We start from the raw sequence: 57361 nt of genomic DNA, 5'->3' as shown, positions 1-57361 counted from the left end.
ATCGAATTCCAGCTCGGCGGGATCGTCAGCTTTCAGGAAACGTATCCACGCCTGGGTAACGACGTCAGCACCGAGGTGGTCGAGTTCACTCAAATCCCCCTTGAGGGCACGCTGCTGGAACACATCCAGGCCGAAGCCGGCAGCCAGATCACGCGGATCAAGCGAGTGCGGCGGATCGACGGCAAACGCGTGATTTTGGACATCAACCATTTCGTCAGCGACGTGATCCCCGGCCTGTCCCGGGACATTGCCGAGCACTCGATCTACGCCTTCATTGAGCAGACCTTGCAACTGCAAATCGCCTACGCCCAGCGCACCATCGAAGCGGTGCCCCGCAGCAAGGACGATCAGCAACACCTGGACCTCGACGGCCAGAGCCATGTGATCGTGGTCAGCAATCAGACGTTTTTGCAGGATGGTCGGCAGTTCGAATACACAGAGTCGCGGCATACGCTGGACAAGTTTTACTTTTCTGACATTGCGCGCCGCTGAGCCTGACTCTGGTACTCATCATTTCCTACGTCTTGCGTCAGCAACTGACCACCGCCAGCGACCCAGTGCCTTACAGCTGGAATCGATGCCCCTTGAGATAGTGAGCGCCCCGACCACCTCTCAAGGAAGACATCATGGACGATACCCAAGAAATTACCCTGCCCGACGCTGCCGATGTGTTGGCCCTCCAGCCCCTGATCACTGATCTCGTTGCCGATTGCCCCGACCTGCACGCGTTGGCATATCAGGTCGCCAAGGACATTCTCGTCAAGCACGACATCACGGATATCGAACCCGACAAAGTCTACTGGCACCGGTTCCATGGCGCCCAAAGCAGCTCCACGGCTTTTACCGGCTGGCAGCACATCCTTGAAAAACCCAAGGAATCCATGACCTTCCCGCAACTGGTCATGCAACGTTTCAGCGTCCACGATCAGGACAATGCCGACCTGCTGGACCTCTACGGCGGCTTTTATCGTGTGGGGGCGGACGCCGAATCCTACGATGAAACCAATGAAGTGCGCCTGCACGGCAACGACGTGCTGAAAGCCTTCTGGGACATCAATTTCGCTGATCGCTACAAAACGGCCATTGCGACATTCTGGGAAAAACACAGCGCCAACTTCCGTGCGCTGGCCAAGTGCACGTTCATCGCCAAAGCGATTGAAGACTATGAGAAGGGTTACTTGACCCAAGAACACTTCAGCACGGTGCTCAGCGCCTGCGCCGGTAATGTCAGCAGGCCGCTCACCCGGCAAATGCTGATGGACGAGGCGACCACACCCAGCGGTTTATCGATTCGCAAGTTTTGCATTGACCACTTCGTGTCGACGGACATCCTCAGCATCACTGACGACAGTGACCTGAACATTCTCTACATTCCGGGCGAGCTCAGAGGTTTTCACTGTTTCAACAAGGTCGAAGAGCTGCACGAATGGCTGGTCAATGAGGTCAAGGACGCCGAAGGCCGTGAACGCATGCTCATGCACTTCAAGCAGGAAGAGCGCGACATCGTTCAGGAAAAGCCCACTTCCCTAGGGCACAAACTGGCCAACTTCACCGGCATTGGTCTGATCGTTCATTTCCTGGAAAACACGGAACATGAAAATGTCGGCCTCACCCACGCCTATGACGTTCTACCCAGTGACAATGAAGCCGGGAACGTTCATTTGCTCCACTATCGTGGCGAGAAAATTGCCGGTGATGCGTTCACCTATCTGAATCAGTCCACCCATGAGCGCATGCTCAGCGACGCCAATTTCCTGCTGCACTCCAACAGCGAGATCAGGAAAAAGCTGTGGATCGGCTACCTCAATGCCTTCAACCACACGTTCGGACCGATGGCCGCCCTTGCATGGCCGGCAGCGCTGGTCGTCATCGGTGCCGGCATCGCCAATGTCGGCCTGCACATCGACCAGGCCATCAACGGCACCACTGCGATGGAACGTAAGGCCGCGGTCAAAGCTGCGATTTTTGGCAGTGTGGATGTACTGTTTAATTTGCCATTTCTGCGCGGCGCAGTTGAACTGGCAGATGCCGCCGAGATCGCAGAGGCCGCCGAGACAGAAGAGGCGCTTGCCTCCGGGGAAGCGCCGAAGACAGACATAGAATCGCCGGCGATACCTTCCCTTTCCGTCGACGCCGAGGCTATTGGCCCCTCAGACATGGACATACTGGCGCCCTTTGAAACCAATGAGGTTCTCGACGGCGAATTCCCGGTGAGTGTTGAAGGTAAATTTCAAGGCATCTATCAACCCGCAACCGGGGGTCACTACATTACTATCGACGACCGTTTTTTTCAGGTGCGTTACAGCAATGAACTGCGGTCCTGGGCAATCGTCGACCCCACCAATCCCTACTCCTTTTTCCGCAACATTCCGGTACGTCTGAATGAAGCAGATGAATGGGAAATGTTCTCGCGACAGGGTTTGAAGGGCGGTGGCAAAAACCTCTCTAAACCGGCGACACCGAAGCCCGGCCAGAGCACCAGCAACTCCGCGCCACCAGCCCCTGTCCCCCTTGAACCAGTAGCTTCTACCTCCCCCCACCCCACAATGCAGCCTCTTCGTACTCTGAGAACGCCATACGATGTTCAGCCGCGACTCCAGGCATCACTAAAAAAATGGGCATTGAACCTATTCGAAACCCATGTCCGCCTTACAATGCGTCACTTGCCCGTGTTCACGGTGGAAGACCGCTACGCAAGTCACTTCACCGACAAGCTAAACCTGCTGAGGTCCACGGCCGGACGCTTCTTCAACGAGTTGCAGTGGCGCAACCTGCCGTCTCGGCCAATGATTCCTGCCGTCAGTGAGTCCATGACCAGTGCCGAATTGATTGAGAGAGTGTTCGAAACAGCACCGGGGCTGGTCGTGGGTGAAACCCTGGATCGCATCAGCAGCATGCGCTTCATGATTGAAAACATGCCTGAATTCGCTCGTCGGGGTGTCAATACGATTTACATGCGCGGCTTGCTCAGTGATTTTGCCCAGCAAGATCTGAATGCCTTTTTCAACACGGGAAGCATGCCCAAGGATCTGCACGAATACCTGACCGAGCTCGGCCAGGATCCCGCCGGGCGTTTCAACGAACTGGAACTGGTCAAGAGCGCAAGACAAAACAACATCCGGATCCAGGCCACCGACTGCGCAACAAGCTTTAAAAAACCGCTTTTTTTCAGGCCGGTTGAAGAGCAAATGATCACTAACAGCCTGACGAACGAAATCATGCTTGCCGATAAGGCCTTGAATCAGCCGACCAAATGGGTGGTGTTAACCGGACAGGAAAACATCAATACCTTCCGCGGGATGGCCGGCATCAGTGAACTACAAGGCGGTATCGGCCTGCGGATCGAAGAGGTCAATCCAGGCGAAAGCCTGGGCATCACCTTGGATCCCGGCATCGAAATCGATCGCGGACCGATCATGCAGAACGAGACCATGCGCGGAACTTTCGACCCATTCTATGCAGACCTTCGCATACAAATGGAAGCGATGCCGGCGATCCGAACCGAGCAGCAAATGGAGAAGCTACTCGATGTACCCAGCAAATACCTGTTCGAGAAAACCGGTGACAGCTACACCCTGATTCACCGCGGCAGAAACGAACTGATCAATCGCACGCCGGTCGAGCGACTCGCCAACGGCAGTTTTGTTATCGACCGACCATCCTGGCCACAAAACAGGCTTCCTTTCCCCAGCATCGAAGCGCTGTCGAGCTCGCTGAACAACTCAGGTATGAGGCTGCAGATGCGCATTCCCACTTGATCAGTTGTATGTAACAGCAGTTTTGCTTGCGAATTCACTGCATACCAAGGAAAGCATCATGGACGATACCCAAGACCTCATCCTGACCAACTCCGCCGATGCCCAGGCCCTCCAGGCCCTGGTCCCCGACCTGGTCGACGACTGCCCCGACCTGTACGCCATGGCGTACGAAATCGCCCAGGATATCCTCACCAGACATCACATCACCGACATAACCCCGGACAACGTCTGGTGGCACCGTTTCCATGGCGCCCAAAGCAGTTCCAAGGCCTTTACCGGCTGGCAGCACATCCTTGAAAAGCCCAAGGAATCCATGACCTTTCCGCAACTGGTCATGCACCGTTTCAGCGTCCACGACCAGGACAATGCCGACCTGCTGGATCTCTACGGGGGCTTTTACCGGGTCGGTGATGACGCCGAGAGTTACGACGAAACCAACGAAGTGCGCCTGCATGCCAGTGACGTGCTGAACGCCTTCTGGGACATCAATTTCGCTGACCGTTACAAAACGGCCATTGCGACATTCTGGGAAAAACACAGCGCCAACTTCCGTGCGCTGGCCAAGTGCACCTTCATCGCCAAAGCGATTGAAGACTATGAGAGTGGGCACTTGTCCCGTGAACATTTCACCCTGGTGCTCAGGGCCTGCGCCGGTAATGTCAGCAGGCCGCTCACCCGGCAAATGCTGATGGACGAGGCGGCCACAGCCAGCGGTTTATCGATTCGCAAGTTCTGCATTGATGAGTTCGTTTCGACGGATATTTTCAGTATCACTGACGACGGTGACCTGAACATTCTCTACATTCCGGGCGAGCTCAGAGGATTTCACTGTTTCAACAAGGTCGAAGAGCTGCACGAATGGCTGGTCAATGAGGTCAAGGACGCCGAAGGCCGTGAACGCATGCTCATGCACTTCAAGCAGCAAGAGCGCGACATCGTTCAGGAAAAGCCTACTTCCCTGGGGCACAAGCTCGCCAATTTCACCGGCATTGGCCTGCTCACTCATTTCCTGGAGAACACGCAATATGAAAATGTCGGCCTCACCCATGCGTACGAGGTATTACCTGATGAAAACACCGCCGCCGACCATCACTTGCTTCACTACCGTGGCGAGATAGTCAGTGGCGATGCGTTCACCCATTTGAGCCAGTCCACCCATGAGCGCATGCTCAGCGACGCCAATTACCTGCTGCATTCCAATGGCGAGCTACGCAAAAAGCTGTGGATCGGCTACCTCAATGCCTTCAACCGCGTCTTTGGGCCAATGGCTGCAGCGGCCTGGCCAGCAGCGTTGGTTGTCATAGGCGCGGGCATTGCCAATGTCGGCTTGCACATCGATCAGGCCATCAACGCCACGACCCCAGCGGAACGCAAGGCCGCGATCAAAGGGGCCATCCTTGGCAGCGTGGACATCCTGTTCAACTTGCCGTTCCTGAGAGGGGCAAGCGAGTTCGCCGAAGCAGCGGAAGCAGCGGAAGCAGAGGAGACAATCACCCCTGGGGAAGATTTGAAGTCGCCGAGCCCTCCGCTGCAACTGCCCTTCGAATCCATCAAACCCGACCCGGGAGATGCCAGCCTGTTGGCGCCTTTTGAAACAAATGAAATTCTCGATGGCTATTCCCCCATCAACGAGGAAGGCAAGTTTCAAGGCATCTATCAGCCCGAGACAGGCGGTAATTACATCGCCATGGGGGACAGTTTCTACCAGGTGCGCTACAGCAACGAACTGAAGACCTGGACGATCATTGATCCGGTCGATCCCCACTCCTTTTACCGCAACATACCGGTGCGCCTGGATGAAATGGGTGAGTGGGTGCCCCTCACGCGCCCCGGTCTGGCGGGAGGCGGCAAGTTTTCCGATCTGTTCGCCAGGGCCGAGCCGCCACTCCCCGACTTCGACGCCCCGGCGACTGCATACGATGTTCCGCAGGAGATCAAGCCAGCCCTCAAAAAGGCAGCCAATGGTTTGGAGACAAAGGGCGATTTGAAGGACGGCTTTATCAATCCCAACAATCCAGCCGATGAGCTGGAAGCCTTCAAAAGACTACGCCGAAGACTACACGACGACGCCGTGTCCTTTTATTCGCAGCCGCAACCACAGCTGCCACCCAGGCCTGTCATTCCATCGTTCATCGCGAATGCGAAGCTCAAGGACATCATCAAGACCCTGTTCAAGCGCTCACAAAGCCTGGTCGTCGGTGAAAGTCACTCCAGCGTGGGCAGCAAACAATTTTTGATCGAGAACATGAGCGTGCTGCGCAAACAGAAGGTCAAAACCCTGTACATGGAGCATCTGCTGACCGATTTCCATCAAGCGGACCTGGATGTGTTCAACCGCACCGGGGTGATGTCCGAGGATCTGGAAAGCTACCTCCAGGATCTTGATGCAACTTTTTCGACCGACCCCAGCAAACAATTCACGTTTGAACAGGTCGTCAGGACAGCGCAAAAAAATAACATCCGCGTGCAAGCCATCGACTGCCTGGCCAGTTACCGCAGCGCCGGTATTCAAAGGCCCGATCTCAATTTCCGGCAAAAAATGATGAATTTCTTCGCCCAACAAGTCATTGGCGCCGACCAGACAGCCAGAGGCGCCCATCGCTGGGTGGCATTGGTCGGTAACAGCCACGCCAATACCTATGCTGACGTGGCGGGTGTCAGTGAGCTTGAAGGCAGCATCGGCCTGCGTATCGAGAGTGTCGGCCCGGATGAGCTCGGCGGTATCAAGGTCGACCCCGGGGTCTCCGATGTGGCGCGCCCGGGGCAAGCGGTCAGTTTTGTCAAAAATGACTTGTTGCTGCAGATCCCGACGCCGAAAAGCGTGGCCCTTGCGCAAAGGCTGGAAGATGGCCTGCCCAGGCCTGGCATGTACACCCTCAGCACCAGTACCGGTGAACCAATACTGGTTCATCGCAGCAGAACCGTCACCAAAAACGGCATCGTGACCTGGGGAAAACTCGTTCGCACGCCCATAAAACAAGATGCAAACGGCTACTACATCGAACGGGATTCCTGGCAAATCAGCGGACGACGCTTTCCAACGACCGAGGGCTTGAGTTCCGCGCTGCACAGAATTGGCATGGCCCCCGTTCGGCTACCCGGCGTCTAAAACGCAAAAAGGCCGTGTGAACAGTGTTCACACGGCCTTTTTTGTTACCTGCAATCAAGCCATCAAGGCCTGCGCAGGATCACTCCCACTCAATCGTCGCCGGCGGCTTGCTCGACACGTCATACGTGACGCGGGAGATGCCTTCGATTTCATTGATGATCCGGCCGGAAACGGTTTCCAGCAGTTCGTAAGGCAGGTGTGCCCAACGTGCGGTCATGAAGTCGATGGTTTCCACGGCACGCAGGGCCACGACCCAAGCGTAACGACGGCCATCGCCGACTACGCCAACCGATTTCACTGGCTGGAACACCACGAATGCCTGGCTGACCTTGTGGTACCAGTCGGCCTTGCGCAGTTCTTCGATGAAGATGTGGTCGGCGCGACGCAGCAGGTCGGCGTATTCCTTCTTCACTTCACCAAGGATCCGCACGCCCAGGCCCGGGCCCGGGAACGGGTGACGGTAGACCATGTCGTACGGCAGGCCTAGTTCCAGGCCCAGACGACGGACTTCGTCCTTGAACAGCTCGCGCAGGGGTTCAACCAGCTTGAGGTTCATTTCTTCCGGCAGGCCGCCCACGTTGTGGTGCGACTTGATCACGTGTGCCTTGCCGCTTTTGGCGCCAGCCGACTCGATCACGTCCGGGTAAATGGTGCCTTGGGCGAGGTACTTGATGTTGTCCAGTTTGTTGGACTGGGCATCGAAGACGTCGATGAAGGTACGGCCGATGATCTTGCGCTTCTTCTCCGGGTCGGACTCGCCGGCCAGGTTGTCGAGGAATTGATCTTCGGCATTGGCGCGGATCACCTTGACGCCCATGTTCTCGGCGAACATGGCCATCACTTGCTCGCCTTCGTGCAGGCGCAGCAGGCCGTTGTCGACGAAGACGCAGGTCAGTTGGTCGCCAATGGCTTTGTGCAGCAGCGCGGCAACCACCGAAGAGTCCACACCGCCGGACAGGCCGAGCAGTACGTTGTCGGTGCCGACCTGGGCACGAATGTTGGCGATGGCGTCTTCAGCAATCTTCGAAGGCGTCCACAACGCTTCGCAGCCGCAGATGTCGAGGATAAAGCGCGAGAGGATGCGACCGCCCTGCTTGGTGTGGGTCACTTCCGGGTGGAACTGCACGCCGTAGTAGCCACGTGCGTCGTCGAACATGCCGGCGATCGGGCAGCTTGGGGTGCTGGCCAGGATGTGGAAGTCTTGCGGCATCTTGGTGACCTTGTCACCGTGACTCATCCAGACGTCGAGGCCGAACAGGCCGTCGGCGTCGATGTGGTCTTCGATGCCGTCGAGCAGACGGCTCTTGCCGACCACGTCGACACGGGCGTAACCGAACTCACGCAGTTCGGAACCTTCGACCTTGCCACCCAGCTGTTCAGCCATGGTTTGCATGCCGTAGCAGATTCCGAAGACCGGTACGCCCAGGTCAAACACCGCTTGCGGGCAGCGCGGGCTGTCGGCTACGTGCACGGACTCGGGGCCGCCGGCGAGAATGACGCCTTTGGGAGCGAATTCGCGAATCGCTTCGTCGTCCATGTCGAACGGATGCAGTTCGCAGTACACGCCGATTTCACGCACGCGGCGGGCAATCAGCTGGGTGTACTGGGAACCGAAGTCGAGGATCAGGATGCGGTGAGCGTGAATGTCGAGGGCCATGATTCAGTCTCGTCTAGATAATTCAGAAACAGTCGTGATTCAGAAACAACTCGGGGCTGAATAGAACAGCCCCGGTTGCTTAACGATTTGCTTGAAGCCTCAACCTACGCGGTAGTTTGGCGCTTCTTTGGTGATCTGTACGTCGTGAACGTGGGACTCGGCCATGCCAGCACCGGTGATCCGCACGAACTCAGGCTTGGTGCGCATTTCTTCGATGTCGGCGCTGCCGGTGTAGCCCATCGAGGAACGCAGGCCGCCCATCAGTTGATGGATGATGGCGCTCAGGGTGCCCTTGTAAGGAACACGCCCTTCGATACCTTCCGGAACCAGTTTCTCGGCGCCTGCCGAGGAGTCCTGGAAATAACGGTCGGAGGAGCCTTGAGCCTGGGACATGGCGCCCAGCGAACCCATGCCGCGGTAAGCCTTGTACGAACGACCCTGGAACAGTTCGATCTCGCCTGGCGCTTCTTCAGTACCGGCGAACATCGAGCCCATCATCACGCAGGAAGCACCGGCCACGATGGCCTTGGACAGGTCACCGGAGAAACGGATGCCGCCGTCGGCGATCAACGGAACGCCAGTGCCTTCAAGGGCAGCGGCGACGTTGGCGATGGCACTGATTTGCGGGACGCCGACACCGGCGACGATACGGGTGGTGCAGATCGAGCCTGGGCCGATACCGACCTTGACTGCATCGGCGCCTGCTTCGGCCAGGGCCTTGGCGGCAGCGCCGGTGGCGATGTTGCCGCCGATGACCTGCACTTCAGGGAAATTCTGTTTGACCCAGCGAACGCGGTCGATCACACCTTTGGAGTGACCGTGAGCGGTGTCGACCACCACCACGTCAACGCCTGCATTGACCAGGGCCGCTACGCGATCACCGGTGTCTTTACCGGTACCGACAGCAGCGCCAACACGCAGACGACCTTGGTCGTCCTTGCTCGCCAGCGGGTATGCCTTGGCTTTTTCGATGTCGTTGACGGTCATCATGCCTTTGAGGGCAAATTTGTCGTCGACGATCAGCACGCGTTCGATGCGGTGTTTGTGCAACAACTCGCGGACGTCGTTCTTGTCGGCGCCTTCCTTGACCGTGACCAGACGCTCTTTAGGCGTCATCACTTGACGGACGGTGGCGTCCAGACGGTTTTCGAAACGTACGTCACGGGAAGTGACGATGCCGACCAGGTCGCCATTGTGCAAAACCGGAACGCCGGAGATGTTGTGCAGGCGGGTCAGTTCGAACAGTTCACGAACCGTGGCGTCAGCCTCGATGGTGATCGGGTCCTTGACCACGCCGGCTTCATAACGCTTGACCTTGCGCACTTCGGCAGCTTGCTGCTCGATGGTCATGTTCTTGTGGATAATGCCGATGCCACCTTCCTGAGCCATGGCAATTGCCAGACGGGCTTCAGTAACGGTGTCCATGGCGGCAGAAACCAGAGGAATATTCAGCTCGATGCCACGGGTTAGGCGGGTCTTGAGACTGACTTCGTTAGGAAGCACCTCGGAATAACCAGGCACTAGGAGAATGTCGTCGAATGTCAGAGCTTCTTGGCTGATACGCAGCATCGCGGGGGCTCCCGAGCGGGAAAATGGAAGCGCGCCATTATAGTCAGACACCCCCTCGGGTTCAATGTAAAACTCTGTCTATTATTAGCATTACTGATATACGGGGATTGTCGTCGCCTACAGCTCGACTTTCACCCAACTGACAGGTTGATCGAGCCAATCGGCAAATTCGTCGATGAAGCTCTGTTTGAACCCGGCCTCGGCCCAGTTATTGAAGATAAAGCCCAGGTTGGAAAAGCCGCATTCCTGCAGGAAAAGAAAGCCGTTGATGTCATCTTCATGCCCGCATTCCGGGCAGGTGAAGTTATCAGTGCGCCCCGGCATCCAGTCTTCCAGGCTTTCGAACAGCGCTTCGCCGACTTCCTTGCGGCACTCGGCGCAACCCGCCTCTTCAAGGAAACCCTTGGCCGGCGTATAGATGCAGCGCTTGGTGATGATTTCCAGGCCATTGATCGGTTCGCCGAATGGCAGCGCTTCAGGATGCAGCACGACAGCGCGGGCACCGTCGGCGATGGCATGAGCCATGCGGTTGCCCGTGCGGCCACAGGTGGTCAGTTCTTCTTTGACGATGTTCTTGCGCACCAGCCAACGCACGACTGCCCGGGCCCGGGGTTCGTGCACCGGCAGTGTGGAGATTTTCGGGACGATGATGCTTTGCGAGTTCATGGTGCAAGCCTACTGCGTCAAATGGATATTTCTGCGGTGTTCGTCCTGACGCCATCGCGGGCAAGCCCGCTCCCACACGATCTCGGTCGTAAACACATTTGTGCTCACCTGAGATCCTTGTGGGAGCGGGCTTGCCCGCGATGGCGCCAGGGCGGCCGGCAGCTTAATCCCTGACGAAATCCGGTCAAGTACTCAAATACCGCCCGATCAATGCAATTCCGCTGGCCAGCACCAACCAGGTCACCAGCCGCACAAACGCCTCGCGGGACAACCTCATGGTCAACCGCCGGCCGATCCACAGCCCGAATGCCATGGCCGGCAATAAACACAGCGCCAATACCAACAAGGGTAGCTCGGCGTACACACCGGCGACGGCAAACAGGCTCAAGCGCACCACCGTGCTGCAACTGATCAGCGCACTCTGGGTCGCCCGGGCCGCCTCCTTGGGCAGGCGGCTGTTCAAATAAATCGCATATAAAAAGCCGCCACTGCCAAACAATGCCCCGAACATCCCGCCCACCGTGCCCATCGGCATGGCCCACGCGGCAGACAATTGCGCCGGACGGGTTTTAATCCACAGGCTGTAAATCGCATAAGCGCTGATAAACAACCCCATCAACAGCAGCAACACATCGGATTTCAGATTCAACAGAAAAATCACCCCCAACGTGCAGCCCACCGCCATGCACGGCAGAAGTCGCAGCAACTCAGGCTTCGCCACATCCCGTCGCGAAGGCAGCAGATTGCCGAACGCCGCGACAAAATCCAGCAGCACCAACAGCGGCACGATCTTCGACAGCGGCATGAACAGAATCAGAATTGGCCCGGCCACCAGCGCGGTACCAAAACCAGCGATGCCGAAAACGATGTAGGCCAAGGCAACGCCCAATCCAATCACCAGCCAATCCACCGCACCCCACGGCCATTGGTTTAACAACTCCAGCACATTCATCGATACGGCTTCCTTTTATTCCTGCGATGACTTTAGCCAGCACCGAGCGTTGCGACTAATATCTTCAACGTCGTCAACCCATCTCGAAAAGGCATACCTGGTGCTTTCAACCCGCCAATTGCGTTACTTCGTGGAAATCGCCGAAAGCGGCAGCTTCAGCGCTGCAGCCGAACGACTGTTTATTGCGCAATCCGCCTTGAGCCGGCAGATAAAGGACATGGAAACCCGGCTGCAAACGCCGCTGTTCGAACGCACCGCGCGCCAGCCTCGACTGACGGCAGCGGGTGAAGCCTTTTTGCCTCGGGCGAGAAACCTGCTGAACGAACTGACCAAGGCCAGCGAGATGGCCACTCAGGTGGGCAGCGGTCAAGTCGGCGTGTTGCGCCTGGGTCACTCCAGCACTGTGCCTATGAGTGGTCGGCTGTTGCGAGGCATCAGCGACTATCTGGATCGGCACGCCGGTGTGTCCATGGACATCGTCAAGCTGTCCTCCGAGGCGCAACTGGAAGAATTGGCAGAAGGTCGTCTCGATGTGGGACTGTTGCGCCTGCCGGTGCTGCGTCAGCGTGAAGGGGTGCAGATTGTTCCGCTGTACCGCGAGCGTTTGTTGCTGGCAGTGCCTCCGAATCATCGGCTGGCTGTGGATAAGTCCGCGCCTGGCATCGATCTGGCGCAGTTGAAGAATGAAGCGTTTATTTCCATCCCTCATCCACAGCGTGGTGGCCTGAGCTATCTTTCCGCCGAGTTGTGCATGCGCCAAGGGTTCTTTCCCCAGGCGGCTCGGGTGGTGTCGCGCAAAACCACGCAACTGCAATTGATCCAGGCCGGGTTCGGCATCGCGTTGTTACCGGAATCGATGCAGGACATCGCGCCGCCGGATATCCACTTTCTGCCCTTGGCCGATCCCGATTGCCACAGCACGGTCGCCCTCGCCTGCCGGCAAAATCCCACGGCACTGGTTCAACACTTCATCAAAACCTGCACAGACCATTGTGGGAGCGAGCCTGCTCGCGATAGCGGTTCAACATTCAACATCAATGTCGACTGACACACTGCTATCGCGAGCAGGCTCGCTCCCACAGGGGATTTTCGCTGGATCATGGAGATTGATCGCCGAATGCCTTTATCATGCGCCCCATGATTAAAGATCCCTTTGCAAGACTCGGCCTGGACCGTGAAGTCCTGACTGTCAGCCAGCTCAACGGCCGCGCGCGGGTGTTGCTCGAAGACGTGTTCAGCAACATCTGGGTCGAAGGCGAAATCTCCAACCTCGCCCGTCCGGCGTCCGGCCACGTGTATTTCACCCTCAAGGACAGTGGTGCCCAGGTGCGTTGCGCACTGTTCCGGCAGAACGCGGCGCGGGTGCGTCAGGCATTGAAGGATGGCCTGGCGGTCAAGGTACGCGGCAAGGTTTCGCTGTTCGAGGGCCGTGGCGACTACCAGTTGATCCTCGATACCGTGGAGCCGGCCGGCGATGGTGCGCTACGTCTGGCCTTTGACGCCCTGAAGGAAAAACTCAGCGCCGAAGGCCTGTTCAGCGCCGAACGCAAAGTGCCGCTGCCGGCGCATCCGCAACGCATCGGCATCATCAGCTCGCCCACCGGCGCGGTGATTCGCGACATCATCAGCGTATTCCGCCGCCGTGCTCCGCAGATCCAACTGACGTTGATCCCCACTGCCGTGCAGGGTCGCGAAGCCACTGCGCAGATTGTCCGCGCATTGAAACTGGCGGACGCCCGCGGTTTCGATGCGTTGATCCTGGCCCGTGGCGGTGGTTCGCTGGAAGACCTTTGGTGCTTCAACGAAGAAGCCGTAGCGCGCGCCGTGGATGCCTGCGTGACACCGATTGTCAGCGCCGTCGGCCATGAAACCGACGTATCGATCAGCGACTTTGTGGCCGACGTCCGCGCCCCGACGCCGTCCGCCGCCGCCGAACTGCTCGCGCCGGATTCCAGTGACCTGGTCCGTCGGCTCGAAAGCCTGCATCGACGGCTGGTGATGCGTATCCGCGACCGCTTGATGCGTGATCGACTGCGCCTGGAAGGCATGTCCCGCCGTTTGCGTCATCCCGGCGAACGTCTGCGCCAGCAAGCGCAGCGTCTGGACGATCTGGACATGCGCATGCGCCGCGCGTTCGAACGCAGCCTCAATACCCGTCGCGAACGGTTGATCCGCCTGGAAACCCGCCTCGCCGGGCAACATCCGGGACGGCAACTGGCGATGCTCCGTCAGCGCCTCGACAGCCTCGCCGAGCGCCTGCCCCGTGCCATGCGCGAAGGGCTCAAATCCCGTCGCCTGCAACTGCAAAGCCAGATGCAGACGCTGCATGTGGTCAGCCCGTTGGCGACCCTTGGCCGTGGCTACAGCATCTTGCTGGACGAACGCGGTAACGCAATCCGCAATGCCGCGCAAACCCACACCGGCCAGCGCCTGAAAGCCAAACTAGGCGAAGGCGAACTGCAAGTGCGGGTCGAAGACAATCACCTGACGCCTGTCACCCTTTCTTTACTGGATTGATCCATGCCGCGTTTTTTAGCTCCGCTGCTGTTGCTGTGCCTGACCTTCAATGCCCACGCCGACAGCTACATCACCCGCCTGTTGAACAAACCGGTGCCGGGCGGCGTGGCCGTGGTCGATCTGGGCGCCTCTGCCCAGGCGCCGAAGGCCAGCTATCAAGGCAAACCGGTATTGGTGGTCAAGGAACAGTACAACTGGCTTGCGATTGTCGGTGTGCCGCTGACGGTTAAACCGGGCACGCAGCAGGTCAGCAGTGGCGGGCGGAATCTGAGCTTCACGGTCGGCTACAAGAAATACCCGGAACAGCACATCACGTTGAAAAATAAGCAGCAGGTCAACCCGGATCCGGAAAACCTCAAGCGCATTGAACGCGAATTGGCCGAGCAGATAACTGCCTACCGCACGTTCAGCCCGAATACGCCGAGCAATTTGCTGTTGGACAAACCGGTGAACGGGCCGCTGTCGAGCAAGTTCGGCGTGCGCCGTTTCTTCAACGGTGAAGAACGTAATCCCCACTCTGGCCTGGATTTCGCCGTGGGCGCTGGCACACCGATCAAGACCCCGGCGGCCGGCAAGGTGATTCTGATCGGCGACTACTTTTTCAACGGCAACACGGTGTTTGTCGACCATGGGCAGGGGTTTATCAGCATGTTTTGCCACATGTCGAAAATCGACGTGAAGGTTGGTCAGCCATTGGCCCGTGGTGGGGTGGTCGGGAAAGTGGGCGCCACCGGGCGCGCGACCGGGCCGCATATGCACTGGAATGTCAGCCTGAATGATGCGCGGGTGGATCCGGCGATTTTCATTGGGGCGTTTCAGCCTTAAATTGCCGTTGAGACGACCGGCCTCATCGTCGGAACGCCGCCCGGAGCAGGCTCACTCCCACATTGGATTTGTGTTCACCACAGATCAACTGTAGGAGTGAGCCTGCTCGCGATGGCGGCGTAACAGACACCATCTATTCCGCTTCCAAGTCCTCAATCCCATGAATCTCCCTGTGCGCCAGGCACTCCTTGATCCACGCCCGGGTTTCCTCCGAAAAGCCCGCCAACTCTTCAGCGCTGATCAACTCATGAGTACACAGCCCCAGCAAGTGAGCAGGCGCCTCATTGCGTGAGTGACCGAACACGCCAAACGCCCAATACAGTTCCTGTTGACCTGCCTTCAGCCTTTCCTCACTGGCTTCAATCCGCTCGTATGGCGCGATGCTTTTATCCAGCACTAAGCGCTCGACCTCATCCATGATGCGGATGCACAGCCGCTCATGGGCCAACGGACGCAGCGCACTGTAAAGCTTCCAATCCGACTCGTTCATTGTCGACTCCTGCCTGCCAGTAGTCCTCGGTGAGGCTTTAAGAATAGCCGCGCCGGCACGCCCCATCACCGAAAGCCTTCAATTGCGCATCGCTCAAACCTCGCGCAAACATAAAAACAATCAGCGCCATTCACCGCAATAAAATCTCGATAACCACGACTTTTCGAGGATTCCTCTCAATTTTTTTCGACCGCTTGCCATCCTTCACCCTCGCGGTTAGGGTTGAGGGCATGAAAACCTCTCACACCCTCATTCAGCTTCGCCAGCACCGCAGCCTGTGCCTTGTCAGTGCACGACTGCCAGGCTGAATCGCGGTGCCTCGTCCTACGCTTTATCCCCAGAACATTTGATCCACCGGCAGGCCGCCTTTTTTCGGCCCACACAATAAGGATTTCCCGATGAGCATGCTCAAAGACCCGTCTTCGAAATACCGCGCGTTCCCGACCATCGACATCCCGGACCGCACTTGGCCATCGAAGACCATTACCGCCGCGCCGATCTGGTGCAGCTCCGACCTTCGTGACGGTAACCAGTCGCTGATCGAGCCAATGGACGCGGTCAAGAAGCTGCGTTTCTGGAAAACCCTGGTGTCGGTCGGCGTTAAAGAAATCGAAGCGTCGTTCCCGGCGGCTTCGCAAACCGACTTCGACTTCGTGCGCACCCTGATCGAAGGCAACCACATCCCGGACGACACCACCATTCAGGTGCTGACCCAGGGCCGTGAAGATTTGATCGAGCGCACCTTCGAATCCCTGCGCGGAGCGAAGAAAGCCATCGTTCATTTGTACAACGCCACCTCCCCGTCCTTCCGTCGCATCGTCTTCAACCAGGACAAGGAAGGGGTCAAGGCCATCGCCGTGAACGCGGCCAAGCTGTTCGTCAAATATGCCGCCCAGCAGCCAAACACCGAGTGGACCTTCGAATACTCGCCAGAAACCTTCAGCGCCACCGAGCTCGAGTTCGCCAAGGAAGTCTGCGACGCCGTCATCGAAGTCTGGAACCCGACGCCTGAGCACAAGGTGATTCTCAACCTGCCTGCCACTGTCGAATGCGCGACCCCGAACATCTATGCCGACCAGATAGAATGGTTCGGCCGTCACATCAACCGTCGTGACAGCGTGATCATCAGCCTGCACACCCACAACGACCGTGGCACTGGGGTTGCGGCTACCGAACTGGGCCTGATGGCCGGCGCCGACCGTGTCGAAGGCTGCCTGTTCGGCAACGGCGAGCGTACCGGTAACGTCGACTTGGTCACCGTGGCGTTGAACCTCTACACCCAGGGTATTCACCCTGAGCTGGACTTCTCCGACATCGACGGCGTGCGCAAAGTCGTCGAAGAATGCAACCAGATCCAGGTGCACCCACGTCACCCGTACGTCGGCGACCTGGTGCACACCGCGTTCTCCGGTTCCCACCAGGACGCCATCCGCAAGGGCTTCGCCCAGCAAAAACCGGACGCCCTGTGGGAAGTGCCGTACTTACCGATCGACCCGGCCGACATCGGCCGCAGCTACGAGGCGGTGATCCGCGTCAACAGCCAGTCGGGCAAGGGCGGTATCGCTTACCTGCTGGAACAGGAATACGGCATCAGCTTGCCGCGTCGCATGCAGATCGAGTTCAGCCAGGTGGTGCAGCGTGAAACCGATCGCCTGGGCCTTGAGATGACGGCTCAGCAGATCCATGCCCTGCTGCACAGCGAGTACTTGCAGGCCAACACCCCATACGCGCTGGTCAGCCATCGCCTGCAGGAAGAAAACGGTCACAGCGCCGTGGAAGTGGAAGTCTCGGGCAAAGGTCAGGGTGAAACCAACCTGCACTGGCGCGGCAAGGGCAACGGTGCCCTGGAAGCGCTGGTGGCCGGTCTGCCGATTCCGGTTGAGATCATGGACTACAACGAACACGCCATCGGTTCGGGCACCAATGCCAAGGCGGCGGCCTACATCGAACTGCGTGTGAACGGCGAGCGTGCGGTGCACGGCGTCGGTATCGATGAAAACATCACCACCGCCAGCTTCAAGGCTTTGTTCAGCGCGCTTAACCGCTCGCTGAGCCAGCCGGAAGCGAAAGCGGCGTAAGCCTTCGCTGCAATGCAAAAGGCCCCTAGGTGAAAACCTCGGGGCCTTTTTTTGCTGATCGTTCCCACGCTCTGCGTGGGAATGCAGCCCGGGACGCTCCGCGTCCCATCAGAAGCCGAACGCAGAGCGTCCGTTGAGGCATTCCCACGCAGAGCGTGGGAACGATCGGTTACGTGAACTCGAAGGTATCGGCATCCAGATTCGCCGGAAACCGCGTGCGATAAGCCTGAAGATCAGCAGCATTCAAAACAACCTGAAACACCCCGTCCGCCTCGCCTGCACTGAGCAAAGTCTCCCCCTGAAAATCCAGCACCTGACTGTCACCGGTATACGCAAAACCCTTTCCGTCAGTACCCACGCGATTCACCGCCGCCACATAGCAAAGGTTCTCGATCGCTCGCGCTGGCAGCAAACGGTTCCAGTGCTGACGCCGCGCCCCCGGCCAGTTGGCGGTGTACAGCAGCAAATCAGTGTCCTGAGCATCGCGGCTCCAGACCGGGAAGCGCAGGTCGTAGCAAATCAGCGGACGCACGCGCCAGCCCTTGAGTTCGAACTGAACCTGACGTTCACCCGGGGTGAAGTGGTTGTGCTCGCCGGCCATGCGGAACAGATGCCGCTTGTCGTAATGCCACACCTCGCCGTCCGGCCGCGCCCACAACAGGCGATTGCGATGACTGCCGTCAGCCACCTGGACGATGATGCTGCCGGTGATCACCGCATCCAGTTTCGCGGCCTGAACCCGCAGCCATTTACTGGTGGGACCGTTTTCCGGCTCGGCGAGGGTCTCGGACTCCATCGAAAAACCGGTGGTGAACATCTCCGGCAGGATGATCAAATCCGCCCCGCGAGCCTGTTCCAGCAACGGCTCGAAATGCTCCAGATTGGCCTGACGATCGTGCCAGGCCAGGGTGGTCTGGATCAGCGCGATGTTCAGATTGGGCAGCGCACTCAGATCACGCATAGTTTTTCCGCTGCTTCACGCAGGGTCTCCTCACGTTTGGCAAAGCACAGGCGCACCAGGCGCTGGCCTTCGGGTGGGGTCTGGTAGAACACCGAGATCGGGATGCTCGCCACGCCATGTTCGCGGGTCATCCACAACGCCATCTCGACATCGTTGAGGTCCGGGCGGATCTGCGAGTAGTCGACCAATTGGAAATACGTACCGGTCACTCGGGTGAAACTGAAGCGCGACGGCATCAGCAGATCGCAGAACAGATCGCGCTTGGCCTGATAGAACGCCGGCAGTTCTTCAACGTGTTCCGGGTGCTCGGCCATGAAGTCGGCCAAAGCATATTGCAGCGGCGTTACACCGCAGAAACTGACGTATTGGTGAACCTTGCGCAGCTCCGCTGTGAGGGCCGGCGGTGCGACCACGTAGCCGGTTTTCCAGCCAGTAACGTGATAGGTCTTGCCAAAGGAGCTGACCACGAAAGCACGCTGATACAGCTCTTCGTGATTCAACACGCTGACGTGGGGCACGCCATCGAACACCAGGTGTTCGTAGACTTCGTCGCTGACGATGTAGATGTCGCGATCTCGAATCAACGCCGCCAGCTGATCCAGCTCTGCACGATTGATCAGCGCGCCACTTGGGTTATGCGGGGTGTTGAGGATGATCATCCGCGTGCGCGGCGAAATGGCTTCACCGAGCTTCTGAAAGTCGATGGCGAAGTCATTCAGGCCCAACGACACATGAACGCAACGACCACCGGCCAGTTCAACCGAGGGCTCATAACTGTCATAGGCCGGGTCGAACACAATCACTTCGTCGCCGCTGCGAATAACGGCTTGAATAGCGCAGAAGATCGCCTGGGTTGCGCCGGGCGTGACGGTCACTTCATGGTCGACATCCACATTGACGCCGTAGCTGCGGGCGATCTTCGCCGCAATCTGCTGACGCAATGCCGGAAGGCCGGTCATCGGCGAATACTGGTTGTGGCCATTGGCGATGTGCCGACCGACCGCATCGCACAGGGCTTGCGGGGCATCGAAGTCGGGGAAACCCTGGGACAGGTTCAGCGCCCCGGTTTGCGCCGCGAGCTGAGACATCTGCGTGAAGATAGTGATGCCGACATTCGGCAGCTTACTGGTGATCATCGGTGATTCCCTGCTCAACACCCGGCTCTAACGGCGGCGCGGGAGAGCCCGAGAATAGCCCAGACGACGCCCATAAAAAAAGGGCGCCATTGGCGCCCTTCTTCTAAAACATTCACCGCATAACCCTGTGGTGAGGGGGCTTGCCCCCGTTGGGTGGCGTAGCCGCCCCAAAACCATCCACTGCGGTCTGTCAGATTGACCGCGGAGCTGGTTTTACGACTGCTGCGCAGTCGAACGGGGCGATGCGGCGTTCCGACAAGCCCCCTCGCCACAACAAGCCCCCACACAAAATGGGGCAAGCCGTGAATCAGCGCTTGTCGCGGCGCTTTTTGTCGGCTTTCTTGTGGTGCGACATCATCCGGCGCTTCTTGTTGACCTGGCGGTCGGTCAGCGAGTTCTTGTTGCCTTCGTACGGGTTCTCGCCGCCCTTGAACTCGATGCGGATCGGCGTACCGACCAGCTTCAAGACACGGCGATAAGTGTTTTCCAGATAGCGCACGTAAGACTTCGGCACCTTCTCGATCTGGTTACCGTGAATCACGATGATCGGCGGGTTAGCCCCACCCAAGTGGGCATAACGCAGCTTGATCCGACGGTTGTTGACCATCGGCGGCGCGTGCTCACCGACCGCATCTTCCAGAATCGTGGTCAGGCGGTTGGTCGGCCAGCGGGTGACCGCAGACTTGAACGAGTTCTGTACGGAGGCGTAGAGGTTGCCCACGCCCGTGCCGTGCAGGGCCGAGATGAAGTGAATGTCAGCGTAGTCAACGAAGAACAGTCGACGTTGCAGCTCGACCTTCACGAAGTCGCGCTCGCTCGGCGTCATGCCGTCCCACTTGTTGATCGCGATGACCAGCGCACGACCCGACTCAATGGCAAAGCCCAGCAGGTTGAGGTCGTGGTCGACCACACCTTCGCGGGCGTCCATCACAAAGATCACCACGTTGGCATCTTTGATCGCCTGCAAGGTTTTGACCACGGAGAACTTTTCAACTTCTTCGTGGATCTTGCCGCGCTTACGCACGCCGGCGGTGTCGATCAGCGTGTACTTCTCGTCGTTACGCTCGAACGGGATGTAGATACTGTCGCGCGTGGTGCCGGGCTCGTCATAGACGATTACCCGGTCTTCACCGAGCATACGGTTGACCAGGGTCGACTTGCCGACGTTCGGACGGCCGATGATCGCGATCTTGATCCCGTCTTTTTCGCTTGGGCCAGGAATGCGCTTGGCTTCCTCGCCTTCGGCAACGATCTCTTCCTCGCCTTCTTCCGGCTCGTCATCGTCTTTCGGGAAGTCGCTGAGGGCGATTTCCAGCATCTGGGTGATGCCACGACCATGAGCACCGGCGATAGGGATCGCGTGGCCCATGCCCAACGGGGCGAATTCGGCGCGGGCCATTTCAGGGTCGATGTTGTCGACCTTGTTGGCAACCACGTAAGAACGCTTGTTACGTTTGCGCAAATGCTCGGCGATCATCTGGTCGGCGGCGGTGAAACCGGCCTTGGCATCTACCAGGAACAGAACGACATCCGCTTCTTCAATGGCCAGCAGCGACTGCTCGGCCATTTTTTCGTCCATACCGTGCTCGTCACCGGAGATACCGCCGGTGTCGACCAGAATGTAGGAACGCCCTTGCCACTTGGCCTCACCGTATTGGCGATCACGGGTCAGACCGGACAAGTCGCCGACGATGGCGTCACGAGTCCTGGTCAGGCGGTTGAACAAGGTGGACTTGCCGACGTTCGGTCGGCCCACCAGGGCGATTACGGGAACCATGCGGCTCTCCACTTCGTTATTTCAGAAAATACAAAAGCCGCTGCGAGGCAGCGGCTGGTGCTCGGGGCAGCGCTTGAGGGCGCTGCGAACCTTGCAGAGCAAGGCTGCCTGGGGTTAAACCCCAAGCATAGTCAAACCTTTACTTAATGGTCAGGGCTTCCAGCTTGCCACTGTTGCCATACAGATAAATCGTGTCACCCACCACCAGCGGACGGGCACGCAGGCCATCGCTGTCGATGCGCTCGCGGCCGACGAAACGACCGTCCACCTGGCTCAGCAGATGCAGGTAGCCTTCCATGTCGCCGACTGCAACGTAGCTGGAGAACACTTCCGGAGCCGACAGTTGACGACGAGCCAGCGAATCGTTGCTCCACAAGGCTGTGGTGGAACGTTCGTCGACGCCTTCAACGGTACCCGAAGACAGACTCACGTAGACGTTGCCAAAACCCTGGGCAACACCGGCATAGCTGGAAGCATCACGCTGCCAGAGCTGACGACCGCTTTGCAGGTCCAGTGCCGCAACGCGACCCTGGTAGCTGGCGACGTACAGCGTTTCGCCGGAAAGCAGCAGGCCGCCGTCGATATCGACAACGCGCTCCAGTTCCGAACGACCCTGTGGAATTGCTACACGTTGTTCCCACACCGGCACGCCGTTGGAAATATCGAGAGCGACCACTTTACCGGTCGACAGGCCAGCCACCGCGAGGCGGTTGGTGACGATCGGCGCGCTGGTGCCGCGCAGGGTCAATACCGCTGGAGTGCTGTCATACAACCAGCGCTGGTTGCCGGTAGCGGCATCCAGACCGATCAGACGGTCATCCTGAGTCTGAACGACAACGACATCACCGTTGTTGGCCGGCGGTGCGAGGACTTCACTGGACACGCGAGCGCGCCATTTCTCTTCACCGTTGATGGCATCCAGGGCAACGATTTCGCCCTTGATCGTACCGATCAGGAGCAGACCGTAACTGACGCCGACAGCGCCGGATACAGGCAATTCGAGATCTTTCTTCCATTTGACGTCGCCATTGCTGCGATCCATCGCCATCACCACACCGGTGACGTCGGCGGCATAGATGGTATCGCCATCGATCGCCGGAACCAGCATGTTGTACGACTGGCCCTGACCGTCACCGATCGAACGACTCCACTGCTTTTGCAGAACCACTTCTTCTTTGAAGTCGGTCAACTCGGCCGGCGGCAGTTCTTTTTTGCTGTTGCTGCTGCAACCCGCGGCCAATATGGCCAGAGCCAGCAATGCTGCATGTTTCCAACGAATCACGTCACGCATCCCCTTTGGCCAGATCGTCCAGCTTGATTTGCAGGCCACCCACTGCCGCTTCATCCGACAGTGCCGCCTTGGCTTTTTGATACGCCGTGTTCGCTTCGTCGGTACGACCCAACTGCACCAGCAGGTCGCCCTTGAGTTCTTCGCGAGTAGCCAGGAATGCTTTATCGGCATCGCCTTCGAGCAGTTTCAGGGCTTCATCGGCCTTGTTCTGCGCGGCCAGCACCTGCGCCAGGCGCTGACGAGCAATTTCGCCCAGCGCCGGGTTGGCCGGCTTGGCAACAATGGCTTTCAGCTCGCCGGCTGCGTCATCCAGCTTGCCGCTGTCGACCGCAACTTTTGCCATGAACAGGCTGCCGTACTGCGCGTAAGCGCTACCGCCGAACTCGCTGTTGAGCTTGCCGGCCAGGTCCGCAACACGGGCAGCATCAGGCTTGCCGTCAGGCGTCAGCGTGGTTTCCAGCAGTTGCTGATAGAGCACCGAGGCGCCTTGCGACTGATTGCTCTGATACTTTTGAAAAGCCTGCCAGCCGAACACGATGACCAGCGCCAACAGGCCGCCAGTGACCAGGGGCTTGCCGTTGCGTGTCCACCAGTCCTTCAACTCCGCCAGATGTTCGTCTTCGGTACTCGACACCCCAATACTCCTTAATCGCTAAATCGGCTGTTTGACAGCTTCAACCCTGCACGACGCAGGTGGCCAGGTGTGCTGCAAGCGCATCCCAGGCAATGCTTTGTTGTTCGCCCTGGCCACGCAGGGGTTTGAAACCTACCACTTGCTGGGCCATTTCGTCGTCACCGAGGATCAGCGCGTATAACGCACCACTCTTGTCGGCTTTCTTGAACTGGCTTTTGAAGCTGCCGGCACCGGCATTCACTTGCAGGCGCAGGTTGGGCAATTGATCACGAACACGTTCACTCAGGGCCAGGCCGGCCAACTCGGCGGCTTCACCGAAGGCGCAGAGGTAGACGTCGACCTGACGGGAAATCTCTTCCGGGATCTGTTCCAGGGTTTCAAGCAACAGCACCAGGCGCTCGATGCCCATGGCGAAACCAACGCCAGGGGTCGGCTTGCCGCCCATCTGTTCCACCAGACCGTCGTAGCGACCACCGGCACACACAGTGCCCTGGGCGCCCAGTTTGTCGGTGACCCATTCGAAAACGGTCTTGCTGTAGTAATCCAGCCCGCGAACCAGCTTCGGGTTGATCACGTAAGGAATGCCGGCGGCGTCCAGGCGAGCCTTGAGGCCCTCGAAGTGCACGCGGGATTCTTCGTCGAGGTAGTCGGCCATTTTCGGCGCGTCGGCCAACACGGCTTGAGTGTCAGCGTTCTTGGTATCCAGAACCCGCAAAGGGTTGGTTTTCAGACGGCGCTGGCTGTCTTCGTCCAGCATGTCCAAACGGGCCGAAAGGAACTCGACCAACGCTTCGCGATAACGACCACGGGACTCGGCAGTGCCGAGACTGTTGAGTTCAAGCTTGACCGCATCACGGATGCCCAGCTCGCCCCACAGGCGCCAGGTCAGCACGATCAGCTCGGCGTCGATGTCCGGACCGTCGAGGTTGAAGACTTCGCAACCGATCTGGTGGAACTGGCGATAACGGCCTTTCTGCGGACGTTCGTGGCGGAACATCGGGCCGATGTACCAGAGTTTCTGCACCTGGCCACCGCCGGTGATACCGTGCTCGAGCACCGCACGCACGCAGGCCGCTGTGCCTTCGGGGCGCAGGGTCAGGGAGTCGCCGTTGCGGTCGTCGAAGGTGTACATCTCTTTTTCGACGATGTCGGTCACTTCACCGATGGAGCGCTTGAACAGCTCGGTGAACTCGACGATCGGCATGCGGATCTGCTTGTAACCGTAGTTATCCAGCAAACGCGAGACGGTGCCTTCGAAATGACGCCACAGGGGAGTCTGCTCGGGCAGGATGTCGTTCATGCCACGTATGGCTTGCAGAGACTTGCTCACTTTAAAATCCTTAAATTCGTTCGGCTCTTTAGTCAGGCTCAGCCACGCGCGATCAAGGCAGCGTCAGCTTCGACCTTTTCGGCCGCTTTCTGGCGGATCAAGCGTTCAAGCTCATCCACCAGATTGTCATTCGTCAGTTTCTGCGCCGGCTTGCCATCGATGTAAATCAGGTTTGGCGTGCCGCCGGTCAAGCCGATATGGGCTTCCTTGGCTTCACCCGGTCCGTTGACCACGCAACCGATGACCGCGACATCCAGCGGCACCAGCAGGTCTTCGAGGCGCCCTTCCAGCTCGTTCATGGTCTTGACCACATCGAAGTTCTGCCGCGAGCAGCTCGGGCAGGCGATGAAGTTGATGCCACGGGAACGCAAATGCAGGGATTTGAGAATGTCGTAGCCGACTTTCACTTCCTCGACCGGGTCGGCCGCCAACGAGATGCGAATAGTATCGCCAATCCCTTCGGCGAGCAGCATACCGAGGCCCACGGCGGATTTCACTGTGCCTGAACGCAAACCACCGGCTTCGGTGATGCCCAGGTGCAGCGGCTGGACGATTTCCTTGGCCAGCAAGCGGTAAGCGGCGACGGCCATGAACACGTCGGAAGCTTTCACACTGACCTTGAAGTCCTGGAAATTCAGGCGCTCAAGGTGTTCGACGTGACGCAGGGCAGATTCAACCAGCGCAGCCGGAGTCGGCTCGCCGTATTTCTTTTGCAGGTCTTTTTCCAGGGAACCGGCGTTCACGCCGATGCGGATGGGAATCCCGCGATCGCGAGCGGCATCGACTACCGCACGCACGCGGTCTTCGCGACCGATGTTGCCCGGATTGATGCGCAGGCAGTCAACGCCCAGTTCGGCTACGCGCAGAGCGATCTTGTAGTCGAAGTGGATGTCGGCAACCAACGGCACCTTGACCAGTTGCTTGATCTTGCCGAAAGCCTCAGCGGCATCCATGTCGGGCACGGAAATACGCACGATATCGACGCCAGCCGCTTCCAGACGATTGATCTGGGCCACGGTGGCGGCGACATCATTGGTGTCGCTGTTGGTCATGCTCTGCACAGCGATAGGCGCATCGCCGCCAACAGGCACGTTACCGACCCAGATCTTGCGAGATTCGCGACGTTTGATTGGAGATTCGCCGTGCATGACTTATTGACCCAACTTCAGGCGAGCAGTCTCGCCACTGGTGAACGGAGCGACATCAACCACCTGCCCGTTGTAGCTGACCTGCGCGCCGCGGGCGAAGCCCAGACGCACGGAAAACGGTGGCTTGCCGCTCACGGAAACGTTTTCGCCTTTGCGCTTGAGACCGCTCAACAACACCTTGCCGGTGCCATCGGTCACTTGCGTCCAGCAATCGGCAGTGTATTGCAGTTGAACCTGACCCTGGCCGGCAACCGGAGCAGCCGCTGCCGAAGGGGGAATGGTCGGAGTAACCGAAGCGCTCGCAGGCGGGGTTGATACCACAGGAGCTGTCGGGGCTGGCGCGACTGGAATGGAGACAACCGGAGCGGTGCTGTGGGCAGGTGCAGCAGGCGCTGGTGCAGCCGGTGCAGCCGGTGCAGCCGCTTCAGTTTCGGCCGGTGCTTCAGCCGACGTATCGGCTTGCGGCAACGCAAGAGCGGTGGTGCCGTCAGCCTGACCTTGCGCGACAGCCTGGTCTTCCGGCTCGTCCAGCGGATGGATCTGGGTAGTGCCGTCAGCGCCTTCGACTTCCACGTGTTCCGGGCTCAGGCTAGTCAGGTCTTTGGTACGCAATGAGGTCTGATCCTGCCACCAGACAAAACCACCACCGATCACTGCAAACAGCAACAGCAGGCTGACCACTCGCAAAATGGTGTGGGAAACCCGAACCGGCTCTTCGATACGTCCCAGGCTATGGACGTTGCTGCCCTGGGAGTCGGTGCCGGTGGATTGGTCGAACTGCTGGACCAGTACGGTTTGATCCATGCCGAGCAATTTCGCGTAGGCACGAATATAACCGCGAGCAAAGGTATGCCCAGGCAGCTTGTCGAAAGCGCCGGCTTCCAGATTGCTCAGGGAATTGACGGTGAGGTTGAGCTTGAGGGCCACTTCGGCCAGCGACCAGCCATTGCTTTCGCGAGCCTGGCGTAAAGTTTCACCGGGATTAACGCGATTCGCTGCTACAACTTCGGGATGCGCCGCTTTCATCATTGCTCCGACAGGTATTGCTGATATTCCGGCGTACCGGGATAGAGTCGTTTTAGTTGCAGGCCAAAACTGGCGGCCTTGTCGCGATCATCAAACACTTTTGCCAGCCGAACGCCGAGCAATAGACTACGTGCATTTTGCTCGGTGAGCAGGCTAAAACGATCGTAATAGTCGCGCGCGGGCACATAATGCCTGTCTTCGAAGGACAACTCAGCCATTTCCAGCAATGCACGCGGTTGTTGGCGATTCAACCGCAGGGCTTTTTCCAGCTGCTGCTGCGCCAGATCGCGCTGCCCCAGCTTCGAAGCGGTCATACCGAGGTTCTCGAACACCCGCGAACGCTCAGGATACAAAGTGTCAGCGGCGGCCTGTTCAAAGCGCTCGTAAGCTTCTTTGTAGCGTTTCTCTTCGAAAAGAAAACTGCCGTAGTTGTTCAGGATTCGCGCATCGTTGGGGCTGGAAGACAGCGCCTTACGAAAATGCTTATCCGCCAGCTCCGGCTCCATCTCTGCCTGGAATACCAGACCCAGCGCAGCGTTGGCATCCGGGTCCGAGTCATCCAGGTCCAGGGCTTTTTTCAACGGTACTTTCGCCCGTTCGGTCATGCCCTGCTGCAAGTACCCCAACCCCAGCTGCACATAGGCAACACGCGCTTCATCGCGGCCCTTGCTGGTCTTCATCGGGTTGAAATCGCCCGACAGGACACAACCAGCACACAGGCTGGCCAACAGCAAAAGCAGCGCGAAGCGCAGGGACATAGAGATCCTCTCTTAATTATTGTTCGCAGCGTTCTGTGCGATATCGTTTTCGGCGCTCAACTCGCGCACGGCGATATAACGTTCGCTGCGACGGGTGCGATCCAGCACCTGTCCTACCAATTGGCCACACGCGGCATCGATGTCTTCACCGCGGGTGGTGCGGACGGTGACATTGAAGCCGGCATGGTGAAGCTGATCCTGGAAACGACGAATCGCGTTGTTGCTCGGACGCTCGTAACCGGAATGCGGGAACGGGTTGAACGGAATCAGGTTGATCTTGCACGGGATGTTCTTGAGCAACTCGATCATCTCAACGGCATGTTCAACCTTGTCATTGATGTCCTTGAGCAAGGTGTACTCGATGGTCAGCACGCGCTTCTCGCCCAGGGACGACATGTAGCGCTGGCACGACTCGAGCAGCATCTTAAGCGGATATTTCTTGTTGATCGGCACCAATTGGTTACGCAATGCGTCGTTCGGTGCGTGCAGGGACAACGCCAGGGAGACGTCGATGTGCTTGGACAGCTCATCAATCATCGGCACCACACCCGATGTAGACAGGGTTACGCGGCGCTTGGAGATCCCGTAGCCCAGGTCATCCATCATCAGATGCATGGCGGCCACGACGTTGTCGAAGTTCAGCAGCGGCTCACCCATGCCCATCATCACCACGTTGGTGATGGCACGGTCGGCGGTCGCCGGGATGCTGCCGAACGATTTATTGGCAATCCACACCTGGCCGATCACTTCGGCGGCGGTGAGGTTACTGTTGAAACCTTGCTTGCCGGTGGAGCAGAAACTGCAATCCAGGGCACAGCCTGCCTGGGACGAAACGCACAAAGTGCCGCGTTTGCCCTGGGGAATGTACACGGTCTCGACGCAGCTGCCGGACGCCACGCGCACCACCCACTTGCGGGTGCCGTCGGTGGAAATGTCCTCGCTGACAACTTCAGGACCGCGAACTTCGGCAATAGCCTTGAGCTTGTCGCGCAAGGCCTTGCTGACGTTCGTCATGGCGTCGAAATCATCGACGCCAAGGTGGTGAATCCATTTCATTACCTGACCGGCACGGAAACGCTTCTCCCCGATCGAGTCGAAGAATTTTTCCATTTCCTGTTGAGTCAGACCCAGCAGGTTGGTTTTTACAGTCGATGTAGTCATGGATTCACCTTCACTCTTAAGCCAATGCTTAGCGAGTGGTTACTTCAGTAGCTGCGAAGAAGTACGAGATTTCGCGAGCAGCAGCGGCTTCGGAGTCCGAACCGTGTACAGCGTTGGCGTCGATGGAATCAGCGAAGTCAGCGCGGATGGTGCCGGCAGCAGCTTCTTTAGGGTTGGTAGCGCCCATCAGCTCACGGTTCAGAGCGATAGCGTTTTCGCCTTCCAGAACCTGAACGACAACCGGACCGGAGATCATGAAAGCAACCAGGTCGTTGAAGAAACCACGAGCGCTGTGCTCAGCGTAGAAGCCTTCAGCTTCAGCTTTGGACAGTTGCTTCAGTTTCGAAGCTACAACGCGCAGGCCAGCTTTTTCGAAACGAGTGGTGATCTCGCCGATAACGTTTTTTGCAACAGCGTCAGGCTTGATGATGGAGAAAGTACGTTGAACAGCCATGGTGTAACTCCAGAAACGGTAATTTGCGAAAAATTAAACCCGCGAATTATACGCGGGTTCTTGGGTATTGCCTAACTGCATACGGCGCAGACTCAGTCTGCTTCTTCGATCCAGGCGGCCTGAATGGCTTCAAGTACCTTCTCGCCACCGCGGGTCGGATCATCACTGAACTCCGGCAATGCCAGCACCCATTTGTGCAGATCGACGAAGTTCACATAACGCGGATCCACATCCGGCTTGGATTCAGCCAGCTGGATCGCGATTTCCAGCACATCAACCCATTTCAGACTCATTTCAGTTCCTTGAATCAGTGCGGCGCTTCAGCCGCATGGTTGACCGAGTATTTTGGAATTTCGACAGTCAGGTCTTCATTCCCGACAATCGCCTGACAGCCTAGACGCGATTGCGCCTCCAGACCCCAGGCACGATCCAGAAAGTCTTCTTCCAGCTCATCCGCTTCTTCCAGCGAGTCGAAACCTTCGCGGATGATGCAGTGGCAGGTGGTGCAGGCGCAGACGCCGCCACAGGCGCTTTCCATCTCGATATGGTGTTCGTGGGCCAGCTCGAGAATGGAGATGCCAGGCTCAGCCTCCACAACCATACCTTCCGGGCAGAACTTCTCGTGTGGCAGAAAAATGACCTGTGGCATCGTTATTCCTCAATCTCATTCAGGTTGCGCCCCGCCAGCGCGGCTTTCACCGTCGAGTCCAGGCGGCGGGCAGCAAAGGCGTCGGTCACTTGCGACAGACGCTTGGTCTGCTGCTCGATGGCGTAACCATCGGTGCCTTTCATCAGTTCGGTCAGTTCCTGCATCTGCAATTCGATGACCATGCGCTCTTCGGCGTCGAGCAAGCGCTCGCCATCGACGTCGAGGGCGCCCTGCACCGCTTCGATCAGGCGCTGCGCATCGACCTGCTGTTCACGCAAGACACGAGCGACCTTGTCGTCGCTGGCGTGCTGGAAGGAATCCTTGAGCATCTTGGCAATTTCGCCGTCCGTCAGACCGTAGGACGGCTTGACCTGGATGCTGGCCTCAATGCCCGAGCCCAGCTCGCGGGCAGAAACATTGAGCAGACCGTCGGCATCGACCTGGAAAGTCACGCGAATCTTCGCCGCACCGGCCACCATCGCCGGAATGCCGCGCAATTCGAAGCGTGCCAGGGAGCGGCAGTCGCTGATCAGCTCGCGCTCGCCCTGCAATACGTGGATCGCCATGGCCGACTGGCCATCTTTATAGGTCGTGAAGTCCTGAGCGCGGGCGACAGGAATGGTGGTGTTGCGCGGAATCACCTTCTCCATCAGTCCGCCCATGGTTTCCAGCCCCAGGGACAACGGAATCACATCGAGCAGCAGCAGTTCATCGCCATCGCGCTTGTTGCCGGCCAGCGTATCAGCCTGGATCGCGGCACCGATGGCCACCACTTGATCCGGATCGATTTCGGTCAGCGGCTCGCGACCGAAGGCTTCTGCGACGGCTTCGCGGACGCGAGGCACACGGGTCGAACCGCCCACCATGACGACCGCGTGCACTTCGTCCAGCTCGATGCCGGAATCACGCACAGCGCGGCGACAGGCTTTCAGGCTGCGGGCAACCATTGGTTCGATCAGCGTATTGAAGGCTTCACGGGTCAACTCGGCTTTCCAGTCGCTATAAGTGACTTCAACGGACGAAGCATTGGTCAGCGCTTCTTTGGCCGCACAAGCGGTTTGCAGCAGATTGCGTTGCGCACCCGGATCGAGGTCAGCAGACAGACCGGCGCTCTCGATGATCCAGCCGGCAATTGCATGGTCGAAGTCATCGCCGCCCAGCGCGCTGTCGCCGCCGGTAGCCAAAACCTCAAACACACCGCCGGTCAGGCGCAGAATCGAAATATCGAAGGTACCGCCGCCCAGGTCATAAATGGCGACCAGGCCTTCAGCGTGCTGATCCAGACCGTAAGCCACAGCGGCGGCAGTCGGCTCGTTGAGCAGCCGCAGTACGTTAAGGCCAGCCAGTTTGGCCGCATCCTTGGTGGCTTGACGCTGAGCATCGTCGAAATAGGCCGGAACGGTGATCACCGCACCTACCAGTTCGCCACCCAACGTCGCTTCGGCGCGCTGACGCAGCACTTTCAGGATATCGGCGGAGACTTCGATCGGGCTTTTCGGGCCCTGGATCGTGTCGATGAACGGCATGTGCGACTCGCCGCCGACGAAGCGGTACGGCAGTTGGTCGCCCAATTGCTTGACGTCGGACAAACCACGACCCATCAAGCGCTTGACCGACAGCACGGTGTTCAAAGGGTCGGTGGCGGCAGCCAGCTTGGCCGACTCGCCTACTTCAACGCGATCAGCGTGGTAGCGCACCGCGGACGGCAGGATGACCTGCCCGTCAGCGTCAGCCAGAGGCTCGGAAAGACCACTGCGCAACGCAGCGACCAGCGAATTGGTAGTGCCCAAGTCGATCCCCACAGCCAGACGACGCTGGTGCGGTTGAGGACTTTGGCCGGGTTCGGCGATCTGCAGTAGGGCCATCGTTATCAGGACTTATCTGTATATCAGGCGTGCGACCGGAGCGGCACTGGGTTAATCGTCGAGGCGCTCTTCTAACTGGCGCACTTCGTAGGTGAGCTTGTCGAGAAACTGCATGCGCCGCATCAGGCGTTCGGCCCGTTCACGTTGCGCAGCATCGTTCCAGCAAGCCGAGAAGCTTTGGTTCAGTTCATCCTGGGCAAACTTCAGGCGACGCTTGAAGACGGCAACGCCATTGAGGTCGGCGCTGTCCTGCAGGTCTTCGAGCTCTTCACGCAACTCCATCTGCTGCAGAAGAAACTCCGGATCATGCACCGTGACCTCCAGCGGCAGCTCGCCACCATTCAAGGCGAGCAGGTAACGCGCGCGCTTGGGTGGATTTTTGAGCGTCTGGTAGGCCTCGTTGAGGCTCGCGGATTGCTCTAGCGCCAGCCGCTGCTCACGCTCGGAAGCATCAGCGAAGCGGTCCGGATGAACGCCGCGCGCCAACTCACGGTAGCGCGTAGCCAGCTGATCGAGGTCCAGATCGAAACTCGGTTGCAGCTCAAATAAAGCGAAATGACAAGGAGTACCCACGACAAGCCTCAAATGTTGAAGCTTTCGCCGCAGCCACATTCACCGCGAACGTTGGGGTTGTTGAACTTGAAGCCTTCGTTCAACCCTTCCTTGACGAAATCGAGTTCGGTACCGTCCAGGTAGGCCAGGCTTTTCGGGTCGATGATCACTTTCTCGCCGTGACTTTCGAACACCTGATCCTCTGCAACCACCTCGTCGACAAACTCCAGCACGTAGGCAAGGCCGGAACAGCCTGTAGTGCGAACACCCAGACGAATCCCTTCACCTTTGCCGCGCCCGTTGAGGGAGCGTCGCACGTGTTGAGCAGCCGCTTCTGTCATGCTGATAGCCATCGGTGACTCCTTACTCGTCGCCAAATCTTGAAAGTCAGATCAAGCCTTTCTTCTGCTTGTAGTCGCGAACGGCCGCTTTGATAGCGTCTTCAGCAAGTACGGAGCAGTGAATTTTTACTGGCGGCAGAGCCAGTTCTTCGGCCAGCTGAGTGTTTTTGATGGTCTCTGCTTCATCCAGAGTCTTGCCTTTCATCCACTCGGTCGCCAGGGAGCTGGAGGCGATAGCCGAACCGCAACCGTAGGTCTTGAACTTGGCGTCTTCGATGATGCCTTGCTCGTTGACCTTGATCTGCAGGCGCATCACGTCGCCGCACGCCGGAGCGCCGACCATGCCGGTGCCGACATCTGGGTCTTCCGCGTCCATCTTGCCGACGTTGCGCGGGTTCTCGTAGTGGTCGATGACCTTTTCGCTGTAAGCCATGATTCTTAATCCTCACTCATCAGAGAGTCGCTCTTGAAGCCCTGCGCCCGAAGGTTCGCAGGGCCGGTTTGCGGCGACTTGAAATCAGTGTGCCGCCCACTCGATTTTCGAAATGTCGACACCGTCTTTGTACATGTCCCACAGCGGCGACAGAGTGCGCAGCTTGGTAACGGCCTCGCAGACTTTCTGCGCGGCGTAGTCGATTTCTTCTTCGGTGGTGAAACGGCCGAAGGTGAAGCGAATCGAGCTGTGTGCCAGTTCGTCGTTGCGGCCCAGGGCGCGCAGTACGTACGAAGGCTCAAGGGAAGCCGAGGTGCAGGCCGAACCGGACGAAACCGCCAGATCCTTGAGCGCCATGATCAGCGACTCGCCTTCAACGTAGTTGAAGCTCAGGTTCAGGTTGTGCGGTACGCGGGCGGTCATGCTGCCGTTGATGTACAGCTCTTCCAGGCCTTCGACCTGCTTGAAGAAGCGGTCACTCAGGGCCTTGATGCGGATGTTCTCGGCAACCATGTCTTCCTTGGCTACGCGGAAGGCTTCGCCCATGCCGACGATCTGGTGAGTCGCCAGGGTGCCGGAACGCATGCCACGTTCGTGACCGCCGCCGTGCATGGTCGCTTCGATGCGAACACGCGGCTTGCGGCTCACGTACAGTGCGCCGATGCCTTTAGGGCCGTAAGTTTTGTGGGCAGAGAACGACATCATGTCGACTTTCAGCTTCGACAGGTCGATATCGACCTTGCCGGTGGACTGAGCAGCGTCGACGTGGAACAGGATGCCCTTGGAGCGGGTCAGTTCGCCGATGGCTGCGATGTCGTTGATGGTGCCGATTTCGTTGTTCACGTGCATGACCGAAACCAGGATGGTGTCGTCGCGCAGGGCGGCTTCGATCATCTCCGGAGTGACCAGGCCATCAGTGCGAGGCTCGATGTAGGTGACTTCAAAGCCTTCACGCTCCAGTTGGCGCATGGTGTCGAGGACAGCCTTGTGCTCAATCTTGGTGGTGATCAGGTGCTTGCCTTTGGTGGCATAGAAATGCGCCGCACCCTTGATTGCCAGGTTGTCGGACTCGGTGGCACCGGAGGTCCAGACGATTTCACGCGGATCGGCGTTGACCAGGTCAGCGACCTGACGACGAGCGTTTTCGACGGACTCTTCAGCTTTCCAGCCGAACACGTGGGAACGGGACGCCGGGTTACCGAAGTTTCCGTCGACCAGCAGGCATTCACTCATCTTTTGCGCGACACGCGGATCAACCGGGGTGGTCGCAGAGTAATCAAGGTAAATCGGCAATTTCATGGACTATCTCCTAAATCAGGCTGGCTGGCGTGCCGCTAGCTCTTTGGCTGTCATTCGACGGCGGACGCTTCAATCTTGTCCAGGCGTGGCGCCTTGCTGTTGCAACGGCGCTGATCCTGACGCTGGGCTACTTCTTGTACCTCACGGCGAGTGACAAGGTCAGCCAAGCTGATACCGCTGAGAAATTCGTGAATCTGCAGGCTCAGATCGCACCACAAGTGGTGGGTCAGACAGGTGTCGCCTTGATGGCAATCACCCTGGCCCTGGCATTTGGTGGCATCGACCGATTCGTTCACCGCATCGATCACCTGGGCGACCTGGATACCCTGCATGTCGCGCGACAGCTGATAGCCGCCGCCCGGACCACGGACGCTGGACACCAGATTGCTGCGGCGCAATTTGGCGAAGAGCTGTTCGAGGTAGGACAGGGAGATGCCTTGGCGCTCGGAGATATCGGCCAGGGACACCGGCCCGTGCTGCGCGTGCAACGCCAGGTCAAGCATGGCGGTCACGGCGTATCGGCCTTTTGTAGTCAGTCGCATGGACAATTACCACGGAGTTCGGAATGGGGCGAGTATGCAATTCCCGAGTATTTAAGTCAACTATAAGACCTAGTGCTTTACTCGGGATTACCCGCAAAAGAGCGGCCGCATCATAACAAAGGCTGGCGGCGTACAGCCAGCAATTGCGCGTTATCGTTCATCGCGAGCAGGCTCACTCCCACACCAGACCTTCGTCGAACACAGAATATGTGGGCACAGAAGATCCAATGTGGGAATGAGCCTGCTCGCGATTGAAGTCGACGCGGTTTAGCTGGCCTGGCTCTGATCCTTGTCCTTCACACAGGCAAAGTCTTCTTCGCGCAGCTCAGGCAGATCTTTCGCACAGTAATTACTGCCCAGGTCTTTCAGCGCCCCGCACATCCCCTCCAGGCGCCCGTCAACCGCCTGCAAATGATCGAGCAACTGATTGATGGCGCGCGCCACCGGGTCCGGCATGTCTTCACCCACCCCATAGGCATCGAAACCGATCTTCTCAGCCATGGCCTTGCGCTTGGCGTCCTGCTCTTCATCGGACTTGACGATGATCCGGCCCGGAATCCCCACCACTGTCGCCCCGGGCGGGACCGCCTTGGTGACCACGGCATTGGAACCAACCTTGGCGCCAGCACCGACCGTAAACGGGCCAAGCACCTTGGCCCCAGCCCCGACCACTACGCCATCTTCAAGCGTCGGGTGGCGCTTGCCCTTGTTCCAGCTGGTGCCGCCGAGGGTCACGCCCTGATAAAGGGTGACGTCATTGCCGATCTCAGCAGTTTCACCGATGACGATGCCCATGCCATGGTCGATAAAGAAGCGACGACCGACCTTGGCACCCGGATGGATTTCGATCCCGGTCAACCAGCGACCGAAGTTCGACACCAGTCGCGCCAGCCACTTCCAGCCCATGCCCCACAGAGCTGACGACAAGCGGTGGATCCAGATGGCGTGCATGCCCGGGTAGCACGTCAGAACTTCAAAGGCGTTGCGCGCTGCCGGATCACGATGGAAAACACTCTGGATATCTTCACGCAAACGCTCGAACATTTTTAATCCTTCCGCTTAAGAAGCTCACCACGGGCCGCTTTCTGGGTTTCCGTGAGGATGCCACGCAATATATTCATTTCCGCCCGGCTGACCGAGCTGCGTCCGTACAACCGGCGCAGGCGCGCCATCAAGTGCCGCGGCTTTTCCGGATCGAGGAATTCAATGGCCACCAGGGTTTGCTCCAGGTGCTCATAGAATCGCTCCAGCTCATCCATGGTCGCCAGCTCAGCGCTTTTGACGGAGGCCACTTCTTCCTTCTCGACCTTGCTCGGCCGGCCTTGGGCCGCCAGCCAGGACATGCGCACTTCATAACTCAACACCTGAACCGCCGCCCCAAGGTTCAGCGAACTGAACTCAGGGTCTGATGGGATGTGCACGTGATAATGACATCGCTGCAGCTCTTCATTGGTCAGGCCGGAATCTTCTCGACCAAAGACCAAGGCAATCTCGGCACCCTGCGCTGCCTCCTCGACCACTTTCACCCCGCATTCGCGGGGATCGAGCAACGGCCAGGGAATGCGACGGTCACGGGCGCTGGTGCCGAGCACCAGATTGCAGCCGACCAAGGCATCTTCCAAGGTGGCGACGACTTGCGCGTTTTCAAGGATGTCACCGGCACCGGAAGCACGAACATCGGCCTCGTGGTGCGGGAACAACCGCGGTTCGACCAGCACCAGCCGCGACAGGCCCATGTTCTTCATGGCACGCGCAGCACCGCCGATATTCCCGGGGTGGCTGGTATTGACCAGGACGACACGAATGTTTTGCAGCAAGGGAGGCGCTCTCGAACACTTTAATGGGGAGCAGAATCTTACAGCTCAACCTACCGTTAAGCTATGAAAGCGAACACCGACCTTCTCCTGTAGAAACTTTCTGATAGAATGCCCGGCTTTCTTTAACAACCTTAGGTGACACATCCATGCAGCCCATGCTGAATATCGCGCTGCGCGCCGCCCGCAGCGCCAGTGAATTGATCTTCCGCTCCATCGAGCGCCTGGATACCATCAAGGTCGACGAAAAAGACGCCAAGGATTACGTATCCGAGGTGGATCGCGCCGCTGAGCAAAAAATCATCGACGCGCTGCGCAAGGCCTACCCGAATCACTCGATCATGGGTGAAGAAACCGGCATGCACGCCGGCACCGGGATCGAAGGCGAAGAGTACCTGTGGATCATCGACCCACTGGACGGCACCACCAACTTCCTGCGCGGCATTCCTCACTTCGCTGTCAGCATCGCCTGCAAATACCGCGGTCGCCTGGAACACGCTGTGGTTCTGGACCCGGTTCGCCAGGAAGAATTCACCGCCAGCCGTGGTCGCGGCGCTCAACTGAACGGTCGTCGTCTGCGCGTCAGCGGCCGCACCAGCCTGGACGGCGCCCTGCTGGGTACCGGCTTCCCGTTCCGCGATGACCAAATGGACAACCTCGACAACTACCTGGGCATGTTCCGCGCCCTGGTTGGCCAGACTGCCGGCATCCGCCGCGCTGGCTCGGCAAGCCTGGACCTGGCTTACGTAGCGGCCGGCCGTTTCGACGCCTTCTGGGAGTCGGGCCTGTCCGAGTGGGACATGGCTGCAGGCGCCCTGCTGATCCAGGAAGCAGGCGGCTTGGTGAGCGACTTCACCGGTGGTCACGACTTCCTTGAGAAAGGCCATGTCGTTGCCGGTAACACCAAATGCTTCAAAGCAGTACTGACGGCCATCCAGCCGCACCTGCCGGCCTCGCTGAAACGCTAAGCGAGCAGCCACAAAAAAGCACCTCTCGGGGTGCTTTTTTTATGCCTGAAATCCAATTCCCGAAAACACCACAGGTTCAATGTGGGAGCGGGCTTGCTCGCGAAAGCGGTGTATCAGCCACCGTCAATATTGAATGTGAAGCCGCCTTCGCGAGCAAGCCCGCTCCCACAAGGAATTGGTGGTGAGGCATAAATTCCGGGCACAAAAAAAGCACCCCGCAGAGTGCTTCTTTTTGATTTTGGCAATCAGCTGATTATTGAGCTGGAGCCGGCTCGTTCTGCGACAGGACCAATTTACCGTCCTTGTCGACCGGAATCTGGTTGCCCGGATCGCGATCCATCCGCACTTTGCCTTCCTTGCCATCCAGCGAATAACGCACGTCGTAACCTACAACCTTGTCGCTGATGTCATGCACCGTGTTACAGCGGGTTTGAGTCGTGGTGTAGGTGTCACGCTCCTGCATGCCTTCTTGCACCTTGTTACCCGCATAACCGCCGCCGACCGCACCGGCCACTGTGGCGATTTTCTTGCCAGTACCGCCGCCGATCTGATTACCCAACAGACCACCCGCCAGCGCACCAACCACCGTACCGGCGATCTGGTGTTGATCTTTCACCGGCGCTTGCCGGGTAACCGCTACGTCCTTGCACACTTCACGTGGCGTCTTGATTTGCGTCTTGACCGGTTCAACGGCTAGAACTTGCGCATATTCAGGGCCGCTATTAACCAGCTTGTAGGTGGCAACAGCACCTCCGGCTGTTACACCGACAGCACCCAATACTGCACCAACCAGCATCGACTTGTTCACATGAACCTCCTGACCATCACATGCGGGACAAGCCCGCGCTTCTCCCAGCCTTGGAGCATAAAAAAAGGCGCGAGTTCAATACTCGCGCCTTTTCGGCCGACAGCTGGAAAACGATAGCCGTTATGGGCGGTCGTCGACTTCCTTGTCGGTAGCCACTGCAGGAATCAGATCCTCAGTGCTCAGGTTCAGCCAGATCAGCACGACGTTAGCGATGTAGATCGACGAGTAGGTACCCGCCAACACACCGATAAACAGCGCGATAGAGAAGCCGAACAGGTTATCGCCACCGAAGAACAACAGAGCCGCGATCGCCAGCAAGGTGGAGATCGACGTCGCCATGGTCCGCAGCAGGGTTTGCGTGGTCGAGATGTTGATGTTCTCGATCAGGGTCGCCTTGCGCAGTACGCGAAAGTTCTCACGAACCCGGTCGAATACCACGATGGTGTCGTTGAGCGAGTAACCGATAATCGCCAGCACCGCCGCCAACACTGTCAGGTCGAAGGTGATCTGGAAGAACGACAGGATACCGATGGTCACGATCACGTCGTGAATCAACGAAACGATGGCACCGACCGCGAACTTCCACTGAAAGCGGAAAGCCAGGTAGATCAGGATGCCGCCGAGCGCCATCAGCATGCCGAGGCCGCCCTGGTCGCGCAGCTCTTCACCGACCTGAGGGCCGACGAATTCGACGCGCTTGACCGTTGCCGGGTTATCGCCGCCAACCTTCAGCAGCGCTTCTGCCACTTGATGACCCAGCTGCGGGTCTTCACCTGGCATACGCACCAGCAAATCGGTAGTCGCACCGAAGCTCTGAACGACCGCATCGTTATAACCCGATGTAACCAGCTGCTCACGCACCTTGGTGACGTCGGCCGGACGCTCGTAGGTCAGCTCGATGAGCGTACCGCCGGTGAAGTCCAGGCCCCAGTTCATGCCCTTGGTGGCGACACTGAACAATGCCAGTGCCGTGAGGAACAATGTGACGCCGAACGCAAAGTTGCGAACGCCCATGAAGTTGATTGTACGTAACATGGCAGCCCCTTAAATCCACAACTTCTTGAAGTCACGACCGCCGAAGATCAGGTTGACCATCGCGCGGGTCACCATGATGGCCGTGAACATCGAGGTAAAGATCCCGAGGGACATGGTCACTGCGAAGCCCTTGACCGGGCCGGTGCCCATCGCAAAGAGAATCCCGCCGACCAACAAGGTTGTCAGGTTGGCGTCGAGAATCGCGGTGAATGCCCGGCCGAAGCCTTCGTTGATTGCCCGTTGCACGCTCATGCCCGCCGCGATCTCTTCACGTATCCGCGAGAAGATCAGAACGTTGGCGTCGACGGCCATACCCATGGTCAACACGATACCGGCGATACCCGGCAGGGTCAGCGTTGCACCCAGCAGCGACATCAGGGCCAGCAGCAGCACCATGTTCACCGCCAGCGCGACGGTGGCGATGATGCCGAAGAAGCGGTAGATGGCGATGATGAACAGCGAGACAAACAGCATGCCCCACAGCGATGCATCGATACCTTTGACGATGTTGTCGGCACCCAGGCTTGGGCCAATGGTGCGCTCTTCAGCGAAGTACATTGGTGCAGCCAGACCACCGGCACGCAGCAGCAGCGCCAGTTCGGACGACTCGCCCTGACCGTTCAGGCCGGTGATGCGGAATTGAGCACCCAGCGGCGACTGGATGGTCGCCAGACTGATGATCTTTTTCTCTTCCTTGAACGTCTGGACCGGCACTTCTTTCTCGACGCCGTTAACCACTTGCTTGACGTAAGAGGTAACCGGACGCTGCTCGATAAAGATCACGGCCATGCTGCGACCGACGTTGCTGCGAGTCGCACGACTCATCAGCTCGCCACCGTGGCCATCCAGACGGATGTTCACTTCCGGCGTGCCTTGCTCGCCGAAGCCAGCCTTGGCGTCAGTCACCTGGTCGCCCGTGATGATCAAGCCACGCTCGATCTGTGCGGGCGGACGATTGCCTTCACGGAACTCGAAGGTTTCGGAAGTGGCTTTCGAAGCGCCTGGCTCAGCGGCCAGACGGAACTCAAGGTTGGCCGTCTTGCCGAGGATACGCTTGGCTTCGGCGGTGTCCTGCACGCCCGGCAGCTCAACCACGATGCGGTTGGCGCCCTGGCGCTGAACGATTGGCTCGGCAACACCCAGTTCGTTGACGCGGTTACGTACCGTGGTCAAGTTCTGCTTGATGGAGTATTCACGGATTTCCGCCAGCTTGGCCGGGGTCATCGCCAGACGCAGTACCGGCTGCCCATTGAGGTCGGCCGGAACAATATCGAAATCGTTGAAGCTCTTGCGGATCAGCGCACGGGCTTGTTCGCGGGCTGCCTCATCAGTGAAGCCCAGCTGTATGGCACCGTTGAGTTGCGGCAGGCTGCGATAGCGCAGTTTCTCTTTACGCAACAGGCTCTTCACATCGCCTTCGTACACTTTCAAGCGAGCGTCGAGGGCTTTGTCCATATCCACTTCCAGCAGGAAGTGCACGCCACCGGACAAGTCCAGACCCAGCTTCATCGGGTGCGCGGCCAGGCTGCGCAGCCATTGCGGGGTGGTTTGTGCCAAGTTCAGTGCAACGACGTAGTCATCACCCAATGCCTTGCGCACGACGTCTTTGGCAGGTAACTGGTCTTCAGCCTTGGTCAGACGAATCAGCCCGCCCTTGCCGTTTTCCGCCAGGGTGGCAGCCTTGACGTTGATCCCGGATTCCTTGAGCGCTGCGCTCACACGATCCAGATCAGCCTGATTGACCTGCAGCGAAGTGCTTGCACCGCTGACCTGAATGGCCGGGTCATCAGGATATAGATTGGGAGCGGAATAAATCAGACCGACCGCTAGCACCGCCAGGATCAGAATGTATTTCCACAGAGGGTATTTGTTCAGCATCACGCCGCCCGCTTATGACGCGGGGCGCCTTGCGCGCCCCGTCGATTGAGTAGAAGTTGGAACTTAGATCGCTTTGAGCGTGCCTTTTGGCAGCGTGGCGGCAATGGCGCCTTTCTGGAACTTCATTTCGACGGTGTCGGAGACTTCCAGTACAACGAAGTCGTCGGACACTTTGGTGATCTTGCCGGCGATACCACCGGTGGTCACAACTTCGTCACCTTTTTGCAGGCTGCCCAGCAGGGTTTTCTGCTCTTTGGCGCGCTTGGCCTGTGGACGCCAGATCATCAGGTAGAAGATGACCAGGAAACCGACCAGGAAAATCCACTCAAAGCCGCCGCCCATTGGGCCTGCAGCAGGTGCAGCAGCGTCAGCCATGGCATTAGAGATAAAAAAGCTCATTTAGCACTCCAGTTGCAAATGTTGAATCTTGGGGTCAGAAAACTCAGTCCAAAGGCGGAACAGGTAACCCGCGTTTGGCGTAGAAGGCATCGACAAAGGCGGCCAATGTACCCTGTTGAATAGCCTCGCGCAAACCAGCCATAAGCACCTGGTAATGGCGCAAATTGTGGATGGTATTCAACATGCTACCCAGCATTTCGCCACACTTGTCCAGATGGTGCAGATAAGCACGGGAGAAGTTCTGGCAGGTGTAGCAATCGCAGGTCGGATCCAGCGGCGAATCATCATGGCGATGGAACGCGTTACGGATCTTCAGCACGCCTGTATCAATGAACAGATGCCCATTGCGGGCATTACGGGTTGGCATCACGCAATCGAACATGTCCACACCGCGGCGCACACCCTCAACCAGATCTTCCGGTTTGCCAACGCCCATAAGGTAACGAGGTTTGTCAGCCGGCATCTGGCCCGGCAGGTAATCCAGCACCTTGATCATCTCGTGCTTCGGCTCGCCCACCGACAGACCGCCAATGGCCAGGCCATCGAAGCCGATCTTGTCGAGGCCTTCCAGGGAGCGCATGCGCAAATCCTGGTGCATGCCGCCCTGAACGATGCCGAACAGCGCCGCCGTGTTGTCGCCATGGGCTTCTTTCGAACGCTTGGCCCAACGCAACGACAGCTCCATCGATACCCGCGCGACGTCTTCGTCGGCCGGGTACGGGGTGCATTCGTCAAAGATCATCACGATGTCCGAGCCCAGGTCGCGCTGGACCTGCATCGACTCTTCCGGGCCCATGAACACTTTGGCACCATCGACCGGGGAGGCGAAGGTCACGCCCTCCTCCTTGATCTTGCGCATCGCGCCCAGGCTGAACACCTGGAAACCGCCGGAATCGGTCAGAATCGGGCCTTTCCACTGCATGAAATCGTGCAGGTCGCCGTGCTTCTTGATCACTTCGGTGCCAGGGCGCAGCCACAAGTGGAAGGTGTTGCCCAGAATGATTTCCGCGCCCGTGGCGGTGATATCCCGCGGCAACATGCCCTTGACGGTGCCATAGGTGCCCACCGGCATGAAGGCCGGGGTTTCTACGGTACCGCGTGGAAAGGTCAAACGACCGCGACGAGCCTTGCCGTCGGTAGCAAGCAACTCAAACGACATACGACTCATACTGTTTCCTCAGGGCCGCGTGGCGCCGGATTACGGGTGATAAACATCGCATCACCGTAGCTGAAAAAGCGGTAACCATGCTCCACCGCTGCTTTATAGGCAGCCATGGCTTCGGGATAACCGGCAAACGCCGAAACCAGCATCAACAGCGTGGATTCGGGCAAATGGAAGTTGGTGACCAGGGCATCGACCACATGAAACGGCCGGCCCGGGTAGATAAAGATGTCGGTGTCGCCACTGAACGGCTTGAGCACGCCATCGCGCGCGGCACTTTCCAGGGAACGCACGCTGGTGGTGCCCACCGCCACCACGCGACCACCGCGAGCGCGGCAGGCTTCGACGGCATCGACCACGTCCTGGCCGACTTCCAGCCATTCGCTGTGCATGTGGTGATCTTCGATCTTCTCGACACGCACCGGCTGGAACGTACCCGCACCGACGTGCAAGGTCACGAACGCGGTTTCGACGCCCTTGGCGGCAATCGCCTCCATCAGCGGCTGATCGAAATGCAGCCCCGCCGTCGGCGCCGCCACCGCGCCCAAACGCTCGGCGTAGACCGTCTGATAACGCTCGCGGTCCGAGCCTTCGTCCGGGCGGTCTATATAAGGAGGCAACGGCATGTGCCCGACGCGGTCGAGCAGCGGCAACACCTCTTCGGCGAACCCCAACTCGAACAACGCGTCATGACGCGCCAGCATCTCGGCTTCGCCACCACCGTCGATCAGGATTTTCGACCCCGGCTTCGGCGACTTGCTGGACCGCACATGGGCCAGCACGCGATGACTGTCGAGCACCCGCTCCACCAGAATTTCCAGCTTGCCGCCGGAAGCCTTCTGGCCAAACAGCCGCGCCGGAATCACCCGGGTATTGTTAAACACCATCAAATCGCCCGGGCGCAAATGCTCAAGCAAATCAGTGAATTGACGGTGTGCCAGGGCGCCGCTGACCCCATCAAGGGTCAACAGGCGACTGTTGCGACGCTCAGCCAAAGGATGGCGGGCGATCAGCGAATCAGGGAGCTCGAAGGTAAAGTCAGCAACGCGCATGATGGGGTTCGTCTAGCAGGGCCGGGAAGTCTAGCGGAAATATCAAAAATTCTCCATGTACCTGATTGACCGACGGTTATCTCATCTCTATACTTCGCCGCCATTGAGCCCTGATGGCGGAATTGGTAGACGCGGCGGATTCAAAATCCGTTTTCGCAAGAAGTGGGAGTTCGAGTCTCCCTCGGGGCACCAAAATTAAGAAAGGTCTTGCTTTGCAAGGCCTTTTTTTTCGTCTGTAGAAAAGTGAGCCCCACCCCGCCACCCCGTAGGGGCTACCAAAGGCTGCGATCTTTTTGATCTTGCTTTTCAATGCCACCACCCAAACCGCTCAGCCAACGAATCAAGGATTCACACAATGGAATTGCCACTGGAAACCGTTGCCCTTTTCGCCCTCAAGCTGGCTTATGAGCGGGAAGGAGAAAGTCCGATTCTGCGGGATGATCCGATCATGAGTGATTATGAGCGGGAGGTGTTTGGGTTGTTGGTTCGCCGGGGTGATGTCGAGGGTATTCAGTTTAGAGTGGCGCACTGTGTAGGTTTGGCGCTGGACGCTATAGGCGGGGCTGATACGCCGCTAGGGCGAGAGCTGCAACGGTTGGCAGCTGATTTCAGCAGTGCGCGGACAATGGAGCTGCTTAATGCGCCGCTCATTGCGCTTAAGGACTATTTGAAAGACATTCTGTGAATGATGATACATCGAGCACGCCGGGCGTTTCCGTCTTGCCTTGAACAAAAGGCAAAGGCTCTCGACTAGGTTATAGGTCAGCTCCGCCAGGCGCGCGTGGCAATGCATCGACTCATAGAGGTCAGAGTCGGTGAGGAGAAATAAGCCATTCCTTACCGGATTTATGACCTGGGTTATGAGGAAGCCTTTGACCACTTGACTGAAAAACCGAGCATTTTGCTTTCGTGCCTTCTGACACGACACCACCGATGGTCATGTGCGGCAACTTCAATTGGAGCGGATTCTCTCAGCGCATGAACCTTGGGCTGTCCCGTTCATGCTCCAGCTGACGGGCGAGTACATCATCCAGATTCTTGAAACCGTTGAAACGCATCTGCCGACGCTCGATCCGACGCTTTACGGTCGTTTCATTCGAGATAATCAGGCGTACTTTCAAACGACGCAAGCTCGCATGATCAGTTACTGGGATTGCTGCTATCGGCGCCTGTAAAAACCCATCCGACTATGTCGGGGTGTGCGTACTTGCCAAGCGTCGCGAGTTTTCCGTAAGCAGTTAGAACTCGACTCTATCGATAAACGCGTATCTGCCGGGCGAGCTAGCTCGTCCTCATCCCTACTTATCAGTGGACAGCATGCTGGCAAAATAGTAGCTTACACTAAAGTAAAAGAAGGCTAAGACTAGAATTAAAAAACTCTGAAAATTAGACAGATTAGCCATCTTCTAACAAAGCAAAAAAATTCAACCCCGACATGGATATCGACATGACCGCCAGTCTCCCAGATACAGAACTAGACACAGAACTCGATATAGAAGAAGAGCTTGAAGAGGAGTCTGAAGAACCTGTCTCAATGTCATATGACATAACGTCCTACCCCTCGGATTACACATTATCAGGCCTAGCCCAAATGTGGGCCGATGGGGACATTAAAATCCCAAGCTACCAGCGAGAGTTTGTTTGGTCAATCAAGCAATCATCATTGCTCATAGACTCTTTTCTTTGCGGACTTCCCGTACCTCCAGTATTTTTTTATATCGATGAAAAAAATAGAAATTTAGTTATTGATGGCCAACAACGAATACTCAGCATCGTATTCTTTATGGACGGGTATTTCGGCAAAGAGAGCACTCACGGAAAACGTCAAGTATTTAGACTTTCAGGGCTAAACAAAAACAGCCCATATTACAACCTTAAATTCAGCGACCTAGAAGAGTCAGATCAGCGAAAACTAAAACAATCCGTACTCCGCGCCATAAATATTAGACAGATGGCGCCAATAGGCGAAAGCACAAGCGCGTACCACATTTTCGAACGCCTCAACACAGGTGGTACTCCCCTAAAACCGCAGGAGATACGCAACTGTGTTTTCATGGGTGAATTCTCAGAGCAACTAAAGAAAGCTAACACCGACCCGAATTGGCGAAAAATTATAGGCCGCCCATTCCTTGACAAACACCAAAAAGACACCGAGCTATTATTGAGAGTTTTCGCACTTACTGGAACAAGCGAGAAGTACGAAAAGCCTATGCGAGAGTTCTTAAACGCGGCCATGAAAAAAAATGAAAACGCGAACACCGCCAAGGTAAAAAACTTTTTTCAGGCATTCCCCAAAGCCACTAGCCTGATTGTTGAGACCCTCGGAGAAAAGCCTTTTCATTTAAGGGGCCCCCTCAATATGTCAGCCCTCGACTCCGTCATGTGCGTAATCATCGAGAAGACAAAGACAATAAAACCGGAAAGTATAAGCAAAGCATTTTCGTCATTATTAAAAGACAAACGATTCCAAAATTTAACAAGCTATAACACCACCGACGCAAAAACACTACAAGACCGCTTCAATGTCGTACGTGAATACTTATAACAGGTGCGTCGATGAACTACTCAAATCACTTCCAACACGCAGATGATATAGTTGCACACTTAAATACAATTATGCCTACCGTCAACGACCCACTTCTAAAAGCAAAATACGTTGGATTTGTTGCAATTGCCGCAGTAACTGTATACGAACTCGCCGTTAAGGACATATTCATTAAGTTTGCACAAGACAAACACAAAGTTCTAGGCACATTCACTGAAAGCTATTTCAATCGAATCAATGGAAAAATAGCCCTCAGCACAATAAAATCCGACTATATAAAGAGATTTGGCCCAAAATATCTGTCGCGATTTGACAAGAAACTAAACCATGCGGCAATCGCATACCTACAAACAAACAGAAGAGATATAAAAAACTCATACTCAAACCTGATAACTTGGAGAAATGATTTTGCGCACGAGGGAAAGATAAACTCAACATCCACGTACGCCGAAATAACTCAGGCATACCAGGACGGAAAAGAAGTCATTAAGTGCATCGCAGAAACAATGAAAAGATAAGCGTAAAAAGAACATGCCACATACCTATAAAGGTTCAACACCTTCTACGCGTCAAACTCCAGCACTTTAATCTTTGATGTCAGCCCGAAGCGCACCTCGGGCTGACATCAAAGCTAAATTCAACTCAACCAATACCGAATCGAGCGCAAAAAGTAACGACCACCCATATAACAGATTTTAAACACCCTAAAAACATAGCCTTATGCACAAGCCTTTTAAAGAAAACCCAAACATACATTAATTTTCATTTTTTTCGGCCTAGCAATAGATAAACACCTACGCTTAAAAACCAACTAAAGCTGAATTACTTCACAATACATCGACAACGAATTTGGAATTTTTTAGAAAAAGATTTAACTCCTCTTCAGAGAAATTTAATTTTTACAACTATCTCAAAATAGCCTGCTCTGCACTTTTAGCTTTTGAAATCAGCTCGCCAATTATATCTTTAATCAGTCCATGCCGAATATTACCCGCCCAACGCTCGATTTCTCGTAGTGATTTTGGCTGAGTTTGTGCTGATTCGTAAAAAACAAAAACTGCTTCCGCTGAAACCAAACCTAACAACGGGATATCAAAACGGCAAGAATCAAAAGACTCCCTAAAAATACTATCGTCCAATCTACCAGCAATCTCAACAAGACCCAGCGACTCGACACATCTGGGAAGAGCGCCACCCAAATAACTATCAGCAACAGAAAGTTCCTCTTCAAGAGACCGTATATTTAGTCGTATTTCACGCAACATAACAACAGAAATATATTTGGCTTTTTTTAAGTTCTTCAGCCACGCATATGCAGAACTCAAACCAAACCCAAGCAACACACTAGAAACAGAAAGAACTATCTCAAAATACCCCATTCCACCTCCTAAAATCAGTCATTCAAGATAGGACTGCCCCATTTTTTACATATCCCATGACGGGACTGCAAACAATGCCCTCCAACGACTGTCGCTTAAATTGAAAGTACTTCTATCAAGGCAGTATACGCCGCCAAGGGATTAAGCCTGCAATTTGAGTTTCGCATCTATTTTCCGGGGTGCTTTCCTCGGAACGGAGTTTGAGATTCAAGCTTTCCAACGGTTGCAGCATAGGAAACGGCACGATACCCTCCCACCGTCGCTGCCAATTCAGCGACCGGGTGTGGAAACCCGAGTAATTCAAGGCGCAACAGCGCCCCCATCACGTCTGCCGGCGCTTTTTTTATGCCTGCGGCGTGAGTTATGGCGGCTGTGCGTGGGACGTCTTCGGGCGTGCCGGTTTCCTTGATTCCCGGTTTTCCACCCTGCGCACAGCTGTCACCCATTCGTGTGGAAACGAATGCGGCAGCTTCACATATCAAGGAGTCTGATAATGCGCAGCATCAATCCGTACAAAATTTGGCTTTTCCCTCTACGCAATTCCCAATTGCGTAACGCCCTTCCCCGCTGCCTATCCGTTATCGGAGGTGGCAAATGACCGATCAACCAGAACTCAAAACCATCGGCCTAACCCCCGCCATCTACTGCGCGGATCAACCACTCTTCCACGTCACTCGCGGCGTCCCCCTCGGCGATGCGTTATCCATGGCTTCTGACTTTCTGTTTCTCGCCAAGAAGCTGAACGAAGATGCTGCCTACGCCACAGACACCGACCGCCACGCCTGGGCCGCGCATTATTTGACGGCGATGAGTAAGGCAGTGGTGGATGATGCGGTGAAGGTGCTGAATCGGGATCGGGATAATGAGCTGGCGTCTAAGCGGGCGGGGGCTAAGGCTGAAGCTTAGTGTTTGAGGCCTGTGGGGTGTGGGTGGCTTGCGATGGTGGCAGCTGATTCAGCATATATGTTGGCTGGGCTGGCGCTATCGCGAGCAAGCTCGCTCCCACAGGGGGTGGTTGGAGCGTCTTTGGAAGAGTTGGCTTAGGCAACTTCCATGTTCCACAAACAAGAAGGCCCGAACGTAATGCCGGACTAAGCCAGCACCAGGGGATCGGGCGCGATTGGGATGGATGCTGTCGAAGCCTGATGACTATGTCAACGTCGACGTCACATACAACACTGGTTTGTGCCTACACCCAAGCGGACGGCGGCGAAGGCTGAGAGGTAGTGGCTAGCTTTAGTAGCGATGTTGGCAGGGCTGGCGCTTTCGCGAGCAAGCCCGCTCCCACAGGGGTTGTGTGGGGTGATTGGGATTTGGGATTTGGCCCGAGGTTTTTCGGTTTTTTTTGTTTTTCGGCTCGGGCGAGCTCGCTCCTACAAGGGATTGTATTTCCGTTCGCAACCAAGCATGACTTCACGCCGTCGGCTTACCCGACTCTTCCTGCCCCGCCGCCCGCACTGCAACCTCAATCGCCCGAACGCTGATCGCCGCAAATATCGCCGTCATCAGCACCCCGTTGAACCCCAGCAAAATCGCCAGAATCCGCGAGACGCCCAGTTTCGGCACGAGTTCTCCATAGCCGATGGTCAAACCGGTCACGAAGCCGAAATAGATGCCGTCCAAAGGATCCCAGCCCTCCAGGTAGCTGATGATCAGGCCGAACAGTACGACCAGCAGAAACAGTACGGAAAAAATCGGCCAGACAACGCGCAAATAGAACCCGATGGCTTTGAAGAATTCTCGACGGACGTGCGATGCATGAGAGGGCTTCATGTCATGGGCTTCCTGAGGTTTGCCTGAACGGTAGGCGTGTTCGCATCCCATCAGCTTGGCACAGGCGCTGGAAACTGTTGGTCAACTGATCCATTTCACTCCCGCCTTGATCACATCTTTGTTTTCCAAACCCGCCCATGACTTCAACCAACGGAGGGGACAACGCCTCTGGCAGTGCTCATCTAGACTTAATGGATAGTCGTAGGCAGAACTGAACACGTCGCTTTGGTGCGGTCGAATCAAAAGCAGCGTGGCAAGCTGCCTCAATGCCCTATAAAAGGTGCGGCGAAGACCGTGCCGGGCACTACAAGATGCCCGCTCAGGGTGCCCTGGCCGACGGCCTGAAATTGCCACGATTCCGTGACGTGGTGTGAGTGCCGCAGCCGACACTTTCGGACGACCGACAACCCTCTGGTTTGTCCGTGACCGTGAGGAATGCTGAATGCCTGATGAGATGTTGCAATTGCCGATGGTCAACAGCGTACTGGAGCGCCACAAGGGCTCTGCTGGCGCACTGTTGCCGATTCTTCATGAGATTCAGGAGGGCATCGGTTACATCCCCGATGCGGCCGTCCCCGAGATTGCCCACGCGCTGAACCTGAGTCAGGCCGAGGTTCGCGGGGTGATCAGCTTTTACCATGACTTCCGTACCGCGCCGCCGGCCCGGCATATCCTGCGGCTGTGCCGCGCCGAGTCGTGCAAGAGCCGCGGCGCCGAGCAGCTTGCCGCGCAGTTGCGCGAGCGTCTGCAACTGGACGATCACGGCAGTAGCGCCGACGGCAGCATCAGTTTGCGTCCGGTATATTGCCTCGGTGCTTGCGCCTGCTCGCCCGCTCTGGAACTGGATGGCCAAGTGCATGCGCGGCTCAGTGCCGAGCGTCTGGATGCTTTGCTCGACGCTTGCCGGGAGGACGCATGATGCCGACGCTTTATTTGCCCACTGATTCTCTTGCCCGTGCCGTGGGTGCCGATGAGGTGGCGGTGGCCCTTATCACTCAGGCGCAGGAACGCAATCTGCCGCTGGAGTTGCAGCGCACCAGTTCGCGCGGCCTGTACTGGCTGGAACCGCTGCTGGAAGTGGACAGTCCGCAAGGCCGGATCGGTTTTGGCCCGCTGACCGCCGCCGATGTGCCGTCCGTGCTTGAAGCCCTGAAAGGCGAGCCGTCCGCGCATCCACTGGCCTTGGGCCTGGTGGAAGAACTGCCTTATCTCAAGACTCAACAACGCCTGCTGTTCGCCCGCGCCGGCATTACCCGGCCGTTGTCCCTGGATGATTACCGGGCCCACGGTGGCTTCGAGGGTTTGACCCGCGCCGTCGCAGTGGGCGGCGAGCAGACCGCGACGGAAGTGTTCGATTCAGGCCTGCGTGGCCGTGGCGGCGCGGCGTTCCCGGCCGGGATCAAATGGCGCACGGTGCGCGCTACCGAGGCTGCGCAGAAGTACATTGTGTGCAACGCCGACGAAGGCGACTCAGGCACTTTCGCCGACCGGATGTTGATGGAAGGCGACCCCTTCCTGCTGATCGAAGGCATGGCCATTGCCGGCATCACCGTCGGAGCCACTTACGGCTACATTTATGTGCGCTCGGAATATCCGGACGCCGTGGCCACACTGCGCCAGGCGCTGAACATTGCTCGGTCCGCCGGTTACCTCGGGGCCAATGTCGGCGGCAGCGGCCTGGCCTTCGATATGGAAGTGCGGGTCGGTGCCGGCGCGTACATCTGCGGTGAAGAAACCGCGCTGCTGGACTCGCTCGAAGGCAAGCGCGGGATCGTTCGCGCCAAGCCGCCGATTCCGGCCTTGAAGGGTCTGTTCGGTTTGCCGACGCTAGTGCACAACGTGCTGACCCTGGCCTCGGTGCCGCTGATTCTGGCCAAGGGTGCGCAGTTCTATCGCGATTACGGCATGGGCCGTTCCCTTGGCACCATGCCCTTCCAATTGGCGGGCAATATTCGTCACGGCGGGCTGGTGGAACGGGCCTTTGGCCTGACGCTGCGGGAACTGGTGGAAGACTACGGCGGCGGGACCGCCAGTGGCCGGCCGCTGAAGGCTGCGCAGGTGGGCGGCCCGCTCGGCACGTGGGTGCCGCCGTCGCAATTCGATACGCCGCTGGATTACGAAGCGTTCGCCGCCATTGGCGCGATGCTCGGCCACGGTGGTGTGGTGGTGGCGGATGACACGGTGGACATGGCCCAAATGGCGCGTTTCGCCATGCAGTTTTGCGCCGAGGAATCCTGCGGCAAATGCACGCCGTGCCGCATCGGCTCGACCCGGGGCGTGGAGGTGATCGACCGCCTGCTCGCCGCGCCAGACCAGAGCGGTCGCGAAGAGCAGGTGATCATCCTCAAGGACCTGTGCGACACGATGCAATACGGTTCGCTGTGTGCGTTGGGCGGCATGGCCCCGTTTCCGGTGGCCAGCGCCCTCAAGTACTTCCCCGCCGACTTCGGTCTGCAATCTTCGGAGGCCGACCAATGATCACTCTCTTCGACCCGAAAACCGATATCGACCTGGGCACTCCTGCCCGCGACAGCGACGTGCAGGTGACCCTGAACATCGACGGGCGCAGCATCAGCGTGCCCGAAGGCACCTCGGTGATGCGCGCCGCTGCGCTGCTGGGCACCACCATTCCGAAACTGTGTGCCACCGACAGCCTGGAAGCCTTCGGCTCCTGCCGCATGTGCCTGGTGGAGATCGACGGCATGCGCGGCTACCCCGCGTCCTGCACCACGCCGGTCACCGAAGGCATGACCGTGCACACCCAGACGCCAAAACTCGCGACCCTGCGCCGCAACGTCATGGAGCTGTACATCTCCGATCACCCGCTGGATTGCCTGACCTGTTCGGCCAACGGCAACTGCGAGCTGCAAACCGTCGCCGGCCAGGTCGGCCTGCGCGAAGTGCGTTACGGCTATGAAGGCGACAACCACCTGGCCGACGTGAAGGACACCTCCAACCCCTACTTCGATTACGACCCGAGCAAGTGCATCGTCTGCAACCGCTGCGTGCGTGCCTGCGAAGAAACCCAGGGCACTTTTGCCCTGACCATTACCGGACGCGGTTTCGAATCCCGGGTCGAGGCCGCCGGTGGCGAGAACTTCCTCGACTCGGAATGCGTGTCCTGCGGCGCTTGTGTGCAAGCCTGCCCGACCGCGACCCTGATGGAAAAAAGCGTGGTCGAACTGGGCCAGCCCGAACGCAGCGTGATCACCACCTGTGCCTATTGCGGCGTGGGTTGCTCGTTCCGCGCCGAGATGAAAGGCGACCAGTTGGTGCGCATGGTTCCAGACAAGAACGGCCAGGCCAACCACGGCCATTCCTGCGTCAAAGGACGCTTTGCCTGGGGCTACGCCACCCACCCGGATCGCATCACCACACCGATGATCCGCAAAAACATCACCGACCCCTGGCAGGAAGTCAGCTGGGATGAAGCGGTGACCTACGCCGCCAGCGAATTCCGTCGATTGCAGCAGAAATACGGCCGCGATTCGATTGGTGGCATCACCTCCAGCCGTTGCACCAACGAAGAAACCTACCTGGTACAAAAACTGGTGCGTGCTGCGTTCGGCAACAACAACGTCGACACCTGTGCGCGGGTCTGCCACTCGCCGACCGGCTATGGCCTGAAACAAACCCTCGGCGAGTCCGCCGGGACCCAGAGTTTTGATTCGGTGATGCAGGCCGACGTGATCCTGGTGATGGGCGCCAACCCCAGCGACGCCCACCCGGTGTTCGCTTCCCAACTCAAACGCCGCTTGCGTGAAGGCGCGCGGCTGATCGTCATCGACCCACGGCGCATTGATCTGGTGGACTCGGTGCATGCTCGCGCCGAATTGCACCTGGCCCTGCGCCCGGGCACCAACGTCGCCATGCTCAATGCCCTGGCCCACGTCATCGTCACCGAAGGCCTACTCAATCAGCCCTTCATCGACGCCCGTTGCGAAGGCACGGATTTCGCCCACTGGAGCGAATTCGTCAGCCGCGCGGACAACTCGCCGGAAGTCCTCGGCGCCATCTGCGGCGTAGACCCTGCCGACATCCGCGCCGCCGCTCGCCTGTATGCCACTGGCGGCAACGCGGCGATCTATTACGGCCTGGGCGTCACCGAGCACAGCCAGGGCAGCACCGCCGTCATGGGCATCGCCAACCTGGCCATGGCCACCGGCAACATCGGCCGCGAAGGCGTGGGCGTGAACCCGCTGCGAGGGCAAAACAACGTTCAGGGCTCCTGCGACATGGGCTCCTTCCCCCATGAGTTGCCCGGCTACCGGCACATTTCCAACGAGGTGGTGCGGACCCAGTTCGAACAGGCCTGGAATGTCACCCTGCAACCCGACCCGGGCCTGCGCATTCCCAACATGTTCGAGGCTGCGTTGAGCGGTAGCTTCAAGGGCTTGTATTGCCAAGGTGAAGACATCGCCCAGAGCGACCCGAATACCCAACACGTCACCGCAGCCCTGTCCGCCATGGAATGCATCGTGGTGCAGGACATTTTCCTCAACGAAACCGCCAAGTTCGCCCACGTGTTCCTGCCGGGCAGTTCGTTCCTGGAAAAAGACGGCACCTTCACCAACGCCGAACGACGCATCTCCCGAGTGCGCAAAGTCATGGACCCTCTGGGCGGCAAGGCCGACTGGGAAGGCACCGTGGCCCTGGCCAACGCCCTGGGCTACCCGATGAACTACGCGCATCCATCAGAAATCATGGATGAAATCGCCAGCCTGACGCCGACCTTCACCAACGTCAGCTACGCCGAACTGGATCGCCACGGCAGTCTGCAATGGCCGTGCAACGCCGCGGCACCGGACGGCACGCCGACCATGCACATCGAGGAGTTCGTGCGCGGCAAGGGGCGCTTCATGCTCACCGGCTACGTGCCCACCGAGGAGAAGGTCAACAATCGCTATCCGCTGCTGCTGACCACCGGACGCATTCTCAGCCAGTACAACGTCGGCGCTCAGACACGGCGTACCGAGAACGTTGCCTGGCACGACGAAGACCGCCTGGAAATCCACCCGACCGACGCCGAGAGCCGTGGCATCAACGAAGGTGACTGGGTCGGCATCGGCAGCCGCGCCGGCCAGACCGTACTGCGTGCGCGGGTCACCGAACGGGTCGCCCCGGGCGTGGTGTACACCACGTTCCACTTCCCTGAATCGGGGGCCAACGTGATCACTACCGACAACTCCGACTGGGCCACCAACTGTCCGGAGTACAAGGTCACGGCCGTGGAAGTCAGCCGCGTCTATCACCCGTCCGAGTGGCAAAAACGCTATCAGGAGTTCAGTGACAACCAACACCGCCTGCTCGACGAACGCCGTAAGGCGCGTGGCACTAAAGCCGAGGTACGCCGATGAGCACTGAAAACCTGATCAAAATGGTCAACCAGATCGCCCAGTACTTCGCCACCGAACCGGACCAGCAACAGGCCGTGCTCGGCGTGCGTAATCATTTGCAGATGTACTGGACGCCCGGCATGCGCAAGGAATTGCTGGCCTGGCAGACGGAGCATCAAGGGGCAGACTTGCATCCACTGGCACAAGCGGCGGTCAGTGGCGCGGGCTGGGAGGCTTAGGCCCACACGATCCGTTAAGCCGTCACGCAATTTTTTGTAGCAGCTGGCGCAGCCTGCGTTCGGTTCGGGCCGCGATCGGACGCAGCAGTCGTGAAATAAGAAGATGCGGTGTTTCAGGAAGACCGCAAGCTCAGGTTTTACGACTGCTACGTCCGATCGCGGCCCGAACCGAACGCAGGCTCCGCCAGCTGCTACAAGATTGCGTCATTGCAGAAATTGCTTAACTGTCTGGGCGTTGGATGCACCGGCAACACCACCAACGCCTCCAACCCACCCTTCGACCGATTACGCAGTGTCAGCTCGCCTCCGTGTTCCAGCACAATCGCCCGCGCCGCTGACAACCCCAAACCAACACCCCCGGTGCTCTTGTTCCGCGAACCTTCCAACCGGAAAAACGGCACGAACACTTGTTCAAGGCTGGCCTCCGCAATCCCCGGCCCACGATCCAGCACTTTGATCCTCACCTCGCCAGCTCCCGGGCTCAGTTCAATCGCCGGCTCACTGCCGTACTTGATCGCGTTATCCAGCAGATTGGTCATCACCCGCTTAAGCCCCAACGGTCGCCCGAAATACACCCACCGCAGCGGCCCGCTGAACGTAATGTCGACGCCCTGATCCCGATAATCGTCCAGCAGCGTTTGCAGCAATTCCGCCAGATCGAACTGGGTCGCAGGCTCAAGCCGCGCATCATCGCGAAAGAACTCCAGCGCCGAGTTGATCATTGCCTGCATTTCATCCACGTCCCGAAACAACCGCTGCTGTTGCTCGCTGTCTTCAATGAATTCCCCCCGCAAGCGCATCCGCGTCAGGGGCGCGCGCAGGTCGTGGGAGATGGCGGCGAGCATTTGCGTGCGGTCGCGGATGAAGTGCTGCAGTTGGGCCTGCATGGCATTGAACGCGAGGATCGCCTGGCGGATTTCGTGGGGGCCGAGCGGTTCGATCGGCGGTGCGCGAAAGTCCACGCCGAAGCGCCGGGCCCCTTCGGCGAAGTGCTGCAACGGTGTGGCGAGGCGCCGGGTGGCGATCAGCGCGACCACGGCGGTGGAGATCAGCACCAGCAGGATGACGATCAGGTAGCGCGGCGTTTCGTCGAGCCCCCAACTGCGCGAGGGCGCGGAGAACATCAGCCATGTCGAATCCGATAGCTCGATCAATAACGCGTAATGGGCATCGGCCGTGTGTTCCGTCCAGTCGGCCGGTTCATAGGCTTCGATGCGTCGGTCAGGGGTCTTGAGCATGGGCTGCAGAATGGTCGAGCCGATGCCGGATTTCGGATCTTCCACGGCGGGCAAATTGAGATCGTGCCTATCAGGATGCCAACTGACGGTAAAGCCGTTCTCGCTGGCCGCTTGCGCCAATGAGTTGCGCAGGGGCGCCGGAGCGGCCTCGACCACACGAGTGATGGCGGCAGCTTTTTCCAGCAGGCCGATTTCGGTCAGCGGCGGGCGCGCCCAGACGCCGGCCAGTTGGATAAACAGCCCATTGAGCGCCAGTGAAATGAGCATGGCCAGGATGATCGTCAACGCGATCCAGCGCGCCACCGTATCTTGCGGCCAGTCTCGGGCGCGCATCCGCTTCAACCCGCTCATCGCCGCGTCACGCTGGGCGTGAACAGGTAACCGCCATTGCGCACCGTGCGAATCATCGCCGGCCGCTTGGTGTCGGACTCGAGTTTGCGGCGCAGGCGACTGACCTGGACGTCGATGCTGCGATCGAACGCTTCATGACAATGCCCGCGCGCCAGGTCCAGCAATTGCTCGCGGGTGAGAATGCGTTGCGGGTGTTCGACGAAGACCAGCAGCAAGTCGAACTCACCGGCCGACAGCGGAATCATCACGTTGTCCGGCGAGCGCAGTTCACGTCGCGTGACGTCCAGGTGCCAGTCGGCGAAGTCGATCAGCGGCCGTGGCCGTTCCTGCAATACCGGACGGCGCTCGTCCACGCGACGCAGCACGGCGCGCACTCGGGCCAGCAGTTCACGGGCGTCGAAGGGTT

At 58.1% G+C, this 57361-nt stretch carries 53 protein-coding genes and 1 tRNA gene (2 of these 54 only partly in view); 18 read left to right on the top strand and 36 right to left on the bottom strand.

The features are described 5' to 3' along the window. From treR to ACQ4OB_RS17685, 3 genes are all read left to right on the top strand, one after another. Positions 1 to 492 carry the 3' portion of a trehalose operon repressor gene (treR, locus tag ACQ4OB_RS17695; RefSeq protein ID WP_074873966.1) on the top strand. 213 nt of this gene lie to the left of the window's left edge, so only the last 492 of its 705 coding nucleotides appear in the window; its start codon lies off the left edge, out of view; it ends in the stop codon at positions 490 to 492. A gap of 134 nt (positions 493 to 626) precedes the next feature. Next, positions 627 to 3758: a membrane-targeted effector domain-containing toxin gene (locus tag ACQ4OB_RS17690; RefSeq protein WP_430956130.1), complete on the top strand. Its 3132-nt coding sequence runs from the start codon at positions 627 to 629 to the stop codon at positions 3756 to 3758. Positions 3759 to 3816: 58 nt separating this feature from the next. Continuing rightward, positions 3817 to 6867 (top strand): membrane-targeted effector domain-containing toxin, encoded by a 3051-nt coding sequence (locus tag ACQ4OB_RS17685; protein ID WP_430956129.1) that lies wholly within the window; start codon positions 3817 to 3819, stop codon positions 6865 to 6867. 79 nt (positions 6868 to 6946) lie between these two features. Here ACQ4OB_RS17685 and guaA read toward each other — a convergent pair whose 3' ends face one another. The 4 genes from guaA to ACQ4OB_RS17665 all read right to left on the bottom strand — a co-directional run bounded on the left by guaA (position 6947) and on the right by ACQ4OB_RS17665 (position 11711). Continuing rightward, the gene (gene guaA, locus ACQ4OB_RS17680; RefSeq protein WP_074873964.1) at positions 6947 to 8524 is read right to left on the bottom strand and encodes a glutamine-hydrolyzing GMP synthase; all 1578 of its coding nucleotides are present in this window, start codon (positions 8522 to 8524) and stop codon (positions 6947 to 6949) included. A 99-nt stretch (positions 8525 to 8623) separates the two neighbouring features. Then, the gene (gene guaB, locus ACQ4OB_RS17675) at positions 8624 to 10093 is read right to left on the bottom strand and encodes an IMP dehydrogenase (protein ID WP_430956128.1); all 1470 of its coding nucleotides are present in this window, start codon (positions 10091 to 10093) and stop codon (positions 8624 to 8626) included. Between the two features lie 117 nt (positions 10094 to 10210). After that, positions 10211 to 10759 (bottom strand): sugar ABC transporter ATPase, encoded by a 549-nt coding sequence (locus ACQ4OB_RS17670; RefSeq protein WP_074873962.1) that lies wholly within the window; start codon positions 10757 to 10759, stop codon positions 10211 to 10213. 184 nt (positions 10760 to 10943) lie between these two features. Then, positions 10944 to 11711 (bottom strand): sulfite exporter TauE/SafE family protein, encoded by a 768-nt coding sequence (locus ACQ4OB_RS17665; protein ID WP_102616755.1) that lies wholly within the window; start codon positions 11709 to 11711, stop codon positions 10944 to 10946. 100 nt (positions 11712 to 11811) lie between these two features. Between ACQ4OB_RS17665 and ACQ4OB_RS17660 the strand changes: the two genes are divergently transcribed. The 3 genes from ACQ4OB_RS17660 (at position 11812) to ACQ4OB_RS17650 (ending at position 15053) form a co-directional block, all read left to right on the top strand. Next, entirely contained in the window at positions 11812 to 12759 is a 948-nt protein-coding gene (locus tag ACQ4OB_RS17660; RefSeq protein ID WP_074873960.1) for a LysR family transcriptional regulator, read from the top strand. A gap of 89 nt (positions 12760 to 12848) precedes the next feature. Beyond that, positions 12849 to 14228: an exodeoxyribonuclease VII large subunit gene (gene xseA, locus ACQ4OB_RS17655; RefSeq protein ID WP_074873959.1), complete on the top strand. Its 1380-nt coding sequence runs from the start codon at positions 12849 to 12851 to the stop codon at positions 14226 to 14228. 3 nt (positions 14229 to 14231) lie between these two features. Beyond that, positions 14232 to 15053, top strand: coding sequence for a peptidoglycan DD-metalloendopeptidase family protein (locus tag ACQ4OB_RS17650; RefSeq protein WP_430956127.1), 822 nt, complete (start codon positions 14232 to 14234; stop codon positions 15051 to 15053). A 133-nt stretch (positions 15054 to 15186) separates the two neighbouring features. Here the strand turns inward: ACQ4OB_RS17650 and ACQ4OB_RS17645 are convergent, their stop codons facing one another. Then, positions 15187 to 15543, bottom strand: coding sequence for a hypothetical protein (locus ACQ4OB_RS17645; RefSeq protein ID WP_074873957.1), 357 nt, complete (start codon positions 15541 to 15543; stop codon positions 15187 to 15189). 398 nt (positions 15544 to 15941) lie between these two features. On the opposite strand from ACQ4OB_RS17645, the gene leuA reads away from it, so the two are divergent. Next, the gene (gene leuA / locus ACQ4OB_RS17640) at positions 15942 to 17621 is read left to right on the top strand and encodes a 2-isopropylmalate synthase (RefSeq protein ID WP_008147766.1); all 1680 of its coding nucleotides are present in this window, start codon (positions 15942 to 15944) and stop codon (positions 17619 to 17621) included. 169 nt (positions 17622 to 17790) lie between these two features. Here the strand turns inward: leuA and ACQ4OB_RS17635 are convergent, their stop codons facing one another. The 21 genes from ACQ4OB_RS17635 to trmJ all read right to left on the bottom strand — a co-directional run bounded on the left by ACQ4OB_RS17635 (position 17791) and on the right by trmJ (position 36795). Further along, entirely contained in the window at positions 17791 to 18582 is a 792-nt protein-coding gene (locus tag ACQ4OB_RS17635; protein ID WP_076028530.1) for an amidohydrolase, read from the bottom strand. Continuing rightward, on the bottom strand, positions 18570 to 19718 hold the full coding sequence (locus ACQ4OB_RS17630; RefSeq protein WP_102616118.1) for a pyridoxal phosphate-dependent aminotransferase: 1149 nt from the start codon (positions 19716 to 19718) through the stop codon (positions 18570 to 18572). The genes ACQ4OB_RS17635 and ACQ4OB_RS17630 overlap by 13 nt, the downstream gene beginning before the upstream one ends. A gap of 307 nt (positions 19719 to 20025) precedes the next feature. Continuing rightward, the gene (gene der / locus ACQ4OB_RS17625) at positions 20026 to 21495 is read right to left on the bottom strand and encodes a ribosome biogenesis GTPase Der (protein ID WP_074873955.1); all 1470 of its coding nucleotides are present in this window, start codon (positions 21493 to 21495) and stop codon (positions 20026 to 20028) included. A 139-nt stretch (positions 21496 to 21634) separates the two neighbouring features. Further along, entirely contained in the window at positions 21635 to 22786 is a 1152-nt protein-coding gene (bamB, locus tag ACQ4OB_RS17620; protein ID WP_074873954.1) for an outer membrane protein assembly factor BamB, read from the bottom strand. Then, on the bottom strand, positions 22779 to 23420 hold the full coding sequence (locus tag ACQ4OB_RS17615) for a YfgM family protein (protein ID WP_074873953.1): 642 nt from the start codon (positions 23418 to 23420) through the stop codon (positions 22779 to 22781). Before ACQ4OB_RS17615 ends, bamB begins: the two co-directional genes overlap by 8 nt. A 40-nt stretch (positions 23421 to 23460) precedes the next feature. Then, positions 23461 to 24750 (bottom strand): histidine--tRNA ligase, encoded by a 1290-nt coding sequence (gene hisS / locus ACQ4OB_RS17610; protein WP_076028532.1) that lies wholly within the window; start codon positions 24748 to 24750, stop codon positions 23461 to 23463. 38 nt (positions 24751 to 24788) lie between these two features. After that, positions 24789 to 25898 (bottom strand): flavodoxin-dependent (E)-4-hydroxy-3-methylbut-2-enyl-diphosphate synthase, encoded by a 1110-nt coding sequence (gene ispG / locus ACQ4OB_RS17605; RefSeq protein WP_076028533.1) that lies wholly within the window; start codon positions 25896 to 25898, stop codon positions 24789 to 24791. Positions 25899 to 25901: 3 nt separating this feature from the next. Continuing rightward, the gene (locus tag ACQ4OB_RS17600) at positions 25902 to 26924 is read right to left on the bottom strand and encodes a RodZ domain-containing protein (protein ID WP_430956126.1); all 1023 of its coding nucleotides are present in this window, start codon (positions 26922 to 26924) and stop codon (positions 25902 to 25904) included. Further along, positions 26924 to 27682 carry a type IV pilus biogenesis/stability protein PilW gene (pilW, locus tag ACQ4OB_RS17595; RefSeq protein ID WP_074873949.1) on the bottom strand — a complete coding sequence of 253 codons (759 nt, stop codon included), beginning with the start codon at positions 27680 to 27682 and terminating at the stop codon, positions 26924 to 26926. Before pilW ends, ACQ4OB_RS17600 begins: the two co-directional genes overlap by 1 nt. Before the next feature lie 12 nt (positions 27683 to 27694). Next, positions 27695 to 28843, bottom strand: coding sequence for a 23S rRNA (adenine(2503)-C(2))-methyltransferase RlmN (gene rlmN / locus ACQ4OB_RS17590; protein ID WP_074873948.1), 1149 nt, complete (start codon positions 28841 to 28843; stop codon positions 27695 to 27697). Between the two features lie 28 nt (positions 28844 to 28871). Continuing rightward, entirely contained in the window at positions 28872 to 29297 is a 426-nt protein-coding gene (gene ndk, locus ACQ4OB_RS17585; RefSeq protein WP_007903599.1) for a nucleoside-diphosphate kinase, read from the bottom strand. A gap of 92 nt (positions 29298 to 29389) precedes the next feature. Next, entirely contained in the window at positions 29390 to 29590 is a 201-nt protein-coding gene (iscX, locus tag ACQ4OB_RS17580) for a Fe-S cluster assembly protein IscX (RefSeq protein WP_008147746.1), read from the bottom strand. Positions 29591 to 29604: 14 nt separating this feature from the next. Continuing rightward, entirely contained in the window at positions 29605 to 29946 is a 342-nt protein-coding gene (gene fdx, locus ACQ4OB_RS17575; RefSeq protein WP_074873947.1) for an ISC system 2Fe-2S type ferredoxin, read from the bottom strand. Between the two features lie 2 nt (positions 29947 to 29948). Continuing rightward, a complete protein-coding gene (gene hscA, locus ACQ4OB_RS17570; protein ID WP_430956125.1) occupies positions 29949 to 31811 on the bottom strand; it encodes a Fe-S protein assembly chaperone HscA in 1863 nt (620 codons plus the stop codon). A gap of 51 nt (positions 31812 to 31862) precedes the next feature. Then, positions 31863 to 32384 (bottom strand): co-chaperone HscB, encoded by a 522-nt coding sequence (hscB, locus tag ACQ4OB_RS17565; protein ID WP_074873945.1) that lies wholly within the window; start codon positions 32382 to 32384, stop codon positions 31863 to 31865. An 8-nt stretch (positions 32385 to 32392) separates the two neighbouring features. After that, positions 32393 to 32716 carry an iron-sulfur cluster assembly protein IscA gene (gene iscA, locus ACQ4OB_RS17560; protein ID WP_007903589.1) on the bottom strand — a complete coding sequence of 108 codons (324 nt, stop codon included), beginning with the start codon at positions 32714 to 32716 and terminating at the stop codon, positions 32393 to 32395. A gap of 34 nt (positions 32717 to 32750) precedes the next feature. Further along, the gene (gene iscU / locus ACQ4OB_RS17555) at positions 32751 to 33137 is read right to left on the bottom strand and encodes a Fe-S cluster assembly scaffold IscU (protein ID WP_003443374.1); all 387 of its coding nucleotides are present in this window, start codon (positions 33135 to 33137) and stop codon (positions 32751 to 32753) included. An 84-nt stretch (positions 33138 to 33221) separates the two neighbouring features. After that, on the bottom strand, positions 33222 to 34436 hold the full coding sequence (locus tag ACQ4OB_RS17550; RefSeq protein WP_074873944.1) for an IscS subfamily cysteine desulfurase: 1215 nt from the start codon (positions 34434 to 34436) through the stop codon (positions 33222 to 33224). A gap of 50 nt (positions 34437 to 34486) precedes the next feature. Then, positions 34487 to 34978 (bottom strand): Fe-S cluster assembly transcriptional regulator IscR, encoded by a 492-nt coding sequence (gene iscR / locus ACQ4OB_RS17545; RefSeq protein ID WP_007903581.1) that lies wholly within the window; start codon positions 34976 to 34978, stop codon positions 34487 to 34489. Between the two features lie 267 nt (positions 34979 to 35245). After that, a complete protein-coding gene (gene cysE, locus ACQ4OB_RS17540; protein WP_007903579.1) occupies positions 35246 to 36022 on the bottom strand; it encodes a serine O-acetyltransferase in 777 nt (258 codons plus the stop codon). Between the two features lie 2 nt (positions 36023 to 36024). Further along, positions 36025 to 36795: a tRNA (cytosine(32)/uridine(32)-2'-O)-methyltransferase TrmJ gene (gene trmJ, locus ACQ4OB_RS17535; protein WP_430956124.1), complete on the bottom strand. Its 771-nt coding sequence runs from the start codon at positions 36793 to 36795 to the stop codon at positions 36025 to 36027. A gap of 146 nt (positions 36796 to 36941) precedes the next feature. On the opposite strand from trmJ, the gene suhB reads away from it, so the two are divergent. Continuing rightward, the gene (suhB, locus tag ACQ4OB_RS17530) at positions 36942 to 37760 is read left to right on the top strand and encodes a type III secretion system regulator SuhB (RefSeq protein ID WP_007982736.1); all 819 of its coding nucleotides are present in this window, start codon (positions 36942 to 36944) and stop codon (positions 37758 to 37760) included. Positions 37761 to 38013: 253 nt separating this feature from the next. On the opposite strand, the gene ACQ4OB_RS17525 is transcribed toward suhB, so the two are convergent. The 6 genes from ACQ4OB_RS17525 to queA all read right to left on the bottom strand — a co-directional run bounded on the left by ACQ4OB_RS17525 (position 38014) and on the right by queA (position 44094). Next, complete coding sequence (locus tag ACQ4OB_RS17525; protein WP_074873942.1) at positions 38014 to 38568, bottom strand: glycine zipper 2TM domain-containing protein; 555 nt, start codon at positions 38566 to 38568, stop codon at positions 38014 to 38016. Between the two features lie 120 nt (positions 38569 to 38688). Next, positions 38689 to 39603: a protein translocase subunit SecF gene (secF, locus tag ACQ4OB_RS17520; RefSeq protein ID WP_076028538.1), complete on the bottom strand. Its 915-nt coding sequence runs from the start codon at positions 39601 to 39603 to the stop codon at positions 38689 to 38691. A gap of 9 nt (positions 39604 to 39612) precedes the next feature. Beyond that, entirely contained in the window at positions 39613 to 41481 is a 1869-nt protein-coding gene (gene secD, locus ACQ4OB_RS17515) for a protein translocase subunit SecD (protein WP_074873940.1), read from the bottom strand. Between the two features lie 63 nt (positions 41482 to 41544). Then, positions 41545 to 41880 (bottom strand): preprotein translocase subunit YajC, encoded by a 336-nt coding sequence (gene yajC / locus ACQ4OB_RS17510; RefSeq protein WP_007903559.1) that lies wholly within the window; start codon positions 41878 to 41880, stop codon positions 41545 to 41547. A 43-nt stretch (positions 41881 to 41923) separates the two neighbouring features. Continuing rightward, positions 41924 to 43039 (bottom strand): tRNA guanosine(34) transglycosylase Tgt, encoded by a 1116-nt coding sequence (gene tgt, locus ACQ4OB_RS17505; RefSeq protein ID WP_162130615.1) that lies wholly within the window; start codon positions 43037 to 43039, stop codon positions 41924 to 41926. Positions 43040 to 43044: 5 nt separating this feature from the next. After that, positions 43045 to 44094 (bottom strand): tRNA preQ1(34) S-adenosylmethionine ribosyltransferase-isomerase QueA, encoded by a 1050-nt coding sequence (queA, locus tag ACQ4OB_RS17500; protein WP_074873938.1) that lies wholly within the window; start codon positions 44092 to 44094, stop codon positions 43045 to 43047. A gap of 107 nt (positions 44095 to 44201) precedes the next feature. Between queA and ACQ4OB_RS17495 the strand changes: the two genes are divergently transcribed. From ACQ4OB_RS17495 to ACQ4OB_RS17475, 5 genes are all read left to right on the top strand, one after another. Further along, positions 44202 to 44286: transfer RNA gene (locus ACQ4OB_RS17495), tRNA-Leu, on the top strand. Positions 44287 to 44449: 163 nt separating this feature from the next. Beyond that, the gene (locus ACQ4OB_RS17490; protein WP_430956123.1) at positions 44450 to 44779 is read left to right on the top strand and encodes a hypothetical protein; all 330 of its coding nucleotides are present in this window, start codon (positions 44450 to 44452) and stop codon (positions 44777 to 44779) included. Positions 44780 to 45095: 316 nt separating this feature from the next. After that, positions 45096 to 45269 (top strand): hypothetical protein, encoded by a 174-nt coding sequence (locus ACQ4OB_RS17485; RefSeq protein WP_430956122.1) that lies wholly within the window; start codon positions 45096 to 45098, stop codon positions 45267 to 45269. Between the two features lie 272 nt (positions 45270 to 45541). Further along, positions 45542 to 46639 carry a DUF262 domain-containing protein gene (locus ACQ4OB_RS17480; protein ID WP_430956121.1) on the top strand — a complete coding sequence of 366 codons (1098 nt, stop codon included), beginning with the start codon at positions 45542 to 45544 and terminating at the stop codon, positions 46637 to 46639. Between the two features lie 11 nt (positions 46640 to 46650). After that, a complete protein-coding gene (locus ACQ4OB_RS17475) occupies positions 46651 to 47157 on the top strand; it encodes a HEPN domain-containing protein (protein ID WP_430956120.1) in 507 nt (168 codons plus the stop codon). 387 nt (positions 47158 to 47544) lie between these two features. Here the strand turns inward: ACQ4OB_RS17475 and ACQ4OB_RS17470 are convergent, their stop codons facing one another. Further along, a complete protein-coding gene (locus tag ACQ4OB_RS17470) occupies positions 47545 to 48018 on the bottom strand; it encodes a hypothetical protein (RefSeq protein WP_430956119.1) in 474 nt (157 codons plus the stop codon). Positions 48019 to 48612: 594 nt separating this feature from the next. On the opposite strand from ACQ4OB_RS17470, the gene ACQ4OB_RS17465 reads away from it, so the two are divergent. Further along, positions 48613 to 48924 (top strand): DUF3077 domain-containing protein, encoded by a 312-nt coding sequence (locus tag ACQ4OB_RS17465; RefSeq protein ID WP_430956118.1) that lies wholly within the window; start codon positions 48613 to 48615, stop codon positions 48922 to 48924. Between the two features lie 507 nt (positions 48925 to 49431). Here ACQ4OB_RS17465 and ACQ4OB_RS17460 read toward each other — a convergent pair. Further along, complete coding sequence (locus ACQ4OB_RS17460; protein WP_430956117.1) at positions 49432 to 49791, bottom strand: potassium channel family protein; 360 nt, start codon at positions 49789 to 49791, stop codon at positions 49432 to 49434. Between the two features lie 442 nt (positions 49792 to 50233). On the opposite strand from ACQ4OB_RS17460, the gene ACQ4OB_RS17455 reads away from it, so the two are divergent. The 4 genes from ACQ4OB_RS17455 to ACQ4OB_RS17440 are packed head-to-tail and all read left to right on the top strand — an operon-like array spanning position 50234 to position 55366. Then, entirely contained in the window at positions 50234 to 50710 is a 477-nt protein-coding gene (locus ACQ4OB_RS17455; protein ID WP_074873929.1) for a formate dehydrogenase subunit gamma, read from the top strand. Further along, positions 50707 to 52269: a formate dehydrogenase beta subunit gene (locus tag ACQ4OB_RS17450; RefSeq protein WP_430956116.1), complete on the top strand. Its 1563-nt coding sequence runs from the start codon at positions 50707 to 50709 to the stop codon at positions 52267 to 52269. The genes ACQ4OB_RS17455 and ACQ4OB_RS17450 overlap by 4 nt, the downstream gene beginning before the upstream one ends. Beyond that, positions 52266 to 55148 carry a formate dehydrogenase subunit alpha gene (gene fdhF, locus ACQ4OB_RS17445; RefSeq protein WP_074873928.1) on the top strand — a complete coding sequence of 961 codons (2883 nt, stop codon included), beginning with the start codon at positions 52266 to 52268 and terminating at the stop codon, positions 55146 to 55148. Before ACQ4OB_RS17450 ends, fdhF begins: the two co-directional genes overlap by 4 nt. Further along, a complete protein-coding gene (locus ACQ4OB_RS17440) occupies positions 55145 to 55366 on the top strand; it encodes a formate dehydrogenase subunit delta (protein ID WP_074873927.1) in 222 nt (73 codons plus the stop codon). Before fdhF ends, ACQ4OB_RS17440 begins: the two co-directional genes overlap by 4 nt. A 191-nt stretch (positions 55367 to 55557) precedes the next feature. Here the strand turns inward: ACQ4OB_RS17440 and ACQ4OB_RS17435 are convergent, their stop codons facing one another. Beyond that, a complete protein-coding gene (locus ACQ4OB_RS17435) occupies positions 55558 to 56955 on the bottom strand; it encodes a HAMP domain-containing sensor histidine kinase (protein ID WP_430956115.1) in 1398 nt (465 codons plus the stop codon). Then, on the bottom strand, positions 56952 to 57361 hold the 3' portion of the coding sequence (locus ACQ4OB_RS17430) for a response regulator (RefSeq protein WP_074880485.1). Its footprint extends 301 nt past the window's final position; the window shows 410 of its 711 coding nt (coding positions 302–711); its start codon lies off the right edge, out of view; it ends in the stop codon at positions 56952 to 56954. The genes ACQ4OB_RS17435 and ACQ4OB_RS17430 overlap by 4 nt, the downstream gene beginning before the upstream one ends.

Source organism: Pseudomonas sp. ES4 (genome assembly GCF_050586665.1).
Classification (GTDB): Bacteria; Pseudomonadota; Gammaproteobacteria; order Pseudomonadales; family Pseudomonadaceae; genus Aquipseudomonas; species Aquipseudomonas frederiksbergensis.
This window is presented reverse-complemented; position numbering and strand designations above follow the sequence as displayed.

Excerpts from the sequence above, each read along its gene's own strand:
- ACQ4OB_RS17690 (WP_430956130.1), top strand. The coding sequence starts at position 627 with ATGGACGATACCCAAGAAATTACCCTGCCCGACGCTGCCGATGTGTTG.
- ACQ4OB_RS17685 (WP_430956129.1), top strand. The coding sequence starts at position 3,817 with ATGGACGATACCCAAGACCTCATCCTGACCAACTCCGCCGATGCCCAG.
- guaA (WP_074873964.1), bottom strand. The coding sequence starts at position 8,524 with ATGGCCCTCGACATTCACGCTCACCGCATCCTGATCCTCGACTTCGGT.
- guaB (WP_430956128.1), bottom strand. The coding sequence starts at position 10,093 with ATGCTGCGTATCAGCCAAGAAGCTCTGACATTCGACGACATTCTCCTA.
- ACQ4OB_RS17670 (WP_074873962.1), bottom strand. The coding sequence starts at position 10,759 with ATGAACTCGCAAAGCATCATCGTCCCGAAAATCTCCACACTGCCGGTG.
- ACQ4OB_RS17665 (WP_102616755.1), bottom strand. The coding sequence starts at position 11,711 with ATGAATGTGCTGGAGTTGTTAAACCAATGGCCGTGGGGTGCGGTGGAT.
- xseA (WP_074873959.1), top strand. The coding sequence starts at position 12,849 with ATGATTAAAGATCCCTTTGCAAGACTCGGCCTGGACCGTGAAGTCCTG.
- ACQ4OB_RS17650 (WP_430956127.1), top strand. The coding sequence starts at position 14,232 with ATGCCGCGTTTTTTAGCTCCGCTGCTGTTGCTGTGCCTGACCTTCAAT.
- ACQ4OB_RS17645 (WP_074873957.1), bottom strand. The coding sequence starts at position 15,543 with ATGAACGAGTCGGATTGGAAGCTTTACAGTGCGCTGCGTCCGTTGGCC.
- leuA (WP_008147766.1), top strand. The coding sequence starts at position 15,942 with ATGAGCATGCTCAAAGACCCGTCTTCGAAATACCGCGCGTTCCCGACC.
- ACQ4OB_RS17635 (WP_076028530.1), bottom strand. The coding sequence starts at position 18,582 with ATGCGTGATCTGAGTGCGCTGCCCAATCTGAACATCGCGCTGATCCAG.
- ACQ4OB_RS17630 (WP_102616118.1), bottom strand. The coding sequence starts at position 19,718 with ATGATCACCAGTAAGCTGCCGAATGTCGGCATCACTATCTTCACGCAG.
- der (WP_074873955.1), bottom strand. The coding sequence starts at position 21,495 with ATGGTTCCCGTAATCGCCCTGGTGGGCCGACCGAACGTCGGCAAGTCC.
- bamB (WP_074873954.1), bottom strand. The coding sequence starts at position 22,786 with ATGCGTGACGTGATTCGTTGGAAACATGCAGCATTGCTGGCTCTGGCC.
- ispG (WP_076028533.1), bottom strand. The coding sequence starts at position 25,898 with ATGCACGGCGAATCTCCAATCAAACGTCGCGAATCTCGCAAGATCTGG.
- ACQ4OB_RS17600 (WP_430956126.1), bottom strand. The coding sequence starts at position 26,924 with ATGAAAGCGGCGCATCCCGAAGTTGTAGCAGCGAATCGCGTTAATCCC.
- pilW (WP_074873949.1), bottom strand. The coding sequence starts at position 27,682 with ATGTCCCTGCGCTTCGCGCTGCTTTTGCTGTTGGCCAGCCTGTGTGCT.
- rlmN (WP_074873948.1), bottom strand. The coding sequence starts at position 28,843 with ATGACTACATCGACTGTAAAAACCAACCTGCTGGGTCTGACTCAACAG.
- ndk (WP_007903599.1), bottom strand. The coding sequence starts at position 29,297 with ATGGCTGTTCAACGTACTTTCTCCATCATCAAGCCTGACGCTGTTGCA.
- iscX (WP_008147746.1), bottom strand. The coding sequence starts at position 29,590 with ATGAGTCTGAAATGGGTTGATGTGCTGGAAATCGCGATCCAGCTGGCT.
- fdx (WP_074873947.1), bottom strand. The coding sequence starts at position 29,946 with ATGCCACAGGTCATTTTTCTGCCACACGAGAAGTTCTGCCCGGAAGGT.
- hscA (WP_430956125.1), bottom strand. The coding sequence starts at position 31,811 with ATGGCCCTACTGCAGATCGCCGAACCCGGCCAAAGTCCTCAACCGCAC.
- iscA (WP_007903589.1), bottom strand. The coding sequence starts at position 32,716 with ATGGCTATCAGCATGACAGAAGCGGCTGCTCAACACGTGCGACGCTCC.
- iscU (WP_003443374.1), bottom strand. The coding sequence starts at position 33,137 with ATGGCTTACAGCGAAAAGGTCATCGACCACTACGAGAACCCGCGCAAC.
- ACQ4OB_RS17550 (WP_074873944.1), bottom strand. The coding sequence starts at position 34,436 with ATGAAATTGCCGATTTACCTTGATTACTCTGCGACCACCCCGGTTGAT.
- iscR (WP_007903581.1), bottom strand. The coding sequence starts at position 34,978 with ATGCGACTGACTACAAAAGGCCGATACGCCGTGACCGCCATGCTTGAC.
- cysE (WP_007903579.1), bottom strand. The coding sequence starts at position 36,022 with ATGTTCGAGCGTTTGCGTGAAGATATCCAGAGTGTTTTCCATCGTGAT.
- suhB (WP_007982736.1), top strand. The coding sequence starts at position 36,942 with ATGCAGCCCATGCTGAATATCGCGCTGCGCGCCGCCCGCAGCGCCAGT.
- secF (WP_076028538.1), bottom strand. The coding sequence starts at position 39,603 with ATGTTACGTACAATCAACTTCATGGGCGTTCGCAACTTTGCGTTCGGC.
- secD (WP_074873940.1), bottom strand. The coding sequence starts at position 41,481 with ATGCTGAACAAATACCCTCTGTGGAAATACATTCTGATCCTGGCGGTG.
- yajC (WP_007903559.1), bottom strand. The coding sequence starts at position 41,880 with ATGAGCTTTTTTATCTCTAATGCCATGGCTGACGCTGCTGCACCTGCT.
- tgt (WP_162130615.1), bottom strand. The coding sequence starts at position 43,039 with ATGTCGTTTGAGTTGCTTGCTACCGACGGCAAGGCTCGTCGCGGTCGT.
- queA (WP_074873938.1), bottom strand. The coding sequence starts at position 44,094 with ATGCGCGTTGCTGACTTTACCTTCGAGCTCCCTGATTCGCTGATCGCC.
- ACQ4OB_RS17490 (WP_430956123.1), top strand. The coding sequence starts at position 44,450 with ATGGAATTGCCACTGGAAACCGTTGCCCTTTTCGCCCTCAAGCTGGCT.
- ACQ4OB_RS17485 (WP_430956122.1), top strand. The coding sequence starts at position 45,096 with ATGCTCCAGCTGACGGGCGAGTACATCATCCAGATTCTTGAAACCGTT.
- ACQ4OB_RS17480 (WP_430956121.1), top strand. The coding sequence starts at position 45,542 with ATGACCGCCAGTCTCCCAGATACAGAACTAGACACAGAACTCGATATA.
- ACQ4OB_RS17475 (WP_430956120.1), top strand. The coding sequence starts at position 46,651 with ATGAACTACTCAAATCACTTCCAACACGCAGATGATATAGTTGCACAC.
- ACQ4OB_RS17470 (WP_430956119.1), bottom strand. The coding sequence starts at position 48,018 with ATGGGGTATTTTGAGATAGTTCTTTCTGTTTCTAGTGTGTTGCTTGGG.
- ACQ4OB_RS17465 (WP_430956118.1), top strand. The coding sequence starts at position 48,613 with ATGACCGATCAACCAGAACTCAAAACCATCGGCCTAACCCCCGCCATC.
- ACQ4OB_RS17460 (WP_430956117.1), bottom strand. The coding sequence starts at position 49,791 with ATGAAGCCCTCTCATGCATCGCACGTCCGTCGAGAATTCTTCAAAGCC.
- ACQ4OB_RS17455 (WP_074873929.1), top strand. The coding sequence starts at position 50,234 with ATGCCTGATGAGATGTTGCAATTGCCGATGGTCAACAGCGTACTGGAG.
- ACQ4OB_RS17450 (WP_430956116.1), top strand. The coding sequence starts at position 50,707 with ATGATGCCGACGCTTTATTTGCCCACTGATTCTCTTGCCCGTGCCGTG.
- fdhF (WP_074873928.1), top strand. The coding sequence starts at position 52,266 with ATGATCACTCTCTTCGACCCGAAAACCGATATCGACCTGGGCACTCCT.
- ACQ4OB_RS17440 (WP_074873927.1), top strand. The coding sequence starts at position 55,145 with ATGAGCACTGAAAACCTGATCAAAATGGTCAACCAGATCGCCCAGTAC.
- ACQ4OB_RS17435 (WP_430956115.1), bottom strand. The coding sequence starts at position 56,955 with ATGAGCGGGTTGAAGCGGATGCGCGCCCGAGACTGGCCGCAAGATACG.